Here is a 55522-nt window from a genome sequence, read left to right on the forward strand (position 1 = left end):
CGAGGTGGCGGGTGAGCGTGGGCGTGCTGAGTCCGGCGGCCTGGCGCAGGGTGTCGATCCGGAGCAGCTGCGTCTGCCGCTTGATCTCGCTCTTCACCCGGTCGAGGCCGATCAGCGCGTCGAGCTCGGCGAGCAGGTCGTCGATGGACTCCGGCGGGTCGAGCGGCTCCGGCTCGGAGGCGGGCTCCGCGGCGGGAGCGGCGGCGGGCGCCGGCTCGTCCTGCGGACCGTCGTGCTCGGTCCGGCGGAGGCGCTCGAGGATCTCGTCGACCCCGGGCACGCCGGCGGGCAGACCGGTCGGCAGGTCGGCGCTCGCGGCACCGTCCGGCGTCCGGCCGGTCGTGTGCGGTACTCCTCCGCTCGTCGTCGGAGCGGCGCCCCGGGCGCCCGGGACGGCGGAGAGCTGGGCCGCGGCGGTCGCGGAGGCGGAGGCGATGCCGCCGATGCCCGGGTCGCCGAGAGCGCTGGCCGCCGAGACGACCTCGGTCAGGGCGCGGGCGTAGGCGGAGGAGTGGTGAGAGCCCGCGCCGACCAGGGCGGCCAGCTGATCGGTCGGCCCCGACCGCCAGCGCCGGCCGCTCGAGGCGGCGGTGAAGAACGCCTCCAGACCGCCCGTCGCGCCGGTCGCGGCGAGCCAGTCCTGCCCGGCGCCGCGGATCGACTCGGCGACGGCGGCGGCCAGCCGCGCACCCTCGTCGCGGACGGCCGCGGCGTCGAGGCCGGCGGCCGTCCCCGCGAGCACGAGGGCGTCCAGCGCCGGGGCGAGCGCGGTCACGAGGCGCTCGGCGGGGTCAGCGAGCCGGATCCGGACGGCGCTCCCGGCTGCGGAGGCGCGTCGAGACCGCTCGGGGAGAGCGAGGACTCCGTGAACTTCTCGGCCAGGAACTGCCCGTGCGCGATCAGCGCCGAGGCGTCCTGCCGCGAGACGGCGTCCGAGATGCGGTCGAGCGTGCCTCCGAGGAGGTCGAGCTGGTCGCAGAGGATCATCAGCGAGGTCTTCCCCCTGTGCACGGCGCGGCGGTCGGCGAAGTCCCTCGGCAGGCGGAGGTAGCCCTCCACCGCCTCGGGGAGGTAGCTGGTCGCGGTCGCGACGACGGTGTGGCCCTGCCGGCTCATCCCGCCGAGGCGGTCGAGACGGGGCACCATCTCGCGGACCGTCTCGTCGATCCGCTGGATGCGCGCCGCGACGATGCCGGGCACCCGGCCCTCCGTCCGCGTGCCGACCCGGTCGAGCGCCGCGAGGATGTCCTCGCTCGTCGGGACGCTCGGCAGAGCGGGCGCGGTCTCCTCCGGCGCCGCGGGGGCACCCGTGAACAGTCGGGAGAACCAGCCCATCGGCTAGCGGCCGAGATCGAGCGAGGACGTCGCGTCGATGTCCGAGTTGCTGCGGCGGGCCCGCTCGACGTACTCGCCGGCCTTCGCCGTCTCGGTCTGCAGGACTCCGACGGTCTGGGCCATGCTGTCGAGCGCCTTGATCTTGAAGTCCGAGATCGAGTCCATCGTCTGGTAGATGTTCGCGAACGCGGCCTGCAGCTGCGGCAGTCCGACCGTGGCCGAGGCGGCCTGCGACTGGATCGAGGCGGACTGGTCGGCGAGCATGCGCGAGGTGGCCTCGATCATGTTGGACGTCGTGGTGTTCAGCGCCGTGATCTGATCGAGCACGAGGCGCTGGTTGGCGAGCGCCTGCGCCACGATGACCGCCGTGCGCAGCGCCGAGACGGTCGTGGTCGTCGCGCGGTCGACGCCCTTGATCAGCTCGACGTTGTTCTTGATGACGACGTCGATCGCGAGGTAGCCCTGGATCGACACGGCCAGCTGGGTCAGCAGGTCCTGGTGCTTCTGGCGCGCGTAGAAGAGGACGTCCTCGCGCAGCGCCTTCGCCCGCTCCGGATCGGTTGCGTCGAGCTCGGCGATCTTCGCCGAGAGCTTCACGTCGAGCCGCTCGGCGACGTAGATGTACTCGTTGAGACGGGTCATCGTCTCCCAGAGGTTCTGCTTCTCGAGATTCAGGGCCGCGTTGTCCTTCCGCAGCTCGTCCTGCCCGTCGTACAGGGCCTGGATGATCGCGTTCAGGTGCGACTGGGCGCTCTCGTAGCGGCGGAAGTAGTCGGTGATCTTGTTGCCGAACGGGATGAAGCCCAGGATCTTCTTCTGCAGGTTGTCCTCGGACGGGTCCAGATCCTCCACCGTGCGGCGCAGCTCGAGCAGCGTCTTGCCGATGGTCGACCCCTCGGAGAGCCCGCCCTCCTGGAGGGCGCGCACCGGCGTGCTCAGCAGCCGGTTCGACGAGTCGGCGGCCGAGCGGATGTCGGCGTCGCCCATCGTGCGGATGTCGTTGGCCCGCGTCGCGAACTCGGGGCTGCGGGACTCCGTCGCCAGGAGCGTGTCGAGGTAGCCGTCGACCTTCGCCTCGAGGCCGGGCAGGGCGGCTTCCGGCACCTTCGGCGCGATCGACGGCGCCGAGGTGGTCGGCACCGCTGCCACCGGCTCCGGAGGCGTGAGCGAGAGGGCGTTCTGGACGGGCGGCTGCAGGGCCTCGGTCATCGGGATCCTCACCGTTCCTGGCGCTCGGCGCCGACTGGGATGAACGTCCGCCCAGCATATCCCGGGCCCTCCCGCGGGATCCCCGCGAGCCGCCTCGTCCGAGGACTCGACGCGATCGGGCGGCTGTGGAGGAGCATCCGCCGCCGGTCAGACCGCCTTCGGGCGCCTCCGCAGCGTCGCCACCGCGACTCCGGCCAGGGCGAGCGCGCCTCCGAGCAGCGCGGCGAGCGGCGGGGTCTCGCCCAGGACGAGCCAGGACAGCAGCACGACCACCGCGGGCACCGCGTAGGTGGACGCCGCGGTGCGACCCGCGCTGGAGCGCGCGAGGACGTACCCCCACGTCGTGAAGGCGACGGCAGTCGGGAAGATCCCGAGGTAGACCACGGCCAGGATCGAGGAGAGCGGAGCGGCGGCGAGCGCCTCGACGAGCTCCGGGGCGAAGGGCAGGCACGCGACCGTGCCGGCGAGGCAGCCGAGCCAGGTCATCGTCGGTGCGTCGATCCGTCCCAGCAGGCGCTTCTGCAGGGTCGCCGCGCTGCCGTAGACGACGGCGGCGACCAGGCCGAGGGCGACGCCGATCACGTCGAACTGCCCGGTGGAGGTGGAGAACGCGATCACCGCGACGCCGGTCAGCGCCACGAGCATCCCGGCGAGGAGACGGCGGGGGAACCCCTCCCCCAGCAGCAGCCCGGCGAGCACGGCGGTGATCATCGGCGCGATGTTCACCAGCAGCGCCGCCGTCCCCGCGTCGACGTGCCGCTCCGCAGCGTTCAACGCCAGGTTGTAGACCCCGAACCAGGCGACCCCCCAGCCCAGCACGAGCAGGAGGAGGCGCCCGCGCGGGACCGCCGTGCGCGGATCCGGAGCCGCCTCCGAGCGTCGCCTCCGGGCGGTGAGGACGACGCGGACGACCGTGAGCGCGAGCGACCCGACCACGATGCGGCCGAGGGTCAGCGCGCCCGGGCCGAAGTCCTCCGTCGTGGCGCGGATGCCGACGAAGGCCGACGCCCAGAGCAGGACGGTGACCGCGATCGCGCCCCACAGCAGGAGGGCGTCCCTCGTGGAGGGCGGGGCGGAGGAGGAGACGTCGGTCATGAGGCCATCGTGGCGCTGCCGGGGATTCAGCACCAGTTCCGTTCACTGTCGGATCGTTCAGCCGGACTGTACGGTCGTCTCATGCTCGACGTGCACCGGCTCCGCATCCTCCGCTCCGTCGTCGCCTCCGGCTCGATCGCGGGAGCCGCCTCCGGCCTCGGCTACACGTCCTCCGCCGTCAGCCAGCACCTCTCCGCTCTGCAGCGCGAGACCGGACTGACCCTGCTGGAGCGGGTGGGCCGCGGCGTCCGCCCGACCCCAGCCGGACGCGCCCTCGCCGCCCAGGCGGACCGCGTCCTCGAGCGCCTCGCCGAAGCGGAGGCCGTGGTGGAGGAGCTGCGCGAGGGCCGCTCCGGCCGCCTCTCGGTGACGTACTTCGCCTCCGTCGGCAGCGCCTGGATGCCGGAGGTCGCCCGCCGGCTGACCGCCGCGTTCCCCGGCCTCGCCCTCGATCTGCGCCTGGGAGAGGAGCTCGACGACGACCTCGGAGCGCGCCCCGACGTGCAGCTCCTCGTCGCCTCCTCCGAGCCGACCGCCCCCGGATTCACGGCGCACCACCTCCTCGACGACCCCTACCTCGTCGTCCTGCCCGACGGTCATCCGCTCGCCTCACGGAGCGAGATAGACCTCGCCGAGCTCGCGAACGAGCGCTGGGTCGATAACGACCTGCCCACCGGCTGGTGCCGCCGGAACGTCGTGGAGGCCTGCGCCGCCGCCGGGTTCGCGCCGCCCTTCCACGTCCAGGCCAACGACCACATCACCGCCGCCGCGTTCGTCGCCGCGGGCATGGGCGTGACGGTCCTGCCGGAGCTCGCGGCCCACCGCCTGCCGGACGGCGTCCGCGCCGTGCCCGTCGTCCGTCCCCGGCCCGTCCGCTCCCTCGAGGCCGTCGTGCGCAACTCCGCCGCCTCCTCCGCACCGGTGGCCCTGGTGCTGGAGACACTGAAGGCACTCGTCGCACGCCGTTGAGCGCGCCTGCACGGGCGAGCTCGCAGCACATCGGAGCACGATGGGCGCGTGAGATCCGTCGAACCCGTCACCCGTTCCGCGCCCGCGCTCGGCGGACCGCGCATACTGAAACAGCGCTGGACCGAGGCGACGTTCCTGCACTGGCGGGTCGACCCCGCCCTGGTGGCGCCCCACCTCCCGGCCGGGACGAGGCCCGACGAGCACGACGGCTCCTCCTGGGTGGGCCTGATCCCGTTCCGGCTCTCGCGGACGGCCTTCCTCGGCGGCCCGCGGGTGCCCTGGCTCGGCACCTTCCCCGAGGTGAACGTCCGGCTCTACTCCGTCGACGAGCAGGGACGACGCGGAGTCGTGTTCGTCTCGCTCGACGCCTCCCACCTCCTTCCCGTGCTCACCGCGCAGGCGGTGTTCGGGCTCCCCTACCGCTGGGCCCGGATGAGCATCGAGCACCGCCACGGCGCGGTGATCTACGACACGATCCGGCACTCGGACTCGGCCGCCCGCTCCCGGATCGTCGTCCGCCCGGGCGACCCGGTCGGCGAGGACCCGCTCGCCTCGTTCCTCACCGCACGCTGGGCCTACCACGAGCGCCACCTGGGCTCCACCTGGTACGGCCGCAACCTGCACCGGCCGTGGCCGCTGCGACGCGCGGAGCTGCTCGCGCTCGACGACGGGCTGCTCGACGCCGCGGGCTTCCCCGGGCTGGCGACGCGCGCGCCGGACTCGGTGCTGTACTCGGCGGGAGTGGAGACCGTGTTCACGGTGCCGCGGAAGGTGTGAGGGGGGCGGGAACGCTCCTCCACAGGCGGCTCTTCGCGATGCTGTCCGATGGAACGGCGGTCCCGAGGTCCACGACGAGACTTCGTCCGCTGAGATCAGGGCATGAAGGAATCGGCGACAGTAGACGACGCGCTCACGGAGGCGCTCGCGCTCGCCGGCTCACGGCACGCTGAGCGGTCCGCCGTCGAGGCATCCCGGTACCGGGCAGTCGAGGAGGCACGCCGCCTCGCGATGGCGGCACCGGCGGCGCTCGTCGGCGAGCACGTCCAGGTGCAGGTGGATCGGGCGGAGGCGGCGCACCGGGCGCTGATCGCGGAGCTCGCGACGAGACTCCGGGTCTCGGAGGCGCACGCCTCTGCACTGGTCGACGAGGCACGCCTGCTGGTGAACGACCTCCCGGCGACGTTGCGCGCACTCGCGGACGGAGCGCTCTCCCCCGAGCACGCGCGACTCGTGGTGCGAGGAGCGCTCGACGTCCCGGCCGAGGTCCGTGGGCGCTTCGACGAGGAGGCCGCCACGATCGCGGTCGCCTGCACGCCGCCCCAGCTGCGACGCGCCCTCCGGTCGCTCCGGGAACGGCTGCACCCGCAGACGCTCAGCGAACGTCATCGGGACTGCGCCCGTCGTCGCGCGCTCTGGGTGGAGGGCCTCGACGACGGGATGGCGATCCTGCACCTCTACACCGCAGCTCCCGATGTGCTCGGCGCGATGGACAGGATCGACCGGGCCGCCCGCTCCCTCGCGGATCTGCCGGACGAGGAGCGGACGCTGGGCCAGCTCCGCGCAGACATCGCCGCTGCGCTGCTGGTCGACGGGGAGACATCGGCCGAGGGAGACGGCACGTCGATGCCGGCGGGAGTGCGCGCCGAAGTCGCGGTGACCGTGCCGGCGCTGACCCTCCTCGGGCGGTCCGACCAGCCCGCCGTCCTCGACGGATACGGACCCGTCGATCCGGAGACCGCGCGGCGTCTCACAGCAGGTGCTCCCTCGTTCACGCGGCTGCTCACCCATCCGGAGAGCGGAGCGGTCCTCTCCGTCGGACGCGACTCCTACCGAGTGCCGGCGGACCTGCGTCGCCACCTCCAGCACCGCGACGGGACCTGCCGGTTCCCGGGATGCACCCGCAGCACCCGCCACGCGGACGTCGACCACACGAACGACTGGCACCACGGAGGCACCACGTCGGCCGACAACCTCGCGCACCTCTGCCGACACCACCACCGGCTCCGCCACACCACGGGGTGGACCCACCAGCAGGAGCCGGACGGCACGCTGCACTGGACGAGCCCGACGGGACGGCAGCATGTCACCCGGCCCGGGGAGCCGGGGAACGGGACGGAGGGCGGACACGATCCGACCGGGACCGGCGGGCCGTGACAAGGGGCAGGTCGGGTGGCGTGGACGGGCAGGTCAAGGGGCGGGCCCGCTTCGGCGCGCCCGCGTAGCGTGGACGGCACGGGCCGATAGGCGCGGAAGCGACAAGAGGGGCAGCGATATGGCAGGAACGAAGGACAGGAAAGACGCGACGACGGGGACCTCGGCGGTGCTCTTCGATATCGACGGGACCCTCGCCGACACGAACTTCCTCCACGTCGAGGCGTGGTCGCGCGCCTTCTGGCAGGCCGACCTCGTCGTCCCCGCCTGGCGCATCCAACGAGCGATCGGCGCAGACTCGTCGGAGCTGCTCGACATGCTCCTCGAGGACGAAGTGAAGGAGGAGCAGCGCGCACTGGTGAAGTCGCTGCACACCAAGAACTACACCGAGACGACAGCACGCATCGTTCCACTTCCGGGAGCTCGCGAGCTCGTCGCGACGCTCGTCGGTCGAGGCGTCCACGTCGTCCTCGCCACCTCGGCACCGCAGAACGAGCTGGACGTGCTTCTCGACGTCCTCGACTTCGGCGGGTCCGTCCACGCTGTCACCAGCGGCGCCGACGTCTCCACCGCCAAGCCAGCACCCGACCTGATCTCTATCGCGCTCGACCGCGCGGGTGTCTCCGTCGACCGCGCCGTCATGGTCGGCGACGCGACCTGGGACGTCCTGGCCGCCGAGCGCGCGGGCCTGGCAACGGTCGGAGTCCTCTCCGGCGGAACCTCGGAGCACGAACTCCGCGAGGCCGGAGCCGTCGCCGTCTACGAGGACGCGGCGGCCGTCCTGACCGGTCTCGGCGAAGGGCCCCTCGCGAGCCTCCTGAACTGACCGACCGCCACCCCAGGAGGCTCACGAGCCTCAGTCGCGGGGTCGCCGTCGCAGCACGAGGAGCGTCACTCCGATGGCGGCGGCGACCGCGGCGAGAGCGCCGCCGATCCACAGGACGTCCCCGAGGAGTGCGGGGTCCGATCCGGACGTCGCCTGCGCTTCGTCGGCTGACTCGGCCTGTCCTCCTGAGACCGCGACGGTGCCGTTGCAGTCCGGGACCGAGTCCGACCCGTCGGCGAGCGCGGTCCCGTCGGACGGCGCCCAGTCGAACGCGTACTGGCCCGACACGGGGTGCCCGTCGGTGGACACGACCTGCCAGGTCACCTCGTACTCCCCCGCCGCGCCGAGCTCGAGCGGCATCGACGCTTCCGGCCCGACGACGCTGACGCAGCCGTCGCCGTAGTAGAGCCCGTCCGGCCCGACGACGCGCAGAGCCGCCGCCGTTCCGTCCGTCCCGAGGACGAGCAGGTCGTCGTTCGTCGTCAGCACCAGCGTTCCCGGCTGCTCCGTCACGGTCGAGTCCGCAGCGGGAGTCGTCGAGACGAGGTAGTTGTGCGCGCTGGCGGGCGCCGCCACCGCGATCGAGCCGAGCAGCCCGATCGCGGTAACGGCGACGAGGGCCTTCCGACGGGTCACGCCGACGCCCGGGGTCCGCGGCGGCGGGAGGCGAGCCCGACGGCCACGCCGACCGCGCCGACGACGAGCCCACCGACTCCGAGGATGCGGGCGAGCACGTCGTCGCCGCTCGTGGCCGTCGTCGCCGAGGCGGTGGTCGCGACCGCGTCGTCACCGTCGCCGTCGTCGTCGTGTCCGCCCCCGTGGCCGGACCCCGCTTCCGCCGCGGTCACCGCGACGGTGGGAGCGGGCAGCTCGGGCTCGTCCTGGCCGTCGACGGTCGGCTGGTCCCAGGCGGTGCTGCCGGTCTCGCACGTCTGCAGCACGGGGAACTCCAGCGTGGAGCCCGCCGCGTCCTCGGGGAGCTGCAGCTGGAGGGCGACGGTGTCGCGGTAGCCGTCGGCGAGGGGCGTCTTCGCCGTGTAGACCACGTCCGAGACCCGCTTGGTCGCGGTGCTCCCGTGGGAGTCGGTGACCGGGTCGGCGATCGCGACCTCGTTCTTCACGACGTCCCAGTTCGGGTTGATCGTCGGGCTGACCGAGTTGATGCCGTCGGGCATCGTGATCGTGAGTCCCGTCGTCGGCGAGCCCTCGCAGCCGTGGGCCAGCGAGAACGTCACCACCGTGTACGAGCCGGCGGCGGTGCTGCTCGCCGCCGCGGTCACGTGTGCGCTGGCCGCAGTGGGCGCGGCGACAGCGAGCGCGATCGATCCGGCGGCGACGAGTGCGCCGCTGCCGACGAGGCGGAGCCGCGAGAAGGAAGAAGAAGAAGAAGAAGAAGAAGAACGGGTCATGACGGTCGTGTCCTCGGGGGAGATCCGGCGCGGGGCCGGGAGTTCTGGACGCAGCGCGGGTTCGCGGTGCATGCGGAGGCGCCGACCGGAGCCGCTCCCGCACGGGAGGGGCGTCAGGCGGCGCGGAGGACCCGCAGCGGCGGCCCGCGGTGCCGGAGGATCGAGAGGACCGCGTCGAGGGAACGGGGCGCCCGCGGCTCGGGGGTGCCCGTCATCGAGACGCCGGGTGCCGACGGGAGCGCGACCGCGGACGCGCGGGCGACGATCCGTACGACGACGCGCTGGAGGCCTGCTCCCAGCGTCCAGAAGAGGCGCTCGCCGTACCGGAACGCCGCGATCGTGAAGGCAGCCGCAGCGAGGTGGGCGACGAGCATCAGCGGAGCGTGGGCCGCGTGTCCGCCTCCGCCGGCGATCAGCTCGATGGTCGACCCGTCGTGGAAGTGCGCGCCGGTGCCCGTCGTCCCGACCACGCTCACCTCCCCACCGCTGCCCGTGATGAGGAAGAGGCCGTGGTACGCGATCTGGCTGAGGAGCACGGAGAGCGTCAGCCGGGGAAGGGACGGACGGCGCCCCGAGAGGAGGACGCAGACGACGACGGCGAACGCCGCGGCGAGGGCGAGCACGGCAGGAGCGGGGGTCTCGGCGCCCGCGAGCGTGTGGGAGGCGGCGGCCGTGGCGGTCGCGGCGAGAGCGGCGGCGACGCCGCGAGCCACTCGTGCACCTCGGGTCTGCACTCGCCCGTCCTCTCGTCGTCGCGTCGACGCGTGCGCGCGACGTCTCCAGGGTAATCGACGCGGCGGAGCAGCTCCCCGCCGTCCCGGTTCCCTGCCGTTACGAAGCCGTTACCTAGATCACCGAAAGAAATCCAAACCCCCGCAGGGAGGGCTCCGAACACATGTCAACGGCCGCGACACGGTCCACACAGAACAGGTCCTCCGCATCACGTGGGGGCCGTCTCACGAAGGAGTAATCCCATGCGATCCACCAAGCGTTCCGCCCTCGCCGCATTCGCCCTGCTGGGCACCGCCGCCCTCGGCCTCACCGCCTGCTCGAGCGGAAGCGGCTCGACCACCGCCGCCAGCGACGCGGCGACCGAGATGTCGACCCCGATGGCCACCTCGTCGGCCTCCGCCTCCTCGACCCCCATGGCGACCATGGACCCGGCCGCGAACCTCGTCGGCCCCGGCTGTGCCGCCTACGCCGAGCAGGTCCCGGACGGCGCCGGCTCGGTCGAGGGCATGTCGCTCGACCCCGTTGCGACCGCCGCGTCGAACAACCCGCTGCTCACCACCCTGACCGCTGCGATCTCCGGTGGCCTCAACCCCGACGTCAACCTCGTCGACACGCTGAACAGCGGCGAGTTCACCGTCTTCGCCCCGGTCGACGACGCGTTCGCCAAGCTCGACGCCGCGACCGTCGACTCCCTCAAGACCCCCGAGGGCGCCGCCACGCTATCCTCGATCCTGACCTACCACGTCGTCCCCGGCCAGATCGCCCCTGACGCGATCGCCGGCGACCACGCCACTGTCCAGGGTGGCAACCTCACCGTCACCGGTTCCGGCGACGACCTGAAGGTCAACGACGCGTCCGTCATCTGCGGTGGCGTCCAGACCGCCAACGCGACCGTCTACCTCATCGACACCGTGCTGACCCCCCCGGCCAGCTAATTCCCCTCACCGGCTCCGGCCGGTGAGCACGCCGAAGGGCGGGCACCGCGAGGTGTCCGCCCTTCGGCGTTCGTGCGTGCAGAAGCCCTCCGCGAAGCCGGACACTGCAGAGTCGTCCGGCACAGAGTCGTCCAGCACAGAGCCGCGCAACGCAGAGCTGTCCGAACGGGAAGCCGCACAGCGAGGAGCCCTGCGCAGCGCGGAGTCGGAGGGTCACCACGACCCGGCACTCGCCGTCACTCCGCACCACAGCACTCACCACGAACGACACGAGGCGCGGACCCCGATGCAGGGGGTCCGCGCCTCGTGTCGTTCGGTCGGCGGCTACTCGGCCGGGGCGCTGATCTCGCGCAGGACGCGGTCGCCGGGGCGGGCCTCGATCATCTCGGCCTCGATCTCGGCCCGGTCGAGCAGCTCCTCCATGCGGCGGCGACGGTTGCGCGTGATGAGCGTCACGACCGTGCCCGTCTTGCCCGCGCGGCCGGTGCGGCCGGAGCGGTGGAGGTACGTCTTGTACTCGTCGGGAGCGTCGGCCTGAATCACCAGGTCGATGTCGTCGACGTGGATGCCGCGCGCGGCCACGTCCGTCGCGACCAGCACGTCCACGCGTCCGCTGGTGAGCAGTGCGAGGTTGCGGGTGCGGCGCGACTGGTTGAGGTCGCCGTGGAGGCTCGTCGCGGGGATGTCCGCGTGGTCGAGCTGCTCCGCGAGCTGCTCCGCGAACGCGCGGGTCCGGGCGAAGATCAGCGTCTTGCCCTGGCGGGCGGCGAGCTGCTCGATGATCTCGGCCTTGTCGCGGTGCTCGATCAGGAGCACGCGGTGGTCGATGGTCGAGGACGCCTGGTCCTCGCCGGCGACCTCGTGGACGCTCGGCTCGACCAGGAACTCGTCCACGAGCGTCGCGACGCCCTTGTCGAGCGTGGCCGAGAACAGCAGCCGCTGGCCGCCGTCGGCGGTCTGGCGGAGGATGCGCTGCACGGGCTCGAGGAAGCCGAGGTCGCACATGTGGTCGGCCTCGTCGAGCACCGTGATGGTGATGTTCGAAAGGTCGAGGCGGCCCTGCTCGACGAGGTCCTCGAGGCGGCCCGGCGTCGCGATGACGATGTCGACTCCGCGCTGGAGGGCTCCGACCTGCTTGTACTGGGGGACGCCGCCGTAGATGGTCGTCGTGAACAGGCCGACGGAGCGGGCGATCGGCTGGATGGTCCGGTCGATCTGCATGGCGAGCTCGCGGGTCGGCGCGAGGATGAGCGCGCGCGGAGCGCGGCCCGGCTTGCGGCCCTTCGCTCCGTTGTTCTCCATCAGGCGCTCGACGACGGGGGCGCCGAAGGCGATGGTCTTGCCGGAGCCGGTCTTGCCGCGTCCGAGGACGTCCTTGCCGGCGAGCACCTCGGGGATGGTCGCGGCCTGGATCGGGAACGGCGCGGCCGCTCCGAGCTCGGTCAGCATCCGGACGATGTTCCCTCCCAGGCCGAGGTCGCCGAAGGTGACGCCCTCGACGTCGACGGCGAGCGTGGCCGTCGCCTCGAGGCGCTCGAGCACGACGTCGTCGGCCTGGTGCGGCGCACGGGCGTCGCGGCTGGGGTAGAAGTCCGAGCCGGAGTCGCGGCGCGAGGGCCGGGAGTCGCGGTCGAACGAGCGGGTCGGGCGGTCGCCGCGGTCGTGGCCGCGCGAGGGACGCGCGTCCCGGTCGAAGGAGCGGGCCGGACGGTCGCTGCGGTCGAACGAGCGGGCGGGACGCTCGGTGCGGTCGTAGCCGCGCGAGGGGCGCTCGTCGCGGTCGCCGGTGCGGGCCGGACGGTCGTCGCGTCCGTAGGAGCGGGCCGGACGATCGTCACGGTCGTTCGAGCGGGCCGGACGCGCATCGCGGTCGAAGGAACGGGCCGGGCGGTCGCTCCGGTCGAAGGAACGCGCAGGACGGTCGTCGCGCCCGTAGGAACGGGCCGGACGATCGTCGCGATCGTTCGAGCGGGCCGGACGCGCATCGCGGTCGAAGGAACGGGCCGGGCGGTCGCTCCGGTCGAAGGAACGCGCAGGACGCTCATCGCGCCCGTAGGAACGCGCAGGACGCTCATCGCGATCGTTCGAGCGGGCCGGGCGTGCGTCGCGGTCGTACCCGCGGGCCGGACGCTCGTCACGGTCGTTCGAGCGGGCCGGACGCGCGTCGCGGTCGTAGCCGCGCGAGGGCCGCTCGTCGCGGTCGTACCCGCGGGCGGGCCGATCGGCGCGCTCGGTGGCTCGCTCGGCGCGCTCGTCGGCGTTCCAGCGCGCCTTCTTGGGGGCGTTCTCGTCGACGGCGCGGAAGCCGCGGTGGCCCTCGCTGCGCGAGCCCGGCTTGGCGCCGGGGAAGCGGGAGCGGCCGCCGAGCTGGGACTTGCCGCTCGAGGCGCCGAAGCGGTTGGGCTCGAAGTTCTTGGCCGGACGTCCGCCGGCGGGCTTCTTGTTCTTGGGCATGGCAGTTCTTCCTGGGTTCAGGTCGTGCGCGAGGAGGCGACGCCGGAGGAGCCCCGTCGTGAGGGGCGTCCGTGCGCTGGACTGCTGCGGGGCAGCAGGGGGGAGAACCCGGGCGAGTCATTGACCGGGGCCGATTCACACATGTGATTCGTCTCACGACGACTGTCGGAGACCCGGCCCACTTGACTAACAAACCCATCCGCACGAGAACGCACGGTGTCAAGAGCCGACCGAGCGAGTCTACACGCGGCCCCGGAGCCTGGCTAGGGCGGGGAGACGTGCGGCCAGGAGCCGCTCAGGTCGGGGGCCGCGAAAGCCGGGAGCCGCGAAGCCCGGGAGCCGCGAAGCCCGGGGGCCGCGCACCTCCGCAACCGGTCCCCCGCGGAGTCGCCCCGCAACAGCCCCCCGGCCCCGAGCCGCAGCACGATCGACGCGCGCCCGCGCGCAACGACCGCCCGTCCGCTACTGCGACGCCCGCCGGGCCCGGTACGCGGCCACGTTCGCGCGATTGCCGCAGTTGCCCGTGTCGCAGTAGCGCTTCGAGCGGTTGCGGGAGAAGTCCACGAGCACCGCCTCGCAGTCCTCCGCCGCGCAGACGCGGATCCGCTCGCGCTCGTCGCCGCGGATCACGTCGACGAACGCCATGGCGGCCTCGACCAGGATGCGGGTGGCGAGCGGGCTCTCGTCGCGCGTCGCGTGGAGGTGCCAGCCGTAGGGTCCGTGCCGGACCAGCTGCGGGAGCGCGCGGCCGGAGTCGAGCATCCCGTTGACGACGGGGACGAGGTCCTCCTCGGCCCGCGTGAGCCAGAGGGTGCGGAGGGAGGAGCGGATCGCCCGCACGGCCTCCAGCTCCTCGGTCGATCCGTCGCGGCTGCCCGTGTACCGGTTCTCGAGGAGGAAGTCGTCCAGCTGCTCGATCGTCGCCATCTCGTCCTCGCCGGACGGCGACAGCTCGGGGAGCGTGTTGACGAGGGTGGCGGTGGAGGTCAGTGACGCCTCGACGTCATAGGCGAACACCATGTTGACTCCTGACAGTGCGGCTCAGTAGTGTGCGATCAGCTCGCTGTCACGAGTGTAATCCTTTTGACTCCTGAAGGAGCCGGCCATGACCGCCGAGAGCACCGCCGCCGTCACCCTCCCCGCCGCGAGCGCGCCCGCGCCTGCACGGCGCCTCGGCTCGGGCCTCGTCGCGGCGCTGGCCGCGTCGGCGGCGTTCGGTCTGGGCGGGCCGTTCGTGAAGCCGCTCCTCGAGGCGGGCTGGACGCCGGCGTCCGCGGTCCTCTGGCGCGCGGGCGGCGCCGCCCTGATCCTCGCGATCCCGGCGGTCCTGTCCCTCCGCGGCCGTTGGCCCGTGCTCCGCCGCAACCTCGGCACGATCGCCCTCTACGGAGTCTTCGCCGTGATCGCCGCGCAGCTCTGCTTCTACAGCGCGATCGAGCACATGTCGGTCGGCGTCGCCCTGCTGATCGAGTACCTCGCGCCGGTGTTCCTCGTCCTCCTCGCCTTGGCGCGCACCCGCCGGCACCCCGGCCGCTTCACCCTCGCCGGCTCCGCTCTCGCGCTCGGCGGCCTGGTGCTCGTGCTCGACCTGTCCGGCGAGTCGACCCCCGAGCTGGTCGGCATCGCCTGGGCGCTGACCGCCTCGCTCGGCCTGTGCGTCTACTACGTCATCGCCGGCCGAGTGGATCCGGAGCTGCCGCCGATCGCGCTCACGGCGGGGGCGATGACGGTCGGCGCCGCGATCCTGCTGGCACTCGGGGCGCTCGGCGTCACACCGCTGCGCGCGACCTTCGGAGAGGTGGTGTTCGTCGGAGCGGAGGTCAGCTGGCTCCTCCCCGCGGGCGTGATCCTCGGCATGTCGACGGTGCTGGCGTATCTGCTCGGGATCGAGGGCGGACGCCGTCTCGGCACGCGGATCGCCTCCTTCGTCGGCCTGACGGAGGTGCTGTTCTCGATCGCGGCCGCGTGGCTGATCCTCGGCGAGCTGCCCGCGCCGATCCAGTTCGGCGGCGGCGCGCTGATCCTCGCGGGGGTCGTCCTGGTCCGGCTGCAGCGCGAGCCCGGCACCCCCTGATCGCGGGGGTGCCGCATCCGGGGCGCCGGGCACCCCGTACGCTGATCGCACTCATGCGCGAGCCCACCCGATCCCCGCGACGCGTCGCCGCGGTCCTGGCCGCCCTCGCACTCCTCCTCTCGGGCTGCGCGAGCACCACTCCCGTCTCGGAGCCGGTGGCGCAGGCGCTCGGAGCGGCACCTGCACCCGACTGGTCCGGCGTGAGCGTGACGGCCGACGTCGTCTACGACGCGAGCACCGGGCAGAGCGTCGACGTCTGCTCCTCCCCTGCCCCGTCGGCGGAGCCGCGGCCCGCCGTCCTCGTCGTGCACGGCGGCAGCTGGGCCCGTGGAGGCAAGGCCGACGCGAACTGGCGCCCGATCTGCCAGTGGCTCGGATCGGAGGGGTTCGTCGCCGTCTCGGTCGACTACCGCCTCGCGCCCGCCGCCGTGTTCCCCGCGCAGCTCGACGATGTGACGGCCGCCCTCGACTGGCTGCTCGAGCCGGAGCAGACCGCGCGCTTCGGCATCGATCCGGAGCGGGTGGCGGCCTTCGGCGGCTCGGCCGGCGGCAACCTCGCCTCTCTGCTCGGCACGCTGCCGTCGACCTCGTCGCGCCTGGCCGCCGTGGTCGACCTGAGCGGTCCCTCCGATCTCAGCGCCGCCGGCCTCGCCGACGACGACCCGGTTGTCGGAGTCGCGGCCGCCGTGCGCAGCTACCTCGACTGCGCGGACCTCGCCTCCTGCCCCGCTGCGACCGCCGCCTCGCCCCTCGCGCAGGTGGACGGCTCCGAGCCGCCGTTCCTCATCGCGCACGCGGCGCACGAGCGGGTCGCGCTCAGCCAGTCGACCCGCTTCGCGGAGGCGCTGCGCGGAGCGGGCTCGAGCGTCGACCTCCTCGTCCTCCCCGGCTCGCTGCACTCGATCGCGCTCCTCGACGACGCTCTGCGTGCTCGGGTCGTCGAGTTCCTCCGCGCCCACCTGGGCTCGTGAGCGGAGTCGTCGTCCGCCTCGAGGACGCAGCCGGAGCGGAGGGCCTCCTCGCCGCGGTCCCGCCCCCGCACGCCCGCGTCCTGGTCGCCCGGATCGACGGGGCGGCGTCCGGCGTGCTGGTGCTCGCTCCCGGCCCGGACGACTTCGCCGAGGTGCTGGAGCTCGTGGTCGCCTCCGTCCACCGGCGCACGGGAGTCGCCCGACGGCTCGTCGCGGCGGCGGAGTCGTGGGCGCGGGTGCAGCGGATCCGCACGCTGCGCCTGGCCGCCGCTCCGGAGCTCGCCCCAGCGGCCGGGGCGCTCGGCTTCACGGCGATCGACGGCTTCGGAGCCCACGTCGGCGACGACGCGGTGCTCTGCTTCGCGCGTCCGGTCTGAGCAGCGCCCGCTCCGAGGCGTGTGCCGCTCCCGAGAGGCGGCCCCGCCTCGTCCGGCGCGCACCCCCGCCGTCAGTCGATCGAGCAGCCCGGCTCGTCCGACAGTGCCCGCTGGATCCGGGCGCGGTGCTCGTCCGACATCGGCGGCAGCGCGTCGGGCGCGAACCAGCCGACCTCGGTCGACTCGTCGTCCGCGACGTGGGCCTCCCCCGAGATCCAGCGGCAGCGCACCACGTGGTCGAGGTACTGCGAGCGGTCCCCGTTGGGGTACTGCATCGGTGGGAGGGTGTGCACCTGCACGAGGCGCTCGACCTCGATCTCGACGCCCGCCTCCTCCTGCGCCTCGCGGCGGGCGGTGCCGGCGACGGTCTCGCCCGGGTCGATGATCCCGGTGACGGCCGTCCAGGCGCCGGTGTCGGCGCGCCGGACGAGCAGGACCTCGAGCGCCGGCTCCTCGCGGAGGATCACCGCGGTCACGCCGGTGAGCCAGAGCAGCTCGGTCCCGATCCGCTCGCGCAGTCGCAGCACGAAGTCGGGAGTCGCCATCAGTGCTCTTCGGGTCGGAAGTCGAACGCGACGATGCCGGCCGTGTCGACGAACGGCCCGACGAACTCCTTGAACGCGTCGTGCGCCGGATCCCAGTGCGCGGGGTCCTCGACGGCCGGCCGGCCCAGGTAGTAGTGCAGGTCGCCCTCGGAGGAGAAGGTCAGCAGGAACGCGCGGTCGAAGCCCTCGCCCGCGCCCTCGATGCTCAGCTGCGGCCCGGTCTCGATCGACTCGATGTAGGGCCGTCCGTCGCGGACGCACTCGTCGGCCAGGGCGAGGAAGCGGCGGGTGACCTCGTCCGCCTCGGCGACCAGCGCCGTCGGGCGGAAGCGGATCAGGACGAGGTGCCGGAGCGTGCCCGGGCGGAAGTCGCGGGCGACGAAGCGCTCCGGACCGATCTCGTCGAGGACCGCGGTGGCGCGCTCCGGGCCGCTGCGCCAGCGCGAGCCGACCGTCCCGGCCGCATCCCTGATGTCCGTCATGCCGACGCCTTCCCGGCGCGGGCGGCACGCCGCCGCTCACGATACCCCTCGACAAGGTTGTAGACGACGGGCAGGACCACGAGGGTCAGCACCGTCGAGGACACCAGGCCGCCGATCACGACGATCGCCAGCGGCTGCGAGATGAAGCCGCCGTGGCCCGTGATCCCCAGCGCCATCGGCAGGAGGGCGAAGATCGTCGCGAGGGCGGTCATCAGGATGGGCCGGAGCCGCCGCTCGGTGCCGTGCAGCAGCGCCTCCCGCACCGGCATCCCGCGATCGCGGTACTGGTTCACCAGGTCCACGAGCACGATCGCGTTGGTGACGACGATGCCGATCAGCATCAGCACGCCGATCAGGGACGGCACGCCCAGCGGCACGCCGGTGATCACCTGCAGGAGGATCGCGCCGGTCGCCGCGAACGGCACGGACACGAGCAGGAGCAGCGGCTGCAGGAGCGAGCGGAACGTCGCCACCATCACGACGTAGACGATCAGGATCGCGACCAGCAGCGCGATGCCAAGCTGCGAGAACGCGTCGGCCTGGTCGGCGGTCACTCCGCCGAGGGAGGCGTCGACACCGGCCGGAAGCGCCGTCGCGTCGATCGCGTTCTGCACGGCGACGTTGGCCGAGGCGAGGTCGTCGCCCTCCGGGGTGACGGTGATGGTCGCGGTGCGCTGCCCGCGCTCGGTGGTGATGCTCGCCGGACCGTCCGTCTGCTCGACCGCCGCGAGGGTGGAGAGCGCGACGGTGCCGGTGAGGGTCGGCACCTCGAGGTTCCGCAGCTCGTCCACGGTGGCCGGCGGCTGCCCGTCGGCCAGGTAGATCGAGAGGGTGCGGTCGTCGATCACGACGCTGCCGACCTGGCTGGGCTGGAGCGCCTGGCTGACGATCGTGCCCACGGCGACCTCGCTGAGACCCGCCCGGGCCGCGGCGTCGCGGTCGACCCGCACCGCGATGTAGGGCAGCGAGGAGGAGAGGTTGCTCTCGGCCTGGCTGATCCCGTCGGTCCCGCGCAGGGCCTCGAGGAGCTGGTCGCTCGCGCTCTGGAGGTCGCTCTGCGAGGCGGTCGAGAGGTCGACCTCGATGTCCGAGGAGGCGCCGAAGCCGGAGGAGGCGGCGACGCTGATGTCCTCGGCCGAGGCGACGCCCGACAGCGCGTCGCGGACGTCCGCCTGCACGGCCTCCTGGTCGGCCGACTCATCGGTGGTGACGGAGTAGCGGATCGAGGTGCCGCCGCCGCCTCCCCCGCCGAACGCGCTCTGCAGGCCGCCGGAGGAGCCGACGGTGAGCTGGACGGTCTCGACTCCGTCGACGCCGAGGATCGCCGTGCTCGCCTGCTGCGCCGTCGCGTCCTGCGCGTCGAGGCTCTGGCCGACGGGGACCGTCTGGGTGACGGTGAAGGTGTCCTGCCCGCTGGAGCCGAGGAAGTTCGTCTTCATCAGCGGGTACAGCGCACCGGTCCCGACGAGCACGAGCAGCGCGAGGAGGACGGTGACGACCGAGTGCTTCAGCGTCCAGTGGATGATCGGGCCGTACACCGACTGCAGCCCGCGCGCCCGCCGGGGAGCGGCGTGGGCGCCGTGGTGCGGGGCCTCCTCGACCGGCGCGGCGGTGTCGGCCGGGACCCCCGAGGCGGGTGCCCCTCCGGCCGCCGCGCGCTCCTCCGCGAGCGCCGCCTGCGCGGCCTGGCGCACCGCCGGTCGCTTCGAGGGGCGGAGGAACCAGTAGGCGAGCACCGGCACGATCGTCAGCGCCACCACGAGTGAGGCGAGCAGGGCGATCGACACGGTCAGCGCGAAGGGCCGGAACAGCTCGCCCGTGGTGCCGCCGACGAACGAGATCGGCAGGAACACCGCGACCGTGGTGATCGTGGAGGCGGTGATCGCGCCGGCGACCTCGCGGACGGCGACCGCGATGGTCCGGGCCCGGTCCTCACCCGCGTCGAGGTGCCGCTTGATGTTCTCGATCACGACGATGGAGTCGTCGACCACACGGCCGATCGCGATGGTGAGCGCGCCGAGGGTCAGGATGTTGAGGGTGTAGCCGGCCGTCTGCAGGCCGATGAACGTGATCAGCACCGAGGTCGGGATCGAGATGGCCGTGACCAGGGTCGAGCGCACCGAGAGCAGGAACAGCAGGATCACCAGCACGGCGAAGACGAGGCCGAGCGCCCCCTCCTGCGCGAGCGACGCGATCGACTCCTGGATGTAGGGCGCCTGGTCGAAGACCGGGGTGAAGGCGGCGTTGTCGCCGATCGACTCCTCGAGGTCCGGGAGCAGCGCGGCCACGCCGGTCGACACGTCGACGGTGTTCGCGGCCGGGAGCTTGGTGATCGAGAGGGTCAGGGCGGGCTGGCCGTTGACGCGCGAGATCGAGGTGACGGGGGCGTCGGTGACGGCGACGGTCGCGACGGAGCCGAGGGTGGTGACGGTCGGCTCTGCGGTCACGGCCGCGACTCCCGCCGCCGCTCCGGCCTCGGAGCCGCCGGCGGAAGCCCCGGCACCCGCGGAGGCACCCGCGCCCGCTGACGCACCGGCGCCGCCCGCACCCGCGGAGGCACCTGCGGACGGCAGCAGCGGCAGCGCCGCGATCGCGTCGGTCGAGTCGAGCTTGACGCCCGACTGCACCGAGAAGGTCGACCCGTCCTGGGTGATCTGTCCGCCCGCGACGAGCACGCCGTTCTGCTGCAGGGCCGAGCGGATGTCGCCGGTCGAGAGGCCGGCCGCGGCGAGCGCCGCGTCGTCCGGGGTGATCGTGACGCGCTGGGCGGTCTCGCCGACGAGCGCCGCCTCGCGCACGCCCTCGACCTTCTCCAGGTCCGGGATGACCGTGGTGCGCAGGCGCTCGGCCAGCGCGTCCGCGTCGCCGTCGCTCGACACGGCGAGCTGCAGCACCGGCAGGTCGTCGAGGGAGCCGGTGACCACCTGCGGGTCGACGCCGTCCGGGAGCGTGCTCTTGATCCGGTTGATCGCCTGCAGGATCTTCTGCTCGGCGGTGGCGAGGTCGGTGCCGTAGGTGAAGGACGCCGAGATGAGGGAGGAGTCCGTGGAGGACGTCGCGCTGGTCGTCTCGAGCCCCGGCACCCCCTGGATGGCGGTCTCGATCGGCGTCGAGACGTCGTCGTTGACCACCTCCGGAGCGGCGCCCGGGTAGGACGTGACGACGGCGAGCTGCGGGAAGGAGATCGACGGCGCGAGCTCCTGCTTGAGCCCGGTCAGGGCGACTCCGCCGAAGACGGCGATGACGACAGTGACGAGCGCGATGAGCGCCCGGTTCTTCATGCTGAGGACCGCGAGGAGATGCACCCTCCGAGTCTTCCATCAGCCGACTGAGTGTTGGGAGGGACGCGGCGTTCCGGGGCGTGCGACGGGGCGACCGGCGCCACCGGCCGGCCCCGGACGCCCTCAGCCCAGGCGGACCTCAGCCGTCGACGACCCGACGGGGAGGCTCACTGCAGCGCCCGCCCCGGCGCTCGAGAGCGCGAAGTCCCCGGCGAAGGCCCGGACGCCGACGCGCCCCTCGGCGTCCGTCCGGAGCACCGTCGGCTCGAGCCACCAGTCCCCGCGGATCCGCGAGCGCAGCGCCTCGTAGGCCGGCTTCGGGCTCCCGTCGCGGCGGAGGAACCCGCCCGGCGCTCCGAGCCAGGCGCCGGCGTCGTCGAAGCCCCAGTAGGTGATCGCCTCGACCGCCGGATGCGCGACCAGCGTCTCGTAGTGCCGCACCATCTCGTCCGCCTGCCGCGCCTCCCCCTCCGGGGTGGTCGGCCAGTCCTCGACCACGTGGTCGTTGAGGTCCTCGATCTCGGCGGGCATCAGCTCGCCCGAGACGAGGGTGGTCTCGGTCCAGTGCAGCGGCAGGCCGAAGCGCGCGAACCTGTCGCAGATCGCCGTGATCTGCTCCTCCCCGCGGAACCCCTGGTGCATGTGCGACTGCAGGCCGATCGCGTCGGGCCGGATCCCGGCCTCGAGCACGTCCTCGATCAGCCGCTCGTACTCGGGCCCGAGGTCGAAGTCGTTCAGCACGAGCACCGGTCCGGTGCCGAGGCTGCGCGCCTCCGAGAAGGCCAGCTCGACCATGCCGACGCGTCCCTTCTCGCGGGCGAGGCGGGTGACGGCGTTCGTCACGCCGTCCGGCTCGTTGGCGAAGCGCGGCATGATGACGACCTCGTTGATCGCGTCCCAGGTGTCGATCAGCCCGGCGAAGGCGCCCACCTCCCGGCGGATGCGCGCGCGGAGGAGCTGCTCGGCCTCGTCCAGCGGCAGCGCGTCGAGCCACTCCGGCTTCACGTAGTGCCAGACCAGCGGGTGCCCCTTGAGCCGGACGCCGTCCGCGGCGAGCGCGCGCGCCTCGGCGAGCACCTCCTCCGTCGCGGTGCGGCCGCGCTCCGGCTCGAAGCGGCCCCAGTAGACGGGGAGCGTCGCCGTGTCGAACAGGTCGAGCCAGAGCCGGCGCTCCTCGGCGCGCGCAGGGTCGGTGCTCGGAGGGGTGCAGCCGAAGGCGAAGGCGTGGCGGCGCTGCTCGACCGTCACGTCGGCGTGGGCGAGCGGAGCGCCGTCGGCACCGAGGACGGTGACGAGGGCGTCGGCGAGACGGGGGCTGAAGTCGGTCATGCGGGGCCTCTCAGGCGGGGTGGCGCTCGTCGAGCGCCGTGTACTCGGATCGGGTGAGCGGGAGGACCGCTCCGTGCTTGGTGTCCTCGGGCAGGTCGAACTCCTCCGCGAGCTCCCAGTGGCCCGAGGCCGGGTCGGTGCTCGTGTAGGCGCGGTAGCCGTAGGGGCGGAGGGCGTACTGGTCGACCCAGAGCGACCAGCGCTCCTCGCGGTGGTGCCGGAAGACCAGCGGCCCCTCGATGCTCGGGCCGAGCTCCTGCCCGATCCCCCGGGCGACGGTGGCGAAGTCGTCCGCGAGGAGGGAGGAGCCGACCTGCTGGAACACCTGCATCGTGTCGGGGGCGTCGTCGTGCTGCTTGGCGAAGCGGTGGACGGCCGTGCCCTCGATCAGCAGCGTCATGTCGATCACTCCGCCGGGAAGCCGCAGGTAGGTCTCGGGCTCGGTGAACGTGCGGAAGTCGCGCGTGCGGGAGAGCAGGATGCGGCTGTCGCCCGTCTCGCCGGTGGCGGGGTCGCCGTCCTCTGCCAGGCCGGAGGACCAGTGCACGAGGAAGTCGCCCGAGACCGGGTCGTAGACGGACTCCGGCGCCCAGGCCATGCCCGCGCCCTCGGGAGCGACGGCGACCGCGCGCGGCTCGGACCACTCGAGGAGGTCCGGGGAGTCCCAGACCACGAGGTCGCGGCTCCCCCGGTGCCGGTAGAGGTCCCAGTCCGGGCCCTCGGGCCGCCAGACGCGGAGGTCGGTGGCGACGAGGTGGAAGCCCCGCGGCCCGCGGACGATGTGGGGGTCGCGGACGCCGCCCGTGCCGCCGGTCCACTCCAGCACCGGCCCGAGCGCTCGCCAGCGCAGCGGATCGTCGCCCCGGCTGAGCGAGAAGAAGATCTTCTCGCTGTGGCCGGTCCGGTCCTCCACGAAGTGGACCAGCAGGTAGCCGTACCCGTCGCTCATGAGAGAACGATCTCACACGCTCGGCGGGCACTCCACCTCAGACCACGTCGGCGAGGTACCCCGGGTCGGCCGCCGGGTGCCGGGCGACCTGCGCCCACGCCGTCGCGAGCGCCTCCACGGCCCGGTCGGTCGCCTCGGGCGAGTAGCCGATCGGGATGCGGAGGAAGCGCTCGAAGGCGCCGTCGATCCCGAAGCGCGGGCCCGCGGTGATCAGCAGGCCCGCCGTCCGGGCGGCGAGCGCGAGCTGCGAGCTCGCCGGCCGGCCCAGGCCCACCCAGGTGGAGAGGCCGCCCGAGACCCGCGGCACGCTCCACTCCGGGATCGCGCGCGCCAGGGCCGCCTCGAGGTGGTCGCGGCCGGCGCGCAGCTGCGAGCGCCGCAGCTCCAGCACGCCGTCCATCCGGCCGAGCATGTCCGCGACCAGGAGCTGCTCCAGGATCGGCGTGCCGAGGTCGCTCGCCGAGCGCGCCAGCGCCAGCTTGCGGATCACCGCCCGCTCGGCGCGGATCCAGCCGATCCGGATGCCGCCCCACAGCGTCTTGCCGACGGAGCCGATCGAGAGCACCGTCCCCTCGGGCCCGTAGGCGGCGAACGGCAGCGGCGTCATCCGCCGGTCGATATCGAGCTCGGCCGTCGTCTCGTCGGCGATGATCAGCGTGCCCTGCCGGGCCGCGGCGGCGATCGCCCGCTCCCGCAGCTCGGGGGCCATGGAGCGGCCCGTCGGGTTGTGGAAGTCGGGCATCAGGTAGGCCAGGCTCGGGCTCGTGCCGCGCAGCGCGGCGATCAGGCCCTCTCCGTCCCAGCCGTCCGCCCCATCGACGTTCACCGGCACGAGCCGCGCGCCGGCCAGCCGGAGGGCCTCGTAGGCGTGCGGGTAGGTCGGGGCCTCGATCAGCGCCCGGTCGCCCCGCGCGAGCAGGGTGCGGGCGACGAGCGCGATCGCGTGCTGCGCGCCGATGGTCACCATGATCTGGCCGGGCTCGGTGCGCAGACCCCGCGCGGTGTAGCGCTCGGCGACCGCGCGGCGCAGCACCGGCAGGCCGACCGTGTCGTAGGAGCCGGAGTCGAAGTGCTCGGGGGCCGCCTGCGCCGCGCGGGTGTACGCCTCGGCCAGCTCGGGGACGGCGGGCAGTGCCGCCTTGGTGAAGTCGAGGAAGTCCGGCGCGAGCGAGGGCACCGCGTGCACGGCCGCTCCCGGCAGGCGGGTGACGCTGCCGGAGCCGCGCACGCTGACGAGGTAGCCGCTGTCGCGCAGCTCGCGGTACGCGGCGGCCACGGTCGTGCGGCTGACGCCGAGGCGGGCCGAGAGCTCGCGCTCGGCGGGCAGGCGGCTGCCCGCGGGGATGCGGCCGTCGATCCCGAGGAGGCGGATCCGGTCGGCCAGCGCGAGGTAGGCGGGCCGGGTGCCGCGCTGCTCGCACCAGTCGCCGAGGAGGGTCTGCAGGGCGCGCGCGCCGAAGTGGACATCAGCCATGCGTCCAAGGTAGCCGGATTGGACCGCGCGAAGAAGGCCAATGTCGCGCTGTGATGAGTCCATGACGCTCACCGCTCCCGTCGCCGCCGCCGCTCCCCCGGCTGGCCAGTGGCGCCTCCGACCCGTGCCGCGCCTGCTGGTGGGCCTGATCCTCTACGGATTCGCCGACGCGATGATGATCCGCGCGGCGATCGGCGTGGACCCGTGGACCGTCTTCGCCCAGGGGGTCGCGCACCAGACCGGGCTCGGGATCGGACTGCTCACGAACGTGATCGGCCTGCTCGTCCTGCTGCTGTGGATCCCCCTCCGACAGCGGCCCGGTCTCGGCACCGTGCTGAACGTGCTCGTGGTCGGCACGATGATCGATGTCGGGCTGCGCGTGCTGGCGACGCCGGAGGAGTGGTGGGCCCGCGGCCTGCTCTTCGCCGGAGGCCTCGTGCTTCTGGCGGTCGCGAGCGGGATCTACATCGGCGCCCACCTCGGTCCGGGGCCCCGCGACGGACTGATGCTGGGCCTGCACACCCGCACGGGCCTGCCGATCTGGGTGGCGCGCTCGGGCGTCGAGCTCACGGTGCTGCTCATCGGCTGGGCCCTCGGCGGCGACGCCGGCCTCGGCACCCTCCTCTTCGCGGTGCTGATCGGGCCGCTCTGCTCGGTGACCCTGCCTCTGCTCGGGGTGCGGAGGCACTGACCCGCGCACGACGGAGGCCCCGCCTCCCGGATCGGTTCCGGGAGGCGGGGCCTTCGCGATCGGATCGGCTAGCGCTTGGCCGCGATCTCCGCGCGCATCCGCGACGCCTCGTCGGAGTCCTGGATCGAGGCGATCCCCTCGGTGATCGAGGTCCCCGACGCGGGGGCCTCGTGCTCGTCCGCTCCGAGCGTGGTCTCGTCGAAGGGCGAGCGCCCGCCGAGCACCTCGCGGACCTGCACCATGTCGATCTGCTTGGTCCAGGTGCCCACGAGAAGGGTGGCGACCGCGTTGCCGGTGAAGTTGGTGACCGCGCGGGCCTCGGACATGAAGCGGTCGATGCCGACGATCACGCCGACGCCGTTGACCAGGTCGGGACGGAAGGACTGGAGGCCGCCGGCCAGCGTGGCCAGGCCCGCTCCGGTGACGCCCGCGGCGCCCTTCGAGGCGATCATCATGAAGAGGAGGAGGCCGATCTGCTCCGGGATCGACATCGGCGCTCCGGTGGCCGAGGCGATGAACAGCGACGCCATCGTGAGGTAGATCGCCGTGCCGTCGAGGTTGAAGGAGTAGCCGGTGGGCACGGTGATGCCGACGACGGGCTTGGAGACGCCGAGGTGCTCCATCTTCGCGATCAGGCGGGGCAGCGCCGCCTCCGAGGAGGAGGTGCCGACGATGAGCAGGTACTCGCGGGCCAGGTACTTCATCAGCGAGAAGATGCTGACGCCGGTCACCAGGCGCAGCAGCAGGCCGAGGACGACGACCACGAAGATCGCGCAGGTGATGTAGAAGCCGATCATCAGGGTGGCGAGAGCGACGACCGCTCCCCAGCCGGTCTTGCCGACGACCGCGGCGATGGCGCCGAACGCGCCGATCGGGGCGACCCAGAGCACCATCGAGAGGATGCGGAAGACCAGGACCTGGAGCTGCTTGATCGCTCCGAGGATCGGCTGGCCCTTGGCGCCCATCTTCTGCAGTGCGAAGCCGACGAGCAGCGCGACGAAGAGGGTCTGCAGGATGCTGCCGTCCACGAGCGAGGAGAACAGCGAGACGGGGATGATCCCGAGGACGAAGTCGCTGGTGCTCTCGGCCTTGAGGTCGCTGGTGTCGTAGGTGGCGCTCGAGATGTCGAGGCCCTCGCCCGGGTGCAGGATGTTGCCGACGACGAGGCCGATCGCCAGGGCGAAGGTCGACATCACGATGAAGTAGCCCAGCGCGAGTCCGCCGACCTTGCCGACCGTGGCGGCCTTCGCGATGGAGCCGATGCCGATGACGATGGTGCAGAAGATGATCGGCGCGATCATCATCTTGATCAGTCCGACGAAGGCCTTGCCGACGGGCTCGAGCGTCGCCGCGAAGGCGGGAGCGACGAGTCCGACCACGACGCCGGCGACCACGGCGATGATGACGGCGATGTAGAGCCAGTGGTTCCGGTCGATGCGCCGCCGGGTCTTCGGAGGGGTGACCGCGGGGATCAGCCGGTCGGACGGCGTCTGAGGCGTCTTCGCCATGGGGGTGTCCTTCTCTTCGTCGAGGTGAGGGGGTAGGACGATGGTGGCCCCGCCTCCGGAGCCCGGCACGGTTGCGTTCATACTGTTCACGGCGGGGCGCCCCGAGCGCTCGCTCACGAGGGAGTGGCATGGTCAGGACGCCGAGCGCACGCGGACCGCGCGGCAGCATCGCCGCGCGCCTGTTCGCCGTGCAGCTGCTGAGCATCCTGCTGATAGCCGCGGCGGCCGTCGCGGTGCTGGCCCTCGACGCGCGGAGCCGGGCGGGCGACGAGGCCGCCCAGCGGAGCCTCGTCGTGGCGCGGACGGTGGCCGACAATCCGTTCGTCCTCGAGTCGACGGCCGGTGCGGATCCCTCCGCGAGCCTGCAGCCGTACGCCGAGGAGGTCATGCGGGACACCGGCGTCGACTTCCTCACGATCATGGCCCCCGACCGCACCCGGTACACCCACCGCGACCGCGACCGGATCGGCCTGCCGTTCCAGGGCACGATCGAGCCCGCGCTGGAGGGGCGGACCTTCACCGAGACGTACACCGGCACGCTCGGACCCTCCGTCCGCGCCGTCGCACCGATCGAGGACGCCGACGGCGCGGTCGTCGCGCTCGTGTCGGCGGGCGTCACGCTCTCGGCCGTGGACGCCTCCTTCGCCGCCCGCGTGCAGGTCGTCGCGTGGGGCGCGCTCGGTGCGGTCGCGCTCGGCGCGCTCGGCTCCTGGCTCCTCGCCCGCTACCTGCGGCGGGTGACGGGCGGGCGGGGCCCGGAGCAGATGAGCCAGGTATTCGCCTACTACGAGTCCGTCCTGCACTCGGTGCGGGAGGGGCTGCTGCTGGTCGACGACCGCGGCCGGCTGGTGCTCGCCAACGACCACGCGCTGGAGCTGCTCGGGCTCGAGGGCGTGCGGACGCCGGTACCGGTCGCCGAGCTCGACCTCCCCGGCGCCCTGCGCGAGCTGCTGCAGGACGACGAGCCCGTCTCGGACCGCCTGGTCGTGGCCCGCGAGCGGATCCTCGTGGTGAACGAGCGGCCCGCCGCCTCCCCCGGAGCCCGCCCCCTCGGCACGGTCGTCACGCTCCGGGACCGCACCGAGCTGCAGCGGGTGAGCGGCGAGCTGGAGTCGCTGCGCACCCTCTCGGACGCGCTGCGCTCGCAGACCCACGAGTTCTCGAACCGCCTGCACACCATCGCGTCGCTGATCGAGCTCGGCCGCCCCGACGAGGCGCTCGCGTTCGCCGCCGGCGAGCTGAACCTCAGCCAGCGCCTGGCCGACCGGGTCCTCGGCTCCGTGCAGGAGCCGGTGATCGCCGCCCTGCTGCTGGGCAAGGCCGCGCAGGCCCGCGAGCGCGGCGTCGAGCTGCACTTCGAGACGCACCTCGAGCCCGGCACGCAGGGGCTGGAGCCCGGGGACCTCGTGACGGTGCTCGGCAATCTGATCGACAACGCCCTCGACGCGGCCGCCTCCTCCGCTCCGGACCGCGAGCCGTGGGTGGAGGTCTACCTCGGCCTCGCGGAGGGCGAGCTGGTGGTGCAGGTGTCGGACAGCGGCCCCGGAGTCGCGAGCGCCGCCGACGTCTTCGCGCGCGGCTACTCGACGAAGGAGTCGGACGGCTTCGGCCGCGGCATCGGCCTGGCGCTGGTGCAGCAGGTGGTGGAGCGCCTCGGCGGCTCGATCGAGGTCTCGCGCCACGTCGGCGCGGTGTTCACGGTGCAGCTGCCGCTGCCCGCGCGGGTGGCGTCGTGATCCGGGTGCTCGTCGTCGAGGACGAGCCGCTGACCGCGAGCGCCCACGCCGACTACGTCCGGCGGGTCGACGGCTTCGAGGTGGCCGCGGTCGCCGGCAGCGGGGCGGAGGCGATCCGGGCCCTGCGCGCGGACCCGGGCATCGCGCTGATCCTGCTCGACATGAACCTGCCGGACATGGGCGGCCTCGACCTCTGCCGGGCCGTCCGGGCGGCGGGCCTGGACGTCGACGTCATCGCGATCACCGCCGTCCGCGACGCCGCGAACGTGCGCGCCTCCGTCGCCGCCGGCATCGTGCAGTACCTGATCAAGCCGTTCGTCTTCAGCGCGTTCGCCGCCAAGCTCGCCAGCTACCGGTCGTACCGCGAGCGGATGCACGGCGCCGACGTCGCCAGCCAGCACGAGGTGGACGGGGCCTTCGCGGCGCTCCGCACCTCCAACGCCCCGGGTCTGGCCAAGGGGCTCTCGGCGCAGACCCTCGAGGCCGTCACCGCGCTGCTGGGCCCCGTCGGCCTCTCGGCGGCCGAGCTCGCCACCCGCCTCGACATCTCGCGGGTGACGGCCCGCCGCTACCTCGAGCACCTCGCCGACTCCGGAGTCGCGGACCGCGCGCCCCGCTACGGCTCCCCCGGCCGCCCGGAGCTGGAGTACCGCCGCCGCTGAGCGCACGTCAGGCGGCCCGCAGCGCTGCGGCGATCTCCTCCTCGATCAGGTCGTGGTTGATCGCCGCGCCCACGCGCAGCCCGTCGGCGGACGAGGCGACGACCTGCGCCATCGGCTCGACCAGCGAGCCCGCGGCGAAGACCCCGGCGACGCCGGTCCGGCCCATCGGATCGACGGCGAGGTGCCGCGCGACTCCCGACGGGTGGTCGGCGAGCTCGAGGCCGAGCCCCTCGGGGAGCCGCCCCTCGACCCGCGGGCCGACGACGAGCGCGTCGAGCTCGTGCCGCCGACCGTCGATCAGCACGCCGACCAGGCGGTCGTCCTCGACGAGGACCTTCTCGACGCGACCCGGCACGAGAGCGATCCCGCGGGCGGCCAGCGCCGCCGCCTCGTCGCCGGCGGGCGCGGGTGCGCCGTGGAGCAGGATCGACGTCCGGTCGCTGAGCTGACGGAACATCTGCGCCTGGTGCCCGGCGAACGAGCTGCCGAGCACGCCGATCCGCCGGCCGCGTACCTCGAAGCCGTGGCAGTAGGGGCAGTGCAGGACGTCCCGTCCCCAGCGGGCGCCGAGCCCGGGGATCTCCGGCAGCAGGTCGCGGACGCCGGTCGCGAGCAGGAGGCGGCGCGCGCGGAGGACCGTGCCGTCGGCGAGGGTCGCGGTCACGCCCTCGGCACCCGCGGAGGCGCGGACCGCCTCGCCCTCGACCACCCGGGCTCCGTAGCCCTCGGCCTCGGCGCGCGCCAGGCGCACCAGCTCCGTGGGCGGGACGCCGTCGCGGGTCAGCACGTTGTGGGCACCGGGCGAGGGTGCGTTGCGCGGAGGTCCGCCGTCGACGACGAGGACGTCGCGGAGACTGCGGCCGAGGGCGGTGGCGGCGGCGAGGCCTGCGAAGGAGGCGCCGAGGATCAGGACGTCGGCGGGGGCAGGGACGGACGGGCCGGTGGGGGCGTCGGTGGAGGTCATGGGTCGATGCTCCGCCGCCCCGGGGCGGGCCGCGAGGATCCGTGCCGTTCCGGCATGCGGCGCGACCGCCCGTGCCAGGATGGCGTCGTGCCCGAGACCCCGCCCGCCCCCTCCGACGACGAGATCGTCGCCGCCGTCGGACCACGGCTCCGGCGCCTGCGCACCCGCCGCGACCGCACGCTCGCGTCCCTCGCGGCCGAGACCGGCATCTCGGCGAGCACCCTCTCGCGCCTCGAGAGCGGAGGCCGCCGCGCGACGCTGGAGCTGCTCCTCCCGATCGCCCGCGCCCTCGGGGCGCCGCTCGACGAGCTCGTCGGCGCCGCGCCGGAGGATCCCCGCGTGCACGGCCGGCCGGTGCGCCGGAACGGCATGCTCATCCAGCCGCTCAGCCGCGACGCGGGCGCGCTCCAGGCGTTCAAGCACACGCTCCCGGCCGGGCCGGTGACGGAGCCGGCGGAGCAGCGCGCGCACGAGGGCTTCGAGTGGCTCTACGTGCTGAGCGGGCGGCTCCGCCTGCGGCTCGGCGAGCACGATCTGGTGCTGCCGGCCGGCGAGGCCGCCGAGTTCGACACCCGGGTGCCGCACTGGTTCGGCCGCGCCGACGAGCAGCAGGTCGAGTTCCTCAGCCTCTTCGGCCGCCAGGGCGAGCGGATGCACGTGCGCGCGTCCACGCGCCGCTGAGCGCGGTCACGCCTCGCCGAGCACCTCGCGCGCGAAGCCCTCGGTGCGCGCCCGCAGAGTCGCGATCCGCTGCGCTCGCGCCGCCTCGAGGTCGAACCCGATGTAGGCCACCGACGGGCGCCGCCGCACATTCATCGAGCACTCGAAGCGGGAGCAGACGAGCGTGCCGAGCGAGTCCCCCGCCCGCCCGGCCGCTCCGGCCTTCCGCGCCCCGAAGAAGACGACGTCGTTCGGGAGCTGCACGTCGCGGCACCACGAGCACTGCGCCCGCGAGCGCGGCAGGGCGTCGGCCTGGGTGAGCAGGACCCCGACGAGGCGCTCCTCCAGCGGCACGACGACGTAGGCGCGGCGGCCCATCCTCCGGTCGCGCCAGCCGAGATGGTCGATGACCGACCAGTCGAGCGCGTCGAAGTCCTTCGGCAGCGCGAGATCGGCGACCTCCTTGCGGGAGGCGTTGACGAAGGACTCGCGAATCTCGGTCTCGGTCAGTGGCTGCATAGCGCTTCCGAGCCTAGGCCGGGATCAGCCCAGGTGGGCGACGGCCTCCTTCGGAGCCTGAGCGAGGAACTCCTCCTTCTTCACCCGGATCATCGCGACGGCGACGACGGAGGCCACGACCAGCCCGATCGCGGCCGCGACGAAGACCGCGGAGTAGCCGTCGACGAAGGCGACCGGCGACTGCTGCTCACCCGCGACTCCCGCGTAGAGGGTCGTGAAGATCGACAGCCCGATCGAGCCGCCGATCTGCATGGCGGCGTTGGCGGTCGCTCCGGCGGCACCGGCGTCGTGGGCCGCGACTCCGGTGAGCGCGAGATTCTGCAGCGGCACGAAGACCATCGCCATGCCGACGCCCAGGAGGATCAGCGCGGGCAGCACCTCGAGGAGGTAGCCGCCGTCGGGGGTGATGCGGCTCAGGTAGAGGAGCCCGGCCGCCGCGATCAGCGGGCCGACGATCATCAGCACGCGCGGGCCGATGCGCGGCAGCAGCTTGGCGGCGACTCCGGCGACGATCATGATCGTCACCGTCATCGGCAGATTGGCCAGGCCCGCCTCGAGCGGCGGCAGGCCCAGGACCAGCTGCAGGTGCAGGGTCAGGTAGAGGGTGGAGCCGATCATCACGCTGCCGACGATCGCCTGGACCAGGAAGGCTCCGCCGCGGACGCGGTCGGCGACGATGCGCAGCGGCAGCGACGGGTGGTCGGAGCGGGCCTGGATCCGCACGAAGAGGGCCAGCAGCAGCACGCCGACGAGGAGGAAGCCGAGGGTGTCGACGCGGAGCCAGCCCTGCTCGGCGAGGGTGAAGCCGTAGACGACGCTCGCGAGCCCGAGCGCGACGGTGATCGTCCCGGCGACGTCGAAGCGGTTGCGCCCCTCCGCGCGGCTCTCGGTGACGAGCAGCTGGCCGGCGATCGCGCCGACCACGACGACGGGGACGTTGACGAGGAGGCACCAGCGCCAGTCGGCGAACTCGGTGAGCAGCCCGCCCAGCACGAGGCCGACGGCGGCGCCCGCTCCGGCGACCGCTCCGAAGACGGCGAAGGCCGTGCCCCGCTCGCGGCCGGAGGGGAAGGAGACGGTGAGGAGGGCCAGAGCGGCCGGAGCGAGCAGCGCGGCGAAGGCGCCCTGCAGCCCGCGGGCGGCGATCAGCTCGGTGCCGGAGGTGGCGAGGCCGCCCCAGGCGGAGGCGGCGCCGAAGCCGATCATCCCGATCAGGTAGGTGCGCTTGCGGCCGGTGTAGTCGGCGATGCGGCCGCCCAGGAGCAGGAGCGCGCCGAACGCGAGGGCGTAGGCGGTGACGACCCACTGGCGCTCGACGTCGGTGAGGCCGAGGTCGGCCTGTGCGGCGGGGAGCGCGATCGTGACGATGGTGCCGTCGAGCACGACGACGAGCTGCGTGAGCGCGAGGATCACGAGCACCCACCAGCGGCGGGCGGAGGAGGGAGCGGACGGGGAGGGCATGGCGGCCTTTCACACGGAGCGGAGCGGGACCGGCGGGTCCGGATCCGAGCCGCGTCATCGGGGCCGAACCACCCCAACCAGTTGGTTGGGCGAAGAAGAGTGTATCGTTCGAGCGCCCGGAGGTGAACCATGGAGCCGACATCAGATGCGGCGCTGCCCGCGCGCGAGCGGATCCTCCGCGCGGCCTCCGTCGAGTTCGCCGCCCACGGCTTCGCGGGCGCCCGGGTCGACCGTGTGGCCGCGGCGGCGGGTCTGAACAAGGAGCGGCTCTACGCCTACTACGGCGGCAAGCGCGGCCTGTTCGTCGCGACCGTCGTCGAGGCGCTCGGCGCTCTCGACGAGACGCTCCTCGCCGAGGCGGCGGACCTCCCCGACCTCGCTGGCCGCATGTTCGACCATGTGTGGGAGCACCCGGAGTTCCTGCGCCTGCTCACGTGGGCGCGCCTGGAGGGAGCCGGCGTCTGGGAGGAGGCCGGCGAGCAGCTCGGCGGGGTCCCCGCCCCCGAGGCCCGGGTCCTCGAGTGGCAGCGCACCGGCGTCGTCGACGCGAGCTGGTCCGCCGACGACCTCTTCATCGCCCTCCTCGGCCTCTGCGAGATCTGGCACCTCACCCCCTTCGCCTCCCGGGGCGGGGAGGAGACGCGCGACCGCCGCCGCGCCTTCGTCGTGCACGTCGCGCAGCTGGTGGGCGCACCGCGCTGAGGCCGACCCCTCCCCCGGCAACGGAAGCGACGTCGGCATCTCCGATCCGGACGCGGTGGACGGGGCGGCTCATCCCTCCGAGCCGGAACCCGACGGATCGGAGGGGAGTGGGAGGTCCCACGGATCCGGCTTCGGGACGACGCCTTCATCACCCGGAAGGACCGCACCCGCCGCGCGCTGAGCCTCGTCCTCGAGGAGGAGTGATTCGAAATCGCCGGGCGCGCACGGCATCTCCGCCCCGATCATGTACATCTCCTCGACAGCGCCGGTGACGAAGCTCGCCCGCAGCACCGGTCCGCCCTGCCCGTAGACCGTCGGGCGCGGAGTCGAATCGGTCACTCTCACCGTCATCCCCAGCGACTCCCAGTAGTCCGCGACCTTCCGCGCATCCCCCTCGACATCGGTGCCCGCCGGGGCCCACCAGGCGTAGCTGTAGCTCGCACCGCTCACCCGGTCGCCGGGGCCGCACACATCGGGCCTGGCCGCGCCGCTCCGCGGCCACCACCCCTCCACATCGAGCCGCCCCGCGGAGTCCCGCACGAACTCCACCACCCGATCCCGACCCTCCCGAGGACTCATCGTGCTCACCGGTCTCGCCTCCTTCTCCGTTGCACAAGCGGTCATCGACATCACGAGCAGAGCGGCGACGGTCAGCGCGACGCCCGTCCGCTGAGGAGAGCCTCTACCCGCCATGGGAGGCTCCCACGACCGCCTTCTGGAAGGCGGTCGGTCCGAGCGGCCGGTTCTCGGTCAGCAGGTCGAGTCGCCGGGAGACGGCCCACGCCGCGTTCTGCAGGGACTCGGTGTTCGGGTCGAGATACCCCGCGAGATCGCCGTCGTCGCTCTTCAGCGCAGCGTGATCCGTCACGATCCTCCCGGCGTCGCCTCCGGTCTCCACACCGAAGACGCGCGCGCCGAAGTCCTCGTCAGCGGGATCCGTGTGGTGGTTCCAGCTGAAGGCGCGGCCCATCCACGCGGCCTCGTCGCCGCTCTCGGTCTCGCCGAGGTACTTGTCCCGCGCCTGCCCCGCGAAGACGGATTCCGCGTGCAGGTCGCTCGCCTCGTCGACGCTGTCCGGGAGGCCGGCCGAGCCCAGCGTCACGACGACCCCGAGCTCGACGTCCGAGCGCGAGGCGGCGACGGCCATGACGGTGCTGCCGTAGGAGTGGGCGACGACGTTCGGCTTCGGCAGGTCGTCGCCCCGGACCGCGGAGAGCCCCTGGACAGCCGAGGCGAGTGCGGCGCCGCCGGCGACCGCCTGGTTCGAGGTGAGGACGTCCATGCCGTTCCCGCCGAGCCGCGCCATCGGCGGGGTCTCGTAGCCGATCCAGGAGACGACGGCGCTGCCGGGCGGGAGGAGCGACTGCAGATTCTGCGACGCCTTCGCCCATCGGGTCATGCTCTCCGTCGTCTGTCCCATCCCGGGGACGGCGTAGGTGACGTTCGTGGCGGTGTCGGGATCGCCGATCGAGACGGCGGCGAGCGGAGGCTCGTCGGCGGTCAGGGAGATGAGGAAGCGCGGGTCCTGACCGAGACCGCGCCGGAGCGATGCCCGCACGTCCCTCAGCGCCACCAGCTGCGACTCCACCGCCGCGAGTCGCTCCCCGTCGCCCGCCTTCCCGCGCAGGCCCGCCGCCTCGCTCCTCAGCGCCGCGATCCGCGCCCTCAGCGCCCTCTCGTTCGCCCTCGCCCGGGCGCGGTAGGGCACCCCCTCCAGATTCCCGATCACCCCGGGCAGACCGGCGACCAGCGCCTCCTGCTGCGGCGAGAAGCGCGCGCCGTCCGTGGAGTCGAGGCTCCGCCACCAGTCGTTCACGAGGGTCGGAGCCAGTCGCCCGAGGCGCGCCGCGAGGTCGGGCGACGCCGCCAGGAGTGTCGCGAGATCGTCGGACGAGAGCGCCGCGAGGGAGTCGAGCAGGCTCCGGCCGCCCCGGGGCCGCGCCAGGGTGCCGACGGCGTCGAGGACGGGAATGGAGAGCGCCGCTCCCCCGGCGGCGGTGAAGGCCAGGGAGATCTGCTCGACCCAGGTCGCGTCGGCCGCACCGATCGACAGCAGCTCGCGGAAGCCCCGGAGCACCGAGAAGGACTCGACCGGCGCCCACGAGCAGCGGTTGCCGAAGGCTCCCCAGGCGGCCATCAGATCCTGGAGCCGGGAGCGCATCGCCTCGTCCGCCTGCCGGGTCTGCGAGACGAAGACGTCGAGGCGCTCGGGGTCGGCGGAGGTCATGCCTCCCGCGGCGGGGCCGCCCGGGGACGTGCGGGGCACCGACCGGGGGGAGAACAGCGCACGGATCGGCGGAGGCACGACCGGCCGATCGGACGGCGGCCGGTCGACGACCTCGTCGACTCCCGCCGCGAGGGCCGCGACCGGATCGAGGCGGCGCTGCTGCTCGCGCTCGTCCGCCCGCCGCTCCCAGGCCGCGTACTCCTCCCGGCGCCGACGCTCCTCCTCGGCCTTCCGTGCCACGAGCCGCACCGTGTCGGCGAGCTCGTGCAGCTCGGCGCTCAGCCGACCGCGGTTCTCCCTGTCGCAGACGCAGACCCGGCGGAACCGCTCGGCGTACGCGCCGCGGAACTCGCCCAGCGCGTACTCGGCAGCGACGGACCTCAGCAGCCCCTCGGAGGCGAGCGCCTCCGCCGCCTCGTCCGAGGCGCGGACCAGCTCCGCCGCTGCTGCATGGTCGAAAGAGAACAGGGTCATCGCCTCCTGAGTGAGAACATCTCAGGAAATGTAGAACGACCACGACGGCGTCGGCACCGGGTGGCGCGAGACGGCGCGCGGTCAGCGCGCCCGCGCCGCGTCCGGCGGCACGCAGAAGTGGCGCGGACCGCATCGGTCCGCGCCACTCGTTCAGATCACGCGGCTCACTCCGCCGCGGTCAGCCGCTCCAGATATCCCGCGAACGCGCGCAGGTCCTCCTCGGGCCAGGCGCTCAGCGCCTCCTGCATCCGCTGCCGCTGACGGCCGCCGAGGTCGCGCATCCGCTCGCATCCGGCCGAGCTGAGCGAGAGGAACCGCGCTCGGCCGTCGGCGGGATCGGAGGTCATCTCGACCAGGCCCAGCTCGGCGAGCTGGCGGGCCTGGCGGCTGATCGCGCTGCGGTCGACCCCGAGCCGCTCCGCCGCGGCGCCGGAGTGGACCGGACCGCAGCGCTCGAGGATCCGCAGCAGCCGCAGTCCGAAGGGCGGCAGCGCCGGGTCGATCGACGCCGCCGCGTCCCGGACGGCGAGGCGCACCTGGACGGCGAGCACGGTGATCTGCTCCTCGACCTCGTGCAGCGCCTCGGCCGAGGGCGCGGCGGCGGGCATCAGGAGCGCTCGATCACGTCGACCGAGCCGGTGGGAGCAGCGTGCCGGGCGTGCCCGACCGGCTCCTCCTGCCGCTCCTCGTCGGCGTGGCGGCCGTGTCCGGCGGGAGTGGCCTCGCGACCCTCCCGGGCGTGCGTCGCGTCGTCCGTCCGCCGGGCCTGGCCGACGGGGCGGAGCGCCGCCTGGCCGTCCGAGGCGGCGATGAGGGCGTCCTCCGCGGCCTGCAGCGGAGTGGTCGGCTCCGCCTTGAGCTGCACCGCGTTCTTCGAGCCGAGGCTCACGTTGGGCAGGAGGACGACGGCGATCAGCGTGACCACGGCGAGCGGGATGCTGTAGAGGAACACGTCGCCCACGCCGATCCCGTAGGCGCTCTCGACCACGACGCGCACGGCGTCGGGCAGGGTCGCCGGCTGCGGGATCGTGCCGCTGCCCAGCGCCTGCGCGGCGAGAGCCTGGTCGGCGGGAGCGAGACCCGCGATGCCGGTCTTGATGCGGTCGGCGATCACGGTGCCGAGCATCGAGCCCAGGACCGAGACTCCGACGGTGCCGCCGAGGCTGCGGAAGAACGTGACCGCGCTGGTCGCGACGCCGAGGTTCTTCACCTCGATCGAGTTCTGCACCACCAGGACGAGGTTCTGCATCAGCATGCCCAGGCCGGCGCCGAGGACGGCCATGTAGATCCCGACGAGGACCAGGTCCGTGTCGTAGCGGAGGGTGCTGAGGAGGGAGGTTCCGATCACGGCGAGCACGCCGCCGCTGATCATGATCGCCTTCCACTTGCCGGTGCGGGAGATGATCCCGCCGAAGATCGTCGACGCGATCAGCAGGCCGGCCATCATCGGGATGGTGAGCAGGCCCGACTGGGTCGGCGTGGCTCCGCGGGCCAGCTGCATGTACTGCGCGAGGAAGACGGCGACGCCGAACATCGAGACGCCGACCGAGATGCTCGCCACGACGGCGAGGCTGAAGGTGCGGTTCTTGAACATCCCCATCGGGATGATCGGCTCGGCCACGGTGAGCTCGGTGATCACGGCGGCGATCAGCAGCACGACGGCACCGCCGACCATGACCGCGGTCTCCCACGAGGCCCAGTCGAAGTTCTTGCCGGCGAGGGAGACCCAGATCAGCAGGAGCGAGACGCCGCCCGCGATGAGCACGGCGCCGAGGTAGTCGATCCGCACCTTGCGCTTCGGGTGCGCGGGGAGGCGGAGGGTCATCTGGAGGAGGACGATCGCGACGATCGCGACGGGCATCGCGATGAAGAAGTTCCAGCGCCAGCCGAACGCGTCGGTCACGACGCCGCCCAGGAGCGGGCCGCCGACGGTGCCGATCGCCATCACGCCGCCGAAGAGGCCGGCGTACTTGCCGCGCTCACGGGGGCTGATGATGTCGGCCATGATGATCTGGCTCAGCGCGGCGAGTCCGCCGGCGCCCAGGCCCTGGAACACGCGGAAGACGATCAGCATGTTCGTGTCCTGCGAGAAGCCGGCCAGGGCGGAGCCGATGACGAACAGCCCGAGGGCGAGCTGGATCAGCAGCTTGCGGTTGAACAGGTCGGCGAACTTGCCCCAGAGCGGGGTGGAGACCGTGGTCGCGAGCAGGGTCGCGGTGACGACCCAGGTGTAGGCGTTCTGGTCGCCCTTGAGGTCGGAGATGATCCGGGGCAGCGAGGTCGACACGACCGTGCCCGCGAGGATCGAGACGAACATGCCCAGCAGCAGGCCGCTGAGCGATTCGAGCACCTGGCGGTGCGACATGGCGCCGTCCGGCCCGGCGGGGGCGTGCGGCGCGGTGGTTCCGCGCGATGCGGCGCGGTGTTCGGGGTATGACATGGGCTCCTCTTCAGCACGGCGGCGGTTCTAGTTGACTGCGATCAACTATTGACCGAGAGCAACTATATAGCCGGGCGTCACGAATCTCCAGTGGCACTCTGCTGCCGTCCAGGCGCCGCTCCGGCCGCGCCTATCCTCGGAGCATGGACAACATCGATCGGAAGATCCTCGATCTGCTGCGCCAGAACTCCCGCGCGGGCTACGGCGACATCGGCGGCGTGGTCGGGCTCTCCGCCTCCGCGGTGAAGCGCCGCGTCGACCGACTCGTGGCCGACGGCGTGATCCGCGGCTTCACGATCAAGGTCGACCCCGCGGTCGACGGCATGGCCACCGAGGCCTACGTCGAGCTCTTCTGCCGCGGCACCGTCGCTCCGGACGAGCTCCGCCGCATCCTCTCCGCGGTCCCCGAGGTCGTCGACGCGGGCACGGTCACCGGCTCCGCCGACGCGATCGTCCACATCCGCTCGCGCGACATCCCCAGCCTCGAGCTCGCCCTCGAGAAGGTCCGCATCGCGCCCAACGTCGACCACACGCGCTCCGCGATCGTCCTCTCCCGCCTCATCCAGCGCAGCGAGGCCTGACGGATCGCGCCATCTCCTCGACGCGCGTCGCGACCGCCTGGTACTCCATACCTGTATGGTGAATCCAGGAGGGCGAGCATGAGCGACAGGGAACAGGCCGGTACGGCGGCACGACGGAGACGGCGCATCTGGCTGATGCTGCCGGCACTGTTCGTCGGCGTCCTGGCCGGGCACCTCGTCGCGACCGCGGTGGGCGCCGAGGATCCGTGGGACGTCGTGGTCACCGCCGCCGTCGCGGCAGCGGTGGCGTCCGTCGTCCTCGCCCTCGTCGACCGGCGGCGCTGAGCCCTCCCTCCTGGATCGGAATCCGAGGGAGGGAACGACGATGGAACGACAGAGGACGAGCACGGCACTGGTCGCGGCGGCGGCCGCTCTGCTGGCGGTGCCGCTGTTCACAGAGCAGGCCGCGCACGCCGAGCCGGCGAGGCAGGAGACGAGCAGCCGGGTGCACCTCGAGGCACGGGGCGGATCGGCGTCGACGGTGACCTTCGACGTCACCGACGACACGCGGATCGTCGAGCTGGCGGGCGGCGGGGTCGGCTTCACGGACGGCGCCGAGACGTCCGACGCACTCCCGGAGAGGATCGACGTCGGACGCGGCCGCACCGTGTCGGGCCACTGGTCGATCGACGACTCCGACACGCTCACCTTCCACTTCGCCCCGGACTCGGCGTCCCGCTCGGCGGTGGGCGGCCTGCACCTGAACAGCGACTGGAGCTCGCCCGAGTGGGGCCACTGCGTCGCCGGGAGCGGCGTCAGCGGTGCCGCGACCGGCGGGGTGATCGGCGCGATCTCCGGTCCCGGCGCGATCGCCTCCGCGACCGGCGGGCTGCTCGCGGGGATCATCGGCGGAGCGATCACCTGCTGAGCGCCGCCTCCTGAACGACCCGGATCAGGCGGGCGCGTCCGCTGCGGTGTGGACGCGCTCGCCGCCGATCCAGGTGCCCAGCACCCGGGTGTCCCCGATCGCCCGGGGGTCGCCGGCGAAGGGGTCCCGGTCCAGCAGGGCGAAGTCCGCCGCGAGTCCCACGGCGATCGAGCCCGACTCGCCCTCCAGGCCGTTCACCCACGCCGAGCCGGCCGTGGAGGCGGAGAGGGCGGTGGCGAGGTCGAGGCGCTGCTCCGGGAGGAACACCTCCTCGCTCCACCCCGGCTCGCGCTCGGAGGGCGCCGAGAGCCGGTTCACCGCGACGTGGATCGCGGCGAGCGGGTCGGGCGTCGACACCGGCCAGTCGCTCCCCGCGGCGAGCACCGCGCCCGAGCGGAGCAGGTCGCCGAACGGGTACTGCCACGAGCCGCGCCGCTCACCGAGGAACGGCAGCGTCAACTCCACCATCTGCGGCTCCAGCGAGGCCCACAGCATCTGCAGGTTGGCCGCGACGTCGAGCGCACGGAAGCGCGGCAGGTCGTCCGGATGCACGACCTGCAGGTGGGCGAGGTGGTGGCGGTTGCCGCGGCGCCCGTTCGCCTGGATCGCCCGCTCGACCGCGTCCAGGCACTCGCGTACGGCACGATCGCCGATCGCGTGGAAGTGCACCTGGAACCCGGCCGCGTCCAGGAGCGGCACGGCCTCGTTCAGGAGGCGCGGGTCGACCATCGAGAGGCCGTCGCCGTGACCATGGCCGCCGTGCCCGTCGAGGTAGGGCTCGAGCATCGCCGCCGTGAAGTTCTCGGCGACCCCGTCCTGCATGATCTTGACGGTCGTCGGCGCGAAGCGGTCGGCGGCGAGCGCCGCGCGCCGCTCGACGAGCTCCGGGATCTGCTCGATGCCGCGGCCCCGGTCCCACCACAGCGCACCGCGGACGCGCCCGGTCAGCTCGCCGTTCAGCGCCGCGCGGCGGTACACCGGACCGGGGTCGCCCACATCGCCGTAGGAGCCGATGATCGCGTCCTGCCACGCCGTCACTCCGAACGAGTGCAGGGTCTCCTGCCCGAGGAGTAGCGCGCGGTGGAGCTCGTCCGCGCTCGCGGGCGGGAGGTGGCGGCGGACCGCGTCCATCGCCCCCTCGTGCAGGGTGCCGGAGGGGGTGCCGTCGGCCAGGCGCTCGATGCGGCCGTCAGCGGGGTCCGGCGTCGTGCGGTCGATCCCCGCGAGGCGCAGTGCGGCGGAGTTGACCCAGGCGCCGTGCCCGTCGGCGTTGGTGAGGAAGGCGGGCCGGTCAGGGACGACCGTGTCGAGCTCGCGGGCGGTCGGGGTGCCTCCGGGGAAGTCGGGCAGGTTCCAGCCGCCGCCGAGGATCCACTCCGCTCCGCTCTCCCGAGCCGCGTACCCGGCGACCGTCGCCAGGTGCTCGGCGGGCGACCCTCCCGCTCCGAGCCAGCAGCGCAGCAGCGCGGCGCCGCCCCAGACCGGGTGCACGTGGGCGTCCTGGAAGCCGGGGACGAGCATCCGGCCCTCGAGGTCGACCACCTCGGTGCGCGGCCCGATCAGGTCGGAGGCGTCGGCGCCGACCGCGACGATCCGCCCTCCGACGACAGCGACGCCGTGCGCTCGGGAGCGCACGGCGTCGGCGGTGAAGACGGCGCCGCCGGTCAGGACGAGATCGGCGGCGCGCACGGGTTCAGAAGCCCGCGGGAGCGAAGGCCTGCGTCATCTGGGAGAACAGCGACACCGTCCAGCCGATCGCGATGAGGAACGACACGACCACGACGCCGAGGAAGACCCAGAGCGGGAGGAGGCCGCCGCCGGTCACGCGCTTCACGACCACGCTTCGGCCGATCACGTAGACGTAGGGAGCGGCGAGGAAGGCCCACGCCCAGTGGAACGGACGCTGCAGGCCGGCTCGCTTCAGCTGGCGCCAGTCGAGGAAGGCGAAGACGACCTCCGCCGCGTAGATCAGGAAGCCGACGACCTGGAGCACGCCGAGGCCGACGAGGTAGGCCGTCGACATCCCCATCGAGGAGCTCGGCCCGTAGGTCGAGGCCATCGACGAGTCGACGATCGCGCTCGGCGGGAGGAGGAAGATCGACAGCGCCGAGAGCAGCGGCAGGAGGACCACCACCCAGATCCACGGGGTGGACGTGACGATGCTCGTGTCGCGCTGCTGCACGGGTGCTCCGGGAGCCGTGGAGTAGGCCGGGTACTGCGGCTGCTGCTGGTTGTAGGGCTGCTGCTGCTGCTGGCCGTACTGCTGGGGAGCCTGCTGGCCGTAGCCCTGCTGCGGCTGCTGCGGCTGCTGCTGGCCGGCGCCCTGCTGGCCGTAGCCCTGCCCGTAGCCCTGCTGCCCGTAGCCCTGCTGGCCGTAGCTCTGCTGCGGGTCGGCGGACGACGGCTGCTGCGGATACCGACCCGAGGCCGACTGCCCGTAGCTCGTCGCCGCTCCGCTCGACGTCTCCCCGTAGGCGGGACGCTCGGCGGGCGGCGCGGGCGGAGTCGGTGCGGTCGGCGGAACGAGAGTCACGGCGGCCTGCGCCGACCCGCTCCCGGCCGGGGCGGTGGGAGTGGCCGCCGGCGCGTCGCGGAGCGACTCCGTCCAGCCGGTCCCGTCCCACCAGCGCTGACGGGACGAGCCCGCCGGGTCCGGGTACCACCCGGCGCGGGGTCCGGAGGCCTCGCCGCCCGTGCTCGCGCCCTGGTCCGTGCCGGTTCCGTTGTCATCCGTCATGGCGTCCTCCACTCCCCTCCGGGCGTCTGCCCGCGATCTCGGACCACCGTAGCGCCGCGACACGATGCGTGGCCTGAGGGCGGGCTGATCGCGCGCTGTCCGAGCGCTGTCCGCACCGGCAGGCACCGGAGGCCGCCGACCGCCAGGATGGACGCATGCCCCACCTCCTCCGAGCCCGCGCCGCCCTCTTCGACATGGACGGGACGCTCGTCGACTCGACGGCCGTCGTGGAGACCATCTGGGGTGCCTTCGCCGAGCGCTTCGCTCTCGACCACGACGCGGTGCTCGGCGCCGTTCACGGTGTCCGCGCCGCCGACAGCGTCCGCCGCTTCGCTCCGGCCGGCAGCGACGTCGACGCGATCGTCGCGGAGCTCGACGCGTACGAGCTCGAGCACACCGAGGGCACCGTCGAGATCCCCGGCGCGACGGCGTTCCTCGCCTCACTCCCCCGCGAGCGCGTCGCCCTGGTCACGTCCGCGAGCCCGGCGCTGGCGGCCGCACGTCTGGCTGCGGCGGGCGTCCCCTCCCCCGACACCGTCGTCACCGCGCACGACGTCGCGAACGGCAAGCCCGCTCCCGACGGCTACCTCGCCGCCGCGGCCCTGCTCGGCGTCTCCCCCGAGGAAGCGCTGGTGTTCGAGGACGCCGAGGCCGGCATCCGGGCGGGTCTGGACGCGGGCATGCGCGTGATCGTCGTCGGGAGCCACGAGAGTGCGAGCACCCGGGGGCTGCCCCGGATCGCGCACTACTCCGACGCGCGCGCCGCGCTCGAGGGCGACGAGCTCGTCGTCACCCTCGGCGGGCCTCAGTAGCGGATCGCGTCGATCACCTTCACCCGCACGGCGACGATCGCCGGCACCAGGCCCGCGAGCGCGCCGACGAGGGTCGCCGCCCCGAGCCCGAGCAGCGCCGCCTCGGCCGGGAAAGGCGGGATGTCGGCGATCCCGTTGTCCTGCACGAAGGCCACCGTCCACGGGTTGGTGACGAGGATGACCGCGACCGTCACGCCGACCACTCCCGCGACGACGGTCGCCACGACGCTCTCCATCATGATCGAGAAGAAGATGCGGCCGGAGGAGGCGCCGAAGCTGCGTCGGATGCCGATCTCGCGGATCCGCTGCCGGACGGTGACCAGGGCGATGTTGAGCAGTCCGAGCGCGCCGAGCGCCAGCACCAGGCCCGCCACGCCGCCGATCACCCAGGTCAGCACGCCGAAGGGGTCGGAGTCGTAGACCAGGTAGTCCTGCCGGTCGACCGACACCTCGAAGTCGGATCCCAGGGCGCCGGCCACGTCGCGCTCCACCGCCGCGGCGAGGGGCTCGGCCAGGTCGAGCGGCACCCACATCTCGTAGTTCGGCACGCCCTGCCCGCCGTACTGCGGGTCGGCGTCGCGGGCGACCGCCGGGTAGGCGTCCGCGAGCATCATCATCGACGGATCCGTCTCGAACTGCGAGGAGGGAGTCACGCCGACCACCACGCCCGTGACGTCGCGCTCGGAGCCGAGCAGGGTGACCACCGGGTGGGTGCGCAGATCCGGGCTCCCGATCCGCTCCCAGAAGCGCTCGTTGACGACGAGGGCGGGAGCGAGGCGCTGGGAGTCGCGGGCGGTGAACCAGGAGCCGTCCACGATCTTCAGCCGGTGCATCTCGGCGAAGGGCTGGTCGACCGCCTGCACCGCGACGTCGACGGCGCCGTCGGCGAACTGGACGCGCGCGCTGCCGTAGGTCGAGCGGCTCGCGTAGGTGATGGAGTACCGCTCGAGCGCACCGGTCCACGCGGCCTGGAGTGCGTCGGCATCCACCTCGGAGGTGCCGGTACCGGAGGGGTAGGCGGAGAGGAAGAGGCTCGCCGGGCGCCCGCTGGAGCGCTCGGCCTGCTCGATGCTGGCCTGGCGGGCGATGCCGCCGGCCGCGACGACCGCGGTCAGGGCGGCGACGGCCACCGCGACTCCGATCAGCGAGAGGAGCACGCGTCCGCGGTGGATCCGCAGCTCGGTCCACGCCTCGACGATCGCGCCGGCGATCCCGACGAGCGCGCGCATCAGAGGACCGCCGCCTCGGCGACGGGGCCCGCATCCGCGGTCGAGCCCAGGCGGCCGTGGTCGAGCCGGTAGTGGCGCTCGGCCCGCGCCGCGATGGCCGGGTCGTGGGTGATGGTGACCAGCGCGGAGCCGGACTCGCGGGCGATCTCGTCGAGCAGGCCCATCACGCTCTCGCCGGTGTCGGTGTCGAGGGCGCCCGTCGGCTCGTCGGCGAGGATCAGCCGCGGTCGGCGCACCAGGGCGCGGGCGATCGCGATCCGCTGCTGCTCGCCGCCGGACATGCGCCCGGGCATCGAGTCCACGCGGTGCCCGAGGCCGACCCGCTCCAGCATCTCGGCCGCGAGGTCGCGGCGGCGCCAGAACTCCGATCCGGTCGCGTAGAGCAGCGGCGTCATCACGTTCTCGCGGGCGGTCCGCCCCTCCAGCAGGTTGAACTGCTGGAAGATGAAGCCGATGCTGCCGCCGCGGATGCGCGCGCGGGCCCGCGAGGACAGGGTCTCGGTGGGAGCGCCCTCGAGCAGCATCCGCCCCTCGGTGGGCTCGTCGATGAGTCCGAGGATGTTGAGCAGCGTCGACTTGCCGGAACCGCTGCGGCCCACGACCGAGACGTGGTCGCCCTCGCCCACCTCGAGATCGACTCCGTCGAGGATCGTCAGCGGCGGCGCGTCGGGCAGCGGGACGACCTTGCGGATCCCCTCGAGCCGGAGGATCGTCACGAGCAGAAGACCGAGCCGTCGGGCTGCGCGATGCAGTCGCCGCCCAGCTGGACGTCGGGAGCAGCCTCCTCCGCGCCCGGCACGAACTGCAGGAGCTCGGCGCCCTCCTCCACTCCGCCGGTGATCTCGACGGAGCTGCCGTCGGTGAGTCCCAGCGTCACCGGGACCTCCTCGGTGCTGCCGTCGTCCGCCCGGCGGAACACGACGCCGGACTGGGCGGTGCCCTCGACCGCGGTGGTCGGCACGACGAGGACGTCCTCCGCCTTGCCTCCCGCGAGCGTCACCGAGGCGGCGAGCCCGGGGAACACGGTGACCTCCGTCGGCACCTGGCAGGTGAAGCTCGTGCCGGAGCCGCCGGTGGAGGTTCCACCGCCGCCGTCCGTCGCTCCGCCGGTCGTGCCGCCCTCGCCGGCTCCGGCGAGAGGGGTGCTGATGGTGAGGTCGGTGCAGGTGAAGCCGGCGGGCCCGCCGGTGATCGCGACCTGCGCCTCCGTCGGCCGGTTCTGGATGCGGTAGAGCTGCTGCGCGTCGATCGTGCCGGTGACGGCGTAGCTCGGCGGCGCGACCTGTCCGGTCACCTCGCCGACCGTGACGGCCTGGTCGTGGATGACGCCGAGCGCGCTGAGGGTGCCGCCGGTCGCGGCGTAGACCCGCTCGAAGCGCACGGAGGGCTCCTGCTGGGTGAGGGTGACGGCGCCGTCCGGGCCGGTCGTCTCGACCGGGTCGCGCGGAGTCTCGACGCGGATGTCGTAGATGAGATCGCCCGACGCGACGGCCGCGCCCTGCTGCACGTAGACGTCGTCGACCGTTCCGGCCGCCGTCGCCTTCAGCGGCACGGCGGGGTCGGCGGCGACGGTGCCCTGGAGGGTGAGGTCGTTGGTGACCGTGCCGCGGGCGACCGTGACGGTCGGCTCGGTGATCTCACCGGTCGGCTGCGTCGGATCGGCCTCGGCCGCGCCGTCCGGGAAGAACGCGATCTTCACCAGGGCGATGCTCGCCGCTCCGATGATGACCATCCACACGATCGGGAACACCCAACGCCGAACCGCACCCATCAAGTCCCCCGACTCCGCTTCCAGAGCGCTCCGCCGTGGGGCGCCGGAGGCAGCCTATCCGGCGACGAGGTGGCGTCCCGGACCGTGGCGCGCCCGTCAGCCGACGAGCGCCGCGACGATCGAGGCGACGCGGCGCGCCCTCGTCTCGGCGGCCTTCGCGCCCTCGACCGACGTGACGTGGGCCTTCCGCGCGCTCGGCGAGAGCGCGGCGAAGCGCTCCGCAGCGCCCGCCGAGGCCAGCGCGGACGCCAGGTCCTCCGGCACGACGACCTCGCGCGGCGCGGTGTCGAGCTCGATCACGACGTCGATCGCGTCACCGCCGGCGAGCTGCGTCTCGCGGCGCTTGTCGGCCGAGAACGGGATGAGCGCGCGTCCGCCCATCGCTCCGACCGTGCTGGTGAAGCGGTAGCCGTTCACCGTCACCGCGACGGCGGGACGCTTGCCGCCGCCGAGGGCCTCGAGGACCTCGGGCGGCACCTCGATGCCGGTGTTGTTGCCGATCTGGAAGAGCGTCGTGGTGAACTGCACGAGGTGATGATGGCATGGCCTACCGCGTGTCGCCCGGCCGATCGCCGGACTGACGCGGAGGGCCGTCGACTCGATCCTCGTCGGCCTCCCTTTGACGGATCCGGAGCGCTCTAGGGCGTTCTCCCCAGCGCTCGGCCGGACCCTGGATCTTCTGTTCGGCCCTGAATCCTCTGTTCAGCGACGACGCCGCCTGCTCCGTCGCCTCCGAGCACGTGTCCGCGATGCTCCTCCCGCACCCCTCCTTCTCGACCTCCAGGTCGAAGGAGATCGTCGACGCGCGCTCCCAGGTGCAGGGCCTCTTCTCGGTGAGCGTCGGCAGCCGGGAGGAGGTCGGCGAGGTGCTCGGGAACGGGTAGGCCTCCGGCGGCGCCGAGCCGGTCGCGGTGCAGGGCCTCGGCTCCATGTGGGCGCGCGGCCTCGAGGACCCTGACGGGCACGTCCGGGAGTCCCTGTACACGGATCCGGCCGCGGCCGAGGCCGGTCCGCCCCGGGAGCGAGGGGTCGGTGCGCTCAGCAGGAGCGGGTGTCGGGGTCTCCGAGCGAGGAGCGCACGGCGTCGACCGTCATCCTGCCCTCGGGGTCGAGCCGGGCGAGCATGCGCGACATGATGTCGGCCAGCTGCGGGATCTGCTCGGCGTCGAGCGGATCGATGACGTCGGCCAGCACGGTCGCGACGTGACCGGGCGCCGTGTCGACGATCTTCTGGAGGCCGGCGTCGGTGAGCACCGCGTTCGTGGCGCGGCCGTCGGAGGCGCAGGGGCGGCGCTCGAGGTAGCCGCGGGCGACGAGGCGGGTCACCACGTGCGAGAGCCGGGGCAGGGTCGCGTTGGTGCGGGCGGCGAGCGTGGTCATCCGGAGGGCGCGGTCGGGCGCCTCGGACAGCATCGCCAGCGTCAGGTACTCGAAGTGCGTGAGCCCCGCGTCGCGCTGCAGCTGCGTGTCGAGGGCGCCCGGCAGCAGTTCCACGACCGCGATGAAGCGCAGCCAGGCGTCGAGCTGATCGGGCGTCAGCCAGCGTGTCTCGGGCGCACTCATCCCCCCACCCTACCCACTACTTGCCGCGACAAGTAAGTCCCCCGTCGCCCCTCGTCGAGCCGCGTCCCGAGGCTCCGTCGGGACGCCGACCCGCGCCCGCCTGATCCCACCATCCTCGCGAGTACCGCCCCCGAGGCGAACCAGCGATCCGCGTACCAGCGGATCGCTGTAGCCGAACGCACCCCGCCCCTCAGAACGCACCCCGTCGAGAAGCCGACCGCGCCACACAGAATCCACACCATCCCCGCGAGCACCGCCCCCGAGGCGAACCAGCGATCCGCGTGCGAGCGGATCGTTGTAGCCGAACGCCCCCGCTCCTCAGAACGCACCCCGTCGAGAAGCCGACCGCGCCACACTCGATCCACATCATCCCCGCGAGCACCGCCACCGAGGCGAACCAGCGATCCGCGTACCAGCGGATCGCTGTAGCCGAACGCCCCCCGCTCCTCAGAACGCACCCCGTAGAGAAGCCGACCGCGCCACGCCCGTCAGGGACGGGCGTGGAATCCAACTCACAGCACGTCGTCGCTCAGATCGATCGGGTTGCCGAAGCGGTGGTTCGTGATCGAGATCGCCTGCTCGCGGAGGAAGGGCAGCAGTTCGACGCGGCCGGCGGGGGTGACCGGGTCGGCGTAGACGGCGGTGTCGAGGGCGCCGCCGAGGGCTTCGGCGAGGGCGGTCGCGAGGGGGACGCGGGATCCGTCGGCGCGGGTGAGCGGGACCGGAGTTCCCGTGCTGCCGCGGGTCATGCCGGCGACGACGTCGGTGAAGGAGCCGGTCGAGTCGGACGATCGGCGGACGACGGCCTGCTGTCCGTGCGTCGGGCTGCCGGGGGCCTGCGGGCCCGCATAGCCGTCGACGCGGTCGGAGACGATGTCGCCGATGATGCGGATGCGCGGCGCCGTGATGCGGCCGGCCGCGGCGCGCTCGAGCCACTGGGCGTCGGTCTCGACGACGATGCGCGGGACGAGGCCCGCCATCTCGGCGAGCTCGTCGCCGCCGAGCATCTCCTGGACCCGCGGCGGGAGCGGGAGGGACGTGGAGATGTCCATCCGGGAGCGGGTCAGCAGGCCCGCGGCGATGACGCGGAGGAGCTCTCCGAGGTCGCCGCCGTCGGCCAGGCGCAGCGCGATCGGCACGCGGAGGTAGCGGAACAGGTTCCGCTCGACGCCGACCTTCGAGATGTCGGTGACGACGCCGAACTCGGTCGCCCAGGCGAGCTGGTCGGAGAGGGCGGAGCGGCGGAGCAGGTCGAACTGCTCGAACCGGAGCGAGGACTGGGCCGCCTCGATGAACTGGCGCGCGCGGTCGTCGAGGCCGCGCAGGTGCAGCGTCGAGGAGGAGCGCGCGGGCGAGGGCTTCCAGGAGCCGAGGCCGATGAGGTGGTTGGGTCCGCCCGCCTTCGCGCCGCCGCCGACGGACGAGCGCTTCCAGCCGCCGAAGGGCTGGCGCCGGACGATCGCTCCGGTGATGCCCCGGTTGACGTAGAGGTTGCCCGCCTCGACCGAGTCGATCCAGAGGGCGAGCTCGTCGGCGTGCAGGGAGTGGAGCCCGGCCGTGAGCCCGTACTCGGTGCCGTTCTGCATCCGCACGGCGTCCTCGAGGGTCGCCGCGTGCATGATCCCGAGCACCGGGCCGAAGAACTCGGTGAGGTGGACGTAGCTGTCCTCGGTGACGCCCTCGCGGATCCCGGGGGACCAGAGCGTGCCGCTCTCGTCGAGGCGCTGCGGCTCGACGAGCCACGACTCGCCTCCGCCCAGCGTGGTGAGCGCGTGCAGGAGCTTGCCGGTGGGCTCCTCGATGAGCGGCCCCATCACCGCCGACGGGTCGTCGGGCCGGCCGACGCGGAGCGACGTGACGGCGTCGACCAGCTGAGCGCGGAAGCGCTTGGAGCGGGCGACCGAGCCGACCAGGATCACCAGGGAGGCGGCGGAGCACTTCTGGCCGGCGTGCCCGAAGGCGCTGCGGACGATGTCGGCGACGGCGAGGTCGTAGTCGGCGTGGGGAGTGACGATGATCGCGTTCTTGCCGCTGGTCTCGGCCTGCAGTGCGAGGCCGGGCCGCCAGGAGCGGAAGAGGCGGGCGGTCTCGTAGGAGCCGGTGAGCAGCACGCGGTCCACGAGGGGGTCGGTGATCAGCGCCCGTCCCAGCTCCTCCTCGTCGAGGTCGACCAGGGCGAGGAGCTCCTGCGGGATGCCCGCGTCCCAGAGCGCCTCGACGAGCACAGCGGCCGAGCGGCGGGCCTGGGGCGCCGGCTTCACCACGACTCCGGAGCCGGCGGCGAGCGCCGCGAGGATCGATCCGGCCGGGATGGCGACCGGGAAGTTCCACGGCGGAGCGACGACGGTGACCCGAGCGGGGACGAAGGTGGCCCCGGTGACGGCGTCGAGCTCGCGGGCGCGGGTGGCGTAGTAGTGGGCGAAGTCGATGGCCTCGGAGACCTCGGGGTCGGCCTCGGCGATCGTCTTGCCGGTCTCGGAGGCCATCACCTCGATCAGGCGGTCGCGGTTCGCGGCGAGGACGAGGCCGGCGCGGTCGAGCACGGCCGCTCGGTCGTAGCCCAGGCGCTCGCCCCAGCGCTCCGCGCGGCGGGACACCGTGCGCAGCACCTCCTGGAGCTCCGCCTCGGTGCTCACGCGCGCGGCGTCGGCCGTGCCCGCTCCGATGGTCGAGCCGGCGATGCGCTCGGTGATCAGGCGCGCCCAGCGGCGGTTGCCGGGGAGGGCGGGGTCGGTGTCGGGCTCGTTGTGGAAGCCCGCGGTCGCGGCGGCGGCACCGGAGCCGCGGCTGAGGCCGAGGACGGCCTGCGTCAGGCCCGCGGCGGCCGGGTCCTGCGCCCGCTCGCCGGCGCGGGCGTGCTCCTGCACGAGGCGGCGGCCGGAGCCGGAGGACCACTCCCGCAGGCGGTCCTGCGTGCGGTTCGGCGGCGGGACGGAGTCGTCGAGGGCCTCGAGCGAGGCGCGGAAGCGGCCGAGCTCCCGCTGCAGCACCTCCTCGTCGTCGAGGCGGAACGCGGCCGACAGGAAGTTCTCGGGGCTGCTGTTCTCCTCGAGCCGGCGGATGAGGTACGAGATGGCCACGTCGAACTCGTGCGGGTGCACGACGGGCGTGTAGAGGAGGAGGCGTCCCACGTCCTCGCGGACGGCGCGCGCCTGCCCGGTCGCCATCCCGAGCAGCATCTCGATCTCGACCGCGCCGGTCACCCCGCGCTCGGTCGCCGTGAGCCACGCCCAGGCGAGGTCGAAGAGGTTGTGCCCGGCGACGCCCACGCGCACCGCGTCGACGCGCTCCGGCCGCAGTGCCCGGTCGAGCAGGCGCTTGTAGTTCGTGTCGGCCTCCACCTTGCTGCCGACGGTCGCGAGCGGCCAGTCGTGCAGGGCCGCGTCGACCCGCTCCATCGCGAGGTTCGCGCCCTTCACGACGCGCACCTTGATCGGGGCTCCGCCGCGGGCCCGACGCTCCTGCGCCCACTCGGTCAGCTCGTCGAGCACGCGGACGGAGTCGGGCAGGTAGGCCTGCAGGACGATGCCCGCCTCGAGGTCGAGCATGCCCGGCTGCTCGAGGAGGCGCCGGAACACGGCGACCGTCAGGTCGAGGTCGCGGTACTCCTCCATGTCGAGGTTGATGAAGGTGGGGTCGGCTGCGGACGCGGCGGCCTGGTAGAGCGGGGTGAGACGCTCCACGACGCGGTCGACCTCCTCCTCGAAGGCCCACATCGACAGCTGGCTGACGACGCTCGAGACCTTGACGCTGACGTAGTCGACGTCCGGCCGCTCGAGCAGGCGGAGGGTCCCCTCGAGGCGGCGGCGGGCCTCGCGCTCGCCGAGCACGGCCTCGCCGAGGAGGTTGAGGTTGAGCCGGTCGCCGCCCTCGCGCAGCGCGGCGACGGCCGCACCGAGACGCGCCTCCGAGGCGTCGACCACGAGGTGCCCGACGAGGCGGCGGAGGACCCGGCGGGCCGCGGGCACGACCACCCAGGGCAGCACGGGGCCGACGGCGCCGCCGGTGCTGATCGCCGCGCGCAGGTAGGAGGGGAGGAAGGCGGGCGTCTTCGCGGTGAGCGCCGCGAGGTTCTCGGCCGCGACCGAGAGGTCCTCGGGCCGGGCGACGCCGTCGACGAACCCGACGGTGAAGTCGAGTCCGTTCGGGTCCTGGAGCACGCCCGCGAGCCGCTGGGCGGCGGGCTCGACCGGGAACTCGCCGCTGCGCGCGATCCAGCGGCGGACCAGGGACTCGACGCGCTCGATCATCGGGCGGTCGTCGACCTCGGGCTCGGCGGCGGCGGGCGCGGCGTGCTCCGACTCCGACGCGGCGTCGGGCCCATGCACGACCTCGTCCTCAGCATCGCGCACGACCTCGTCGTCGGCATCGGGCTCGCTCACGGCCTCGTCCTCAGCGTCGCGCACGACCTCGTCCTCGTCCTGAACACCGGGCTCGCGCAGGTCCTCGTCCTCAGCGTCGGACTCCTGCTCGTCCTGAGGCTCGGCCACGTCCTCGGACGCGGACTCCGGCGCCGGCACGACCTCGGCCCCGCTCACGGAGTCGCGCGCCTCACCGGCCTCGACCTCGTCGTCCGACTCCGTGCCGCCCTCCGGCGTCCGACCACCGATCGTCGCGTCGACGCCGCTCCGCACGGCCGCGTCGTCGGGCTCGCGCTCCGGGTCGCTGCCGGGCACACCTGGGGTCGTCGACTGCTGCATCCTCCGAGGCTAAGCCCGAGCCGCCGCCCGGACGCGGCGTGACGCGGTGGTCGCGCCGACTCGCCCGCGAGCCGCCCCTGTGGAGGAGCGGATCAGTGCCGGCGGTGGTCCTGGATGGTCATCCGCGGGCCGTGCCGCGGCTTCCTCGCTCCGCTGCAGCCGATCAGCCGGATGATCCGCTGCCGGTGCCCGCGCCACGGCTCGAGGAGCTCGAGCATGCCGTCGTCGTCGACCCCGAGCCGACCCGTGAGCGCGAAGCCGACGGCCGCGGCCAGGTGGTAGTCGCCCACGCTGACCGCGTCCGGATCGCCGTGGGCGCGCATCATCACCTCGGACGCCGTCCACGGCCCGATCCCCGGCACCGACTGCAGCCGACGGGCGACCTCGTCGCCGCCCCGCCCGAGCGCGAGGGTCCGCTCGAGGCCGGAGGCGACGAGCGCGGCGGTGAGGACGGTCCGCGAGCGCCGCGGATCCACTCCCGCGCGGTGCCAGTCCCACGAGGGCACCCGTCGCCACTGCTGCGCGCTCGGAGCCACGTGCAGAGCGACCGGCCCCGGGGCGGGCTCCCCGTGGAGGCGCACCAGCACCCGGTAGGCGCGCCACGCCTCCGTGCTCGTGACCTTCTGCTCGAGGACCGACGGCGCGAGCATCTCGAACACCAGGTTCGCGCGCGTGAGGCGCAGGCCCGACGAGCGGCGGAGCACCTCGGCGAGCGGCGCGTGGGCCGACAGGTCGAGCCCGCTCCAGTCGTCGCCGTGGCCGAGGAGCTCGGGGACCGCGTCGATCAGCCACTCCGCTCCCCCGCCCCAGGCGCGCGCGTGGACCGCGCCGTCCACCGCCTGCCGCAGATGCAGGGTGCCCGGGCCGAGCGGCGTGCGGAACGCCCGCCAGAAGCCGGACGCGTCGAGGAGCATGGTCGGGTCGCCCGAGCCCCGCAGCAGCGTGCGGAGGGTGAGCGCGAGGCTCACCGGCTCCGCCGGCGCGTAGACCGTCGCCCAGGCGGGCTCCGGAGCAGGGGCGGGGATCGACACGCAGTGATGGTAACCGGCGGCTCCGACACCGGATCGGACGCTCCTCCACAGAACCCCCATCCACGACGTGTTCGGAGCGACACGCCCGGCGGATTGGTTCAGACGGCGTGAACACATGCGCGGATCCGATCGCCCGTTTCCACTGGTCAGCAGGTCGATCCCGGGCGTAGCTTCGCGCTGTCGCGGCGGCGCTCCAGCCGCCCGGCACCCGCCTATCACTGGAGATGCGCACATGTTCGACACGACCTTCATCCGCAACGCGATCGTCAAGAGCTCTGAGACCGCTCTCGACCGTCGCCGCTTCTTCGAGGCCACCGGCGTCGCCGGCCTCGGCATCGGAGCCGCGGCCCTCGCCGCGCCCACCGCCTCCGCCGAGGAGGTCGCTGCCAGCGGCCCCAGCGACGCCTCGATCCTCAACTTCGCCCTCAACCTCGAGTACCTCGAGGCCGAGTTCTACCTCCGCGCCGTCTACGGCACCGGCCTCGGCGGCTCGGACGTGACCGGCAAGGGCACGCCCGGCGGCGTCATCGGCGGCCGCCCCGTCGACTTCAAGACCCCGTGGCTGAAGAGCTTCGCCACCGAGGTCGCGAACGACGAGAAGGCCCACGTGCAGTTCCTGCGGGCCGCGCTGGGCACCGCGAAGGTGGCCCGCCCGGCGATCAACCTGAAGGACAGCTTCAACTCCGCCGCCGTTGCGGCGGGGCTGATCAAGGCCGGTCAGTCGTTCGACCCGTTCGCGAGCGAGTCGAACTTCCTGCTCGGCGCCTTCGTCTTCGAGGACGTGGGAGTGACCGCCTACAAGGGCGCCGCCCCGCTCATCCAGTCGAAGACCTACCTCGACGCGGCCGCCGGCATCCTCGCGGTGGAGGCGTACCACGCGGGCGCGATCCGCTCGGCGATCTACGCCGCCGACCTGTCCGACTCGGCGAACAAGCTCTCCGACGCGCGCGACAGCCTCGACGGCAAGACTGACCTCGACCAGGGCGTCAAGGTCAACGGCCAGGCGAACATCGTCCCGACCGACGGCAGCTCCATCGCGTTCAGCCGCACCCCGGGCCAGGTCCTCAACATCGTGTACCTGAACCCCGCGGCCGGGACGCGCACCGGCGGATTCTTCCCCCGCGGCGTCAACGGCGAGCTCGTCACGACCTAGTCCCACCAGCACCGAGCACGACGACGGGCCCTTCCTCGAGGCGGCGAGGAGGGGCCCGTCGTCGTCCGCGTGCACATCCGTTCACCGGGTCCTCTAACCTGAGCGGGTGAAGATCGGGATCCTGACCTCCGGTGGCGACTGCCCCGGCCTCAACGCCGTCATCCGCGGTGCCGTCTACAAGGGCATCAAGGTCTACGACCAGGAGTTCGTGGGCTTCCGGAACGGCTGGCGCGGAGTGGTCGACGGCGACCTCCTGCCCCTGGGCCGCCCCGAGATCCAGGGCATCGCCAAGCAGGGCGGCACGATCATCGGCACCAGCCGGACGAACCCCTTCGAGGGCGAGAACGGCGGCCCCGAGAAGATCGCCGAGATGATGGACCGCAACGGCATCGACTCGATCATCGCGATCGGCGGCGAGGGCACCCTGGCGGCGGCC

General features: G+C 73.2%; 52 protein-coding genes (2 of these 52 cut by a window edge). 20 read left to right on the top strand and 32 right to left on the bottom strand.

Annotated features, from left to right (window positions below; translation table 11 throughout):
- From C5C35_RS05785 to C5C35_RS05800, 4 genes are all read right to left on the bottom strand, one after another.
- Nucleotides 1–775 carry the 5' portion of an AAA family ATPase gene (locus C5C35_RS05785; protein WP_258066325.1) on the bottom strand. 788 nt of this gene lie to the left of the window's left edge, so only the first 775 of its 1563 coding nucleotides appear in the window; its start codon is at nucleotides 773–775; its stop codon lies beyond the left edge, outside the window.
- Complete coding sequence (locus C5C35_RS05790; protein WP_104223834.1) at nucleotides 772–1335, bottom strand: hypothetical protein; 564 nt, start codon at nucleotides 1333–1335, stop codon at nucleotides 772–774. The genes C5C35_RS05785 and C5C35_RS05790 overlap by 4 nt, the downstream gene beginning before the upstream one ends.
- A 3-nt stretch (nucleotides 1336–1338) precedes the next feature.
- On the bottom strand, nucleotides 1339–2544 hold the full coding sequence (locus C5C35_RS05795; protein ID WP_104223833.1) for a toxic anion resistance protein: 1206 nt from the start codon (nucleotides 2542–2544) through the stop codon (nucleotides 1339–1341).
- A gap of 147 nt (nucleotides 2545–2691) precedes the next feature.
- Nucleotides 2692–3639, bottom strand: coding sequence for a DMT family transporter (locus C5C35_RS05800; protein ID WP_104249861.1), 948 nt, complete (start codon nucleotides 3637–3639; stop codon nucleotides 2692–2694).
- Nucleotides 3640–3720: 81 nt separating this feature from the next.
- On the opposite strand from C5C35_RS05800, the gene C5C35_RS05805 reads away from it, so the two are divergent.
- The 4 genes from C5C35_RS05805 to C5C35_RS05820 all read left to right on the top strand — a co-directional run bounded on the left by C5C35_RS05805 (nucleotide 3721) and on the right by C5C35_RS05820 (nucleotide 7585).
- A complete protein-coding gene (locus tag C5C35_RS05805) occupies nucleotides 3721–4608 on the top strand; it encodes a LysR family transcriptional regulator (RefSeq protein ID WP_104262737.1) in 888 nt (295 codons plus the stop codon).
- A gap of 48 nt (nucleotides 4609–4656) precedes the next feature.
- On the top strand, nucleotides 4657–5385 hold the full coding sequence (locus C5C35_RS05810; RefSeq protein ID WP_104226183.1) for a YqjF family protein: 729 nt from the start codon (nucleotides 4657–4659) through the stop codon (nucleotides 5383–5385).
- A 102-nt stretch (nucleotides 5386–5487) separates the two neighbouring features.
- Nucleotides 5488–6762 carry an HNH endonuclease signature motif containing protein gene (locus tag C5C35_RS05815; RefSeq protein ID WP_104262738.1) on the top strand — a complete coding sequence of 425 codons (1275 nt, stop codon included), beginning with the start codon at nucleotides 5488–5490 and terminating at the stop codon, nucleotides 6760–6762.
- A 118-nt stretch (nucleotides 6763–6880) separates the two neighbouring features.
- The gene (locus C5C35_RS05820) at nucleotides 6881–7585 is read left to right on the top strand and encodes an HAD family hydrolase (protein ID WP_104246886.1); all 705 of its coding nucleotides are present in this window, start codon (nucleotides 6881–6883) and stop codon (nucleotides 7583–7585) included.
- Nucleotides 7586–7615: 30 nt separating this feature from the next.
- On the opposite strand, the gene C5C35_RS05825 is transcribed toward C5C35_RS05820, so the two are convergent.
- The 3 genes from C5C35_RS05825 to C5C35_RS05835 are packed head-to-tail and all read right to left on the bottom strand — an operon-like array spanning nucleotide 7616 to nucleotide 9728.
- Nucleotides 7616–8221 carry a copper resistance CopC family protein gene (locus tag C5C35_RS05825; RefSeq protein WP_104246887.1) on the bottom strand — a complete coding sequence of 202 codons (606 nt, stop codon included), beginning with the start codon at nucleotides 8219–8221 and terminating at the stop codon, nucleotides 7616–7618.
- Complete coding sequence (locus tag C5C35_RS05830) at nucleotides 8218–9066, bottom strand: YcnI family protein (RefSeq protein WP_104260385.1); 849 nt, start codon at nucleotides 9064–9066, stop codon at nucleotides 8218–8220. Before C5C35_RS05830 ends, C5C35_RS05825 begins: the two co-directional genes overlap by 4 nt.
- 41 nt (nucleotides 9067–9107) lie before the next feature.
- Nucleotides 9108–9728: a hypothetical protein gene (locus C5C35_RS05835; RefSeq protein ID WP_146084567.1), complete on the bottom strand. Its 621-nt coding sequence runs from the start codon at nucleotides 9726–9728 to the stop codon at nucleotides 9108–9110.
- Nucleotides 9729–9968: 240 nt separating this feature from the next.
- Between C5C35_RS05835 and C5C35_RS05840 the strand changes: the two genes are divergently transcribed.
- Nucleotides 9969–10661, top strand: a complete 693-nt coding sequence (locus C5C35_RS05840) for a fasciclin domain-containing protein (protein WP_104246890.1) — start codon at nucleotides 9969–9971, stop codon at nucleotides 10659–10661.
- A 324-nt stretch (nucleotides 10662–10985) separates the two neighbouring features.
- Here the strand turns inward: C5C35_RS05840 and C5C35_RS05845 are convergent, their stop codons facing one another.
- Both C5C35_RS05845 and C5C35_RS05850 read right to left on the bottom strand, forming a co-directional pair.
- Complete coding sequence (locus C5C35_RS05845; RefSeq protein ID WP_104262739.1) at nucleotides 10986–13115, bottom strand: DEAD/DEAH box helicase; 2130 nt, start codon at nucleotides 13113–13115, stop codon at nucleotides 10986–10988.
- 462 nt (nucleotides 13116–13577) lie between these two features.
- Entirely contained in the window at nucleotides 13578–14135 is a 558-nt protein-coding gene (locus tag C5C35_RS05850; RefSeq protein ID WP_104262740.1) for a CGNR zinc finger domain-containing protein, read from the bottom strand.
- An 85-nt stretch (nucleotides 14136–14220) separates the two neighbouring features.
- On the opposite strand from C5C35_RS05850, the gene C5C35_RS05855 reads away from it, so the two are divergent.
- From C5C35_RS05855 to C5C35_RS05865, 3 genes are read left to right on the top strand one after another with little or no spacing between them, the layout of a single operon-like run.
- Nucleotides 14221–15189 (top strand): DMT family transporter, encoded by a 969-nt coding sequence (locus C5C35_RS05855; RefSeq protein WP_104262741.1) that lies wholly within the window; start codon nucleotides 14221–14223, stop codon nucleotides 15187–15189.
- Nucleotides 15190–15242: 53 nt separating this feature from the next.
- The gene (locus tag C5C35_RS05860) at nucleotides 15243–16160 is read left to right on the top strand and encodes an alpha/beta hydrolase (RefSeq protein ID WP_104223819.1); all 918 of its coding nucleotides are present in this window, start codon (nucleotides 15243–15245) and stop codon (nucleotides 16158–16160) included.
- Complete coding sequence (locus C5C35_RS05865; protein WP_104246893.1) at nucleotides 16157–16537, top strand: GNAT family N-acetyltransferase; 381 nt, start codon at nucleotides 16157–16159, stop codon at nucleotides 16535–16537. Before C5C35_RS05860 ends, C5C35_RS05865 begins: the two co-directional genes overlap by 4 nt.
- A 71-nt stretch (nucleotides 16538–16608) precedes the next feature.
- Here C5C35_RS05865 and C5C35_RS05870 read toward each other — a convergent pair whose 3' ends face one another.
- From C5C35_RS05870 to C5C35_RS05895, 6 genes are all read right to left on the bottom strand, one after another.
- A complete protein-coding gene (locus tag C5C35_RS05870) occupies nucleotides 16609–17082 on the bottom strand; it encodes an NUDIX domain-containing protein (protein WP_104246894.1) in 474 nt (157 codons plus the stop codon).
- A complete protein-coding gene (locus C5C35_RS05875) occupies nucleotides 17082–17564 on the bottom strand; it encodes a Dabb family protein (protein WP_104246895.1) in 483 nt (160 codons plus the stop codon). The genes C5C35_RS05870 and C5C35_RS05875 overlap by 1 nt, the downstream gene beginning before the upstream one ends.
- Entirely contained in the window at nucleotides 17561–20869 is a 3309-nt protein-coding gene (locus C5C35_RS05880) for an efflux RND transporter permease subunit (protein ID WP_104246896.1), read from the bottom strand. Before C5C35_RS05880 ends, C5C35_RS05875 begins: the two co-directional genes overlap by 4 nt.
- Nucleotides 20870–20968: 99 nt before the next feature.
- A complete protein-coding gene (locus C5C35_RS05885) occupies nucleotides 20969–22174 on the bottom strand; it encodes an endo-1,4-beta-xylanase (protein ID WP_104246897.1) in 1206 nt (401 codons plus the stop codon).
- 10 nt (nucleotides 22175–22184) lie between these two features.
- Nucleotides 22185–23123 (bottom strand): glycoside hydrolase family 43 protein, encoded by a 939-nt coding sequence (locus tag C5C35_RS05890; protein ID WP_104262742.1) that lies wholly within the window; start codon nucleotides 23121–23123, stop codon nucleotides 22185–22187.
- Nucleotides 23124–23160: 37 nt separating this feature from the next.
- Nucleotides 23161–24597, bottom strand: coding sequence for a PLP-dependent aminotransferase family protein (locus tag C5C35_RS05895; protein ID WP_104246899.1), 1437 nt, complete (start codon nucleotides 24595–24597; stop codon nucleotides 23161–23163).
- 61 nt (nucleotides 24598–24658) lie between these two features.
- On the opposite strand from C5C35_RS05895, the gene C5C35_RS05900 reads away from it, so the two are divergent.
- Nucleotides 24659–25288: a YitT family protein gene (locus C5C35_RS05900; protein WP_374953113.1), complete on the top strand. Its 630-nt coding sequence runs from the start codon at nucleotides 24659–24661 to the stop codon at nucleotides 25286–25288.
- A 68-nt stretch (nucleotides 25289–25356) separates the two neighbouring features.
- Here C5C35_RS05900 and C5C35_RS05905 read toward each other — a convergent pair whose 3' ends face one another.
- The gene (locus tag C5C35_RS05905) at nucleotides 25357–26796 is read right to left on the bottom strand and encodes a cation:dicarboxylate symporter family transporter (protein WP_104223811.1); all 1440 of its coding nucleotides are present in this window, start codon (nucleotides 26794–26796) and stop codon (nucleotides 25357–25359) included.
- Nucleotides 26797–26924: 128 nt separating this feature from the next.
- Between C5C35_RS05905 and C5C35_RS05910 the strand changes: the two genes are divergently transcribed.
- Together C5C35_RS05910 and C5C35_RS05915 are read left to right on the top strand one after the other, a co-directional pair.
- Nucleotides 26925–28532 (top strand): sensor histidine kinase, encoded by a 1608-nt coding sequence (locus tag C5C35_RS05910; protein WP_104246900.1) that lies wholly within the window; start codon nucleotides 26925–26927, stop codon nucleotides 28530–28532.
- Nucleotides 28529–29194, top strand: a complete 666-nt coding sequence (locus tag C5C35_RS05915; protein ID WP_104223809.1) for a response regulator — start codon at nucleotides 28529–28531, stop codon at nucleotides 29192–29194. Before C5C35_RS05910 ends, C5C35_RS05915 begins: the two co-directional genes overlap by 4 nt.
- Nucleotides 29195–29201: 7 nt before the next feature.
- Here the strand turns inward: C5C35_RS05915 and C5C35_RS05920 are convergent, their stop codons facing one another.
- Complete coding sequence (locus tag C5C35_RS05920; RefSeq protein ID WP_104246901.1) at nucleotides 29202–30158, bottom strand: NAD(P)/FAD-dependent oxidoreductase; 957 nt, start codon at nucleotides 30156–30158, stop codon at nucleotides 29202–29204.
- An 87-nt stretch (nucleotides 30159–30245) separates the two neighbouring features.
- On the opposite strand from C5C35_RS05920, the gene C5C35_RS05925 reads away from it, so the two are divergent.
- Complete coding sequence (locus C5C35_RS05925; protein WP_104283164.1) at nucleotides 30246–30839, top strand: helix-turn-helix domain-containing protein; 594 nt, start codon at nucleotides 30246–30248, stop codon at nucleotides 30837–30839.
- Nucleotides 30840–30845: 6 nt separating this feature from the next.
- Here the strand turns inward: C5C35_RS05925 and C5C35_RS05930 are convergent, their stop codons facing one another.
- Together C5C35_RS05930 and C5C35_RS05935 are read right to left on the bottom strand one after the other, a co-directional pair.
- Nucleotides 30846–31337, bottom strand: coding sequence for an FBP domain-containing protein (locus C5C35_RS05930; protein WP_104246902.1), 492 nt, complete (start codon nucleotides 31335–31337; stop codon nucleotides 30846–30848).
- Nucleotides 31338–31361: 24 nt separating this feature from the next.
- Nucleotides 31362–32798 carry an MFS transporter gene (locus C5C35_RS05935; RefSeq protein ID WP_104222849.1) on the bottom strand — a complete coding sequence of 479 codons (1437 nt, stop codon included), beginning with the start codon at nucleotides 32796–32798 and terminating at the stop codon, nucleotides 31362–31364.
- Nucleotides 32799–32927: 129 nt separating this feature from the next.
- On the opposite strand from C5C35_RS05935, the gene C5C35_RS05940 reads away from it, so the two are divergent.
- On the top strand, nucleotides 32928–33500 hold the full coding sequence (locus C5C35_RS05940) for a TetR family transcriptional regulator (RefSeq protein ID WP_104222850.1): 573 nt from the start codon (nucleotides 32928–32930) through the stop codon (nucleotides 33498–33500).
- A 69-nt stretch (nucleotides 33501–33569) separates the two neighbouring features.
- Here the strand turns inward: C5C35_RS05940 and C5C35_RS05945 are convergent, their stop codons facing one another.
- From C5C35_RS05945 to C5C35_RS05960, 4 genes are all read right to left on the bottom strand, one after another.
- Nucleotides 33570–34133 carry a hypothetical protein gene (locus C5C35_RS05945; protein ID WP_146084568.1) on the bottom strand — a complete coding sequence of 188 codons (564 nt, stop codon included), beginning with the start codon at nucleotides 34131–34133 and terminating at the stop codon, nucleotides 33570–33572.
- A 49-nt stretch (nucleotides 34134–34182) separates the two neighbouring features.
- A complete protein-coding gene (locus C5C35_RS05950) occupies nucleotides 34183–36201 on the bottom strand; it encodes an alpha/beta hydrolase (protein ID WP_104262744.1) in 2019 nt (672 codons plus the stop codon).
- A 164-nt stretch (nucleotides 36202–36365) separates the two neighbouring features.
- Nucleotides 36366–36809, bottom strand: coding sequence for a MarR family winged helix-turn-helix transcriptional regulator (locus tag C5C35_RS05955; RefSeq protein ID WP_104237641.1), 444 nt, complete (start codon nucleotides 36807–36809; stop codon nucleotides 36366–36368).
- On the bottom strand, nucleotides 36809–38566 hold the full coding sequence (locus tag C5C35_RS05960) for an MDR family MFS transporter (RefSeq protein WP_104237640.1): 1758 nt from the start codon (nucleotides 38564–38566) through the stop codon (nucleotides 36809–36811). The genes C5C35_RS05955 and C5C35_RS05960 overlap by 1 nt, the downstream gene beginning before the upstream one ends.
- A gap of 218 nt (nucleotides 38567–38784) precedes the next feature.
- On the opposite strand from C5C35_RS05960, the gene C5C35_RS05965 reads away from it, so the two are divergent.
- The 3 genes from C5C35_RS05965 to C5C35_RS05970 all read left to right on the top strand — a co-directional run bounded on the left by C5C35_RS05965 (nucleotide 38785) and on the right by C5C35_RS05970 (nucleotide 40090).
- Nucleotides 38785–39222, top strand: a complete 438-nt coding sequence (locus C5C35_RS05965; RefSeq protein WP_104222855.1) for an Lrp/AsnC family transcriptional regulator — start codon at nucleotides 38785–38787, stop codon at nucleotides 39220–39222.
- A gap of 78 nt (nucleotides 39223–39300) precedes the next feature.
- Complete coding sequence (locus C5C35_RS16680; protein ID WP_146076614.1) at nucleotides 39301–39507, top strand: hypothetical protein; 207 nt, start codon at nucleotides 39301–39303, stop codon at nucleotides 39505–39507.
- A 40-nt stretch (nucleotides 39508–39547) separates the two neighbouring features.
- Nucleotides 39548–40090 (top strand): hypothetical protein, encoded by a 543-nt coding sequence (locus C5C35_RS05970; protein ID WP_104262745.1) that lies wholly within the window; start codon nucleotides 39548–39550, stop codon nucleotides 40088–40090.
- Between the two features lie 24 nt (nucleotides 40091–40114).
- Here the strand turns inward: C5C35_RS05970 and C5C35_RS05975 are convergent, their stop codons facing one another.
- Both C5C35_RS05975 and C5C35_RS05980 read right to left on the bottom strand, forming a co-directional pair.
- Nucleotides 40115–41779, bottom strand: a complete 1665-nt coding sequence (locus C5C35_RS05975; protein WP_104262746.1) for an amidohydrolase — start codon at nucleotides 41777–41779, stop codon at nucleotides 40115–40117.
- A gap of 4 nt (nucleotides 41780–41783) precedes the next feature.
- Nucleotides 41784–42827 carry a DUF2510 domain-containing protein gene (locus tag C5C35_RS05980; RefSeq protein WP_146084569.1) on the bottom strand — a complete coding sequence of 348 codons (1044 nt, stop codon included), beginning with the start codon at nucleotides 42825–42827 and terminating at the stop codon, nucleotides 41784–41786.
- A gap of 155 nt (nucleotides 42828–42982) precedes the next feature.
- On the opposite strand from C5C35_RS05980, the gene C5C35_RS05985 reads away from it, so the two are divergent.
- On the top strand, nucleotides 42983–43639 hold the full coding sequence (locus C5C35_RS05985) for an HAD-IA family hydrolase (protein ID WP_104233104.1): 657 nt from the start codon (nucleotides 42983–42985) through the stop codon (nucleotides 43637–43639).
- Here the strand turns inward: C5C35_RS05985 and C5C35_RS05990 are convergent.
- The 4 genes from C5C35_RS05990 to C5C35_RS06005 all read right to left on the bottom strand — a co-directional run bounded on the left by C5C35_RS05990 (nucleotide 43633) and on the right by C5C35_RS06005 (nucleotide 47167).
- On the bottom strand, nucleotides 43633–44868 hold the full coding sequence (locus C5C35_RS05990; RefSeq protein WP_104260405.1) for an ABC transporter permease: 1236 nt from the start codon (nucleotides 44866–44868) through the stop codon (nucleotides 43633–43635). The genes C5C35_RS05985 and C5C35_RS05990 overlap by 7 nt on opposite strands.
- Entirely contained in the window at nucleotides 44868–45584 is a 717-nt protein-coding gene (locus C5C35_RS05995; RefSeq protein WP_104222861.1) for an ABC transporter ATP-binding protein, read from the bottom strand. Before C5C35_RS05995 ends, C5C35_RS05990 begins: the two co-directional genes overlap by 1 nt.
- Nucleotides 45581–46600: an efflux RND transporter periplasmic adaptor subunit gene (locus tag C5C35_RS06000; RefSeq protein WP_104222862.1), complete on the bottom strand. Its 1020-nt coding sequence runs from the start codon at nucleotides 46598–46600 to the stop codon at nucleotides 45581–45583. Before C5C35_RS06000 ends, C5C35_RS05995 begins: the two co-directional genes overlap by 4 nt.
- 135 nt (nucleotides 46601–46735) lie before the next feature.
- Complete coding sequence (locus tag C5C35_RS06005; protein ID WP_104262748.1) at nucleotides 46736–47167, bottom strand: YdeI/OmpD-associated family protein; 432 nt, start codon at nucleotides 47165–47167, stop codon at nucleotides 46736–46738.
- A 212-nt stretch (nucleotides 47168–47379) separates the two neighbouring features.
- On the opposite strand from C5C35_RS06005, the gene C5C35_RS16925 reads away from it, so the two are divergent.
- Nucleotides 47380–47523 carry a hypothetical protein gene (locus tag C5C35_RS16925; RefSeq protein WP_181134080.1) on the top strand — a complete coding sequence of 48 codons (144 nt, stop codon included), beginning with the start codon at nucleotides 47380–47382 and terminating at the stop codon, nucleotides 47521–47523.
- Nucleotides 47524–47677: 154 nt separating this feature from the next.
- Here C5C35_RS16925 and C5C35_RS06010 read toward each other — a convergent pair whose 3' ends face one another.
- From C5C35_RS06010 to C5C35_RS06020, 3 genes are all read right to left on the bottom strand, one after another.
- Nucleotides 47678–48202 carry a MarR family winged helix-turn-helix transcriptional regulator gene (locus C5C35_RS06010; protein ID WP_104233099.1) on the bottom strand — a complete coding sequence of 175 codons (525 nt, stop codon included), beginning with the start codon at nucleotides 48200–48202 and terminating at the stop codon, nucleotides 47678–47680.
- Nucleotides 48203–48714: 512 nt separating this feature from the next.
- Complete coding sequence (locus tag C5C35_RS06015) at nucleotides 48715–52452, bottom strand: proline dehydrogenase family protein (protein ID WP_104262794.1); 3738 nt, start codon at nucleotides 52450–52452, stop codon at nucleotides 48715–48717.
- A gap of 542 nt (nucleotides 52453–52994) precedes the next feature.
- Nucleotides 52995–53933, bottom strand: a complete 939-nt coding sequence (locus C5C35_RS06020) for a DNA-3-methyladenine glycosylase (protein ID WP_258064157.1) — start codon at nucleotides 53931–53933, stop codon at nucleotides 52995–52997.
- Nucleotides 53934–54165: 232 nt separating this feature from the next.
- On the opposite strand from C5C35_RS06020, the gene C5C35_RS06025 reads away from it, so the two are divergent.
- Both C5C35_RS06025 and C5C35_RS06030 read left to right on the top strand, forming a co-directional pair.
- Nucleotides 54166–55086, top strand: coding sequence for a ferritin-like domain-containing protein (locus tag C5C35_RS06025; protein WP_104222865.1), 921 nt, complete (start codon nucleotides 54166–54168; stop codon nucleotides 55084–55086).
- Between the two features lie 106 nt (nucleotides 55087–55192).
- A protein-coding gene (locus C5C35_RS06030; protein WP_104226151.1) for a 6-phosphofructokinase crosses the window boundary here: on the top strand, nucleotides 55193–55522 show its 5' portion. 699 nt of this gene lie beyond the right edge of the window; the window shows 330 of its 1029 coding nt (coding positions 1–330); its start codon is at nucleotides 55193–55195; its stop codon lies off the right edge, out of view.

The sequence above is a fragment of the Rathayibacter sp. AY1F8 genome (assembly GCF_002932165.1).
Taxonomy (GTDB): domain Bacteria; phylum Actinomycetota; class Actinomycetes; order Actinomycetales; family Microbacteriaceae; genus Rathayibacter.

Excerpts from the sequence above, each read along its gene's own strand:
- C5C35_RS05980 (WP_146084569.1), bottom strand. The coding sequence starts at position 42,827 with ATGACGGATGACAACGGAACCGGCACGGACCAGGGCGCGAGCACGGGC.
- C5C35_RS05920 (WP_104246901.1), bottom strand. The coding sequence starts at position 30,158 with ATGACCTCCACCGACGCCCCCACCGGCCCGTCCGTCCCTGCCCCCGCC.
- C5C35_RS05830 (WP_104260385.1), bottom strand. The coding sequence starts at position 9,066 with ATGCACCGCGAACCCGCGCTGCGTCCAGAACTCCCGGCCCCGCGCCGG.
- C5C35_RS05965 (WP_104222855.1), top strand. The coding sequence starts at position 38,785 with ATGGACAACATCGATCGGAAGATCCTCGATCTGCTGCGCCAGAACTCC.
- C5C35_RS05890 (WP_104262742.1), bottom strand. The coding sequence starts at position 23,123 with ATGAGCGACGGGTACGGCTACCTGCTGGTCCACTTCGTGGAGGACCGG.
- C5C35_RS05940 (WP_104222850.1), top strand. The coding sequence starts at position 32,928 with ATGGAGCCGACATCAGATGCGGCGCTGCCCGCGCGCGAGCGGATCCTC.
- C5C35_RS05875 (WP_104246895.1), bottom strand. The coding sequence starts at position 17,564 with ATGACGGACATCAGGGATGCGGCCGGGACGGTCGGCTCGCGCTGGCGC.
- C5C35_RS16680 (WP_146076614.1), top strand. The coding sequence starts at position 39,301 with ATGAGCGACAGGGAACAGGCCGGTACGGCGGCACGACGGAGACGGCGC.
- C5C35_RS05970 (WP_104262745.1), top strand. The coding sequence starts at position 39,548 with ATGGAACGACAGAGGACGAGCACGGCACTGGTCGCGGCGGCGGCCGCT.
- C5C35_RS05930 (WP_104246902.1), bottom strand. The coding sequence starts at position 31,337 with ATGCAGCCACTGACCGAGACCGAGATTCGCGAGTCCTTCGTCAACGCC.
- C5C35_RS05900 (WP_374953113.1), top strand. The coding sequence starts at position 24,659 with ATGACGCTCACCGCTCCCGTCGCCGCCGCCGCTCCCCCGGCTGGCCAG.
- C5C35_RS05800 (WP_104249861.1), bottom strand. The coding sequence starts at position 3,639 with ATGACCGACGTCTCCTCCTCCGCCCCGCCCTCCACGAGGGACGCCCTC.
- C5C35_RS05840 (WP_104246890.1), top strand. The coding sequence starts at position 9,969 with ATGCGATCCACCAAGCGTTCCGCCCTCGCCGCATTCGCCCTGCTGGGC.
- C5C35_RS05795 (WP_104223833.1), bottom strand. The coding sequence starts at position 2,544 with ATGACCGAGGCCCTGCAGCCGCCCGTCCAGAACGCCCTCTCGCTCACG.
- C5C35_RS05870 (WP_104246894.1), bottom strand. The coding sequence starts at position 17,082 with ATGGCGACTCCCGACTTCGTGCTGCGACTGCGCGAGCGGATCGGGACC.
- C5C35_RS06000 (WP_104222862.1), bottom strand. The coding sequence starts at position 46,600 with ATGGTCATCATCGGAGCGGCGAGCATCGCCCTGGTGAAGATCGCGTTC.
- C5C35_RS05960 (WP_104237640.1), bottom strand. The coding sequence starts at position 38,566 with ATGTCGCACCGCCAGGTGCTCGAATCGCTCAGCGGCCTGCTGCTGGGC.
- C5C35_RS06015 (WP_104262794.1), bottom strand. The coding sequence starts at position 52,452 with ATGATCGAGCGCGTCGAGTCCCTGGTCCGCCGCTGGATCGCGCGCAGC.
- C5C35_RS05805 (WP_104262737.1), top strand. The coding sequence starts at position 3,721 with ATGCTCGACGTGCACCGGCTCCGCATCCTCCGCTCCGTCGTCGCCTCC.
- C5C35_RS05955 (WP_104237641.1), bottom strand. The coding sequence starts at position 36,809 with ATGCCCGCCGCCGCGCCCTCGGCCGAGGCGCTGCACGAGGTCGAGGAG.
- C5C35_RS05935 (WP_104222849.1), bottom strand. The coding sequence starts at position 32,798 with ATGCCCTCCCCGTCCGCTCCCTCCTCCGCCCGCCGCTGGTGGGTGCTC.
- C5C35_RS05845 (WP_104262739.1), bottom strand. The coding sequence starts at position 13,115 with ATGCCCAAGAACAAGAAGCCCGCCGGCGGACGTCCGGCCAAGAACTTC.
- C5C35_RS05855 (WP_104262741.1), top strand. The coding sequence starts at position 14,221 with ATGACCGCCGAGAGCACCGCCGCCGTCACCCTCCCCGCCGCGAGCGCG.
- C5C35_RS05905 (WP_104223811.1), bottom strand. The coding sequence starts at position 26,796 with ATGGCGAAGACGCCTCAGACGCCGTCCGACCGGCTGATCCCCGCGGTC.
- C5C35_RS05860 (WP_104223819.1), top strand. The coding sequence starts at position 15,243 with ATGCGCGAGCCCACCCGATCCCCGCGACGCGTCGCCGCGGTCCTGGCC.
- C5C35_RS05990 (WP_104260405.1), bottom strand. The coding sequence starts at position 44,868 with ATGCGCGCGCTCGTCGGGATCGCCGGCGCGATCGTCGAGGCGTGGACC.
- C5C35_RS05815 (WP_104262738.1), top strand. The coding sequence starts at position 5,488 with ATGAAGGAATCGGCGACAGTAGACGACGCGCTCACGGAGGCGCTCGCG.
- C5C35_RS05895 (WP_104246899.1), bottom strand. The coding sequence starts at position 24,597 with ATGGCTGATGTCCACTTCGGCGCGCGCGCCCTGCAGACCCTCCTCGGC.
- C5C35_RS05790 (WP_104223834.1), bottom strand. The coding sequence starts at position 1,335 with ATGGGCTGGTTCTCCCGACTGTTCACGGGTGCCCCCGCGGCGCCGGAG.
- C5C35_RS06025 (WP_104222865.1), top strand. The coding sequence starts at position 54,166 with ATGTTCGACACGACCTTCATCCGCAACGCGATCGTCAAGAGCTCTGAG.
- C5C35_RS05985 (WP_104233104.1), top strand. The coding sequence starts at position 42,983 with ATGCCCCACCTCCTCCGAGCCCGCGCCGCCCTCTTCGACATGGACGGG.
- C5C35_RS05850 (WP_104262740.1), bottom strand. The coding sequence starts at position 14,135 with ATGGTGTTCGCCTATGACGTCGAGGCGTCACTGACCTCCACCGCCACC.
- C5C35_RS05820 (WP_104246886.1), top strand. The coding sequence starts at position 6,881 with ATGGCAGGAACGAAGGACAGGAAAGACGCGACGACGGGGACCTCGGCG.
- C5C35_RS05910 (WP_104246900.1), top strand. The coding sequence starts at position 26,925 with ATGGTCAGGACGCCGAGCGCACGCGGACCGCGCGGCAGCATCGCCGCG.
- C5C35_RS05950 (WP_104262744.1), bottom strand. The coding sequence starts at position 36,201 with ATGACCCTGTTCTCTTTCGACCATGCAGCAGCGGCGGAGCTGGTCCGC.
- C5C35_RS05885 (WP_104246897.1), bottom strand. The coding sequence starts at position 22,174 with ATGACCGACTTCAGCCCCCGTCTCGCCGACGCCCTCGTCACCGTCCTC.
- C5C35_RS06010 (WP_104233099.1), bottom strand. The coding sequence starts at position 48,202 with ATGAGTGCGCCCGAGACACGCTGGCTGACGCCCGATCAGCTCGACGCC.